Source organism: Noviherbaspirillum aerium (assembly GCF_008929045.1).
GTDB lineage: Bacteria > Pseudomonadota > Gammaproteobacteria > Burkholderiales > Burkholderiaceae_D > Noviherbaspirillum > Noviherbaspirillum aerium.
Window position 1 is genome coordinate 1 of sequence record NZ_VFAH01000020.1, and the last position, 57,671, is coordinate 57,671.

General features: G+C 55.2%; 41 protein-coding genes, 1 tRNA gene and 8 pseudogenes (1 of these 50 running past the window's edge). 24 read left to right on the forward strand and 26 right to left on the reverse strand.

Annotated features, from left to right (window positions below; genetic code table 11):
* Positions 1–212: 212 nt before the first annotated feature.
* Positions 213–1,354 (forward strand): IS3 family transposase gene (locus FH061_RS22330; RefSeq protein ID WP_151638055.1). Its coding sequence is split into 2 segments (ribosomal slippage): positions 213–474 and positions 474–1,354, totalling 1,143 coding nucleotides; the frame shifts between segments, so codons are not numbered across the junction.
* A gap of 284 nt (positions 1,355–1,638) precedes the next feature.
* Here FH061_RS22330 and FH061_RS22335 read toward each other — a convergent pair.
* The 5 genes and pseudogenes from FH061_RS22335 to FH061_RS31165 all read right to left on the reverse strand — a co-directional run.
* Positions 1,639–3,837 carry a hybrid sensor histidine kinase/response regulator gene (locus tag FH061_RS22335; RefSeq protein WP_151638056.1) on the reverse strand — a complete coding sequence of 733 codons (2,199 nt, stop codon included), beginning with the start codon at positions 3,835–3,837 and terminating at the stop codon, positions 1,639–1,641.
* Positions 3,838–4,351: 514 nt separating this feature from the next.
* The gene (locus tag FH061_RS30655; RefSeq protein ID WP_192805203.1) at positions 4,352–4,519 is read right to left on the reverse strand and encodes a hypothetical protein; all 168 of its coding nucleotides are present in this window, start codon (positions 4,517–4,519) and stop codon (positions 4,352–4,354) included.
* A pseudogene (locus tag FH061_RS31845) lies at positions 4,474–5,883 on the reverse strand (DDE-type integrase/transposase/recombinase). Before FH061_RS31845 ends, FH061_RS30655 begins: the two are co-directional and overlap by 46 nt.
* A gap of 123 nt (positions 5,884–6,006) precedes the next feature.
* Positions 6,007–6,819 carry an alpha/beta hydrolase gene (locus tag FH061_RS22350; protein ID WP_151638059.1) on the reverse strand — a complete coding sequence of 271 codons (813 nt, stop codon included), beginning with the start codon at positions 6,817–6,819 and terminating at the stop codon, positions 6,007–6,009.
* A gap of 194 nt (positions 6,820–7,013) precedes the next feature.
* Positions 7,014–7,217: pseudogene (locus FH061_RS31165) on the reverse strand (IS630 family transposase); the annotation flags it as partial.
* A gap of 46 nt (positions 7,218–7,263) precedes the next feature.
* Between FH061_RS31165 and FH061_RS22360 the strand changes: the two are divergent.
* A pseudogene (locus tag FH061_RS22360) lies at positions 7,264–7,524 on the forward strand (transposase); the annotation flags it as partial.
* Between the two features lie 255 nt (positions 7,525–7,779).
* Here the strand turns inward: FH061_RS22360 and FH061_RS31850 are convergent.
* The 3 genes and pseudogenes from FH061_RS31850 to FH061_RS22375 all read right to left on the reverse strand — a co-directional run.
* A pseudogene (locus FH061_RS31850) lies at positions 7,780–8,175 on the reverse strand (transposase); the annotation flags it as partial.
* A 198-nt stretch (positions 8,176–8,373) separates the two neighbouring features.
* The gene (locus FH061_RS22370) at positions 8,374–10,110 is read right to left on the reverse strand and encodes a diguanylate cyclase (protein ID WP_151638060.1); all 1,737 of its coding nucleotides are present in this window, start codon (positions 10,108–10,110) and stop codon (positions 8,374–8,376) included.
* A gap of 279 nt (positions 10,111–10,389) precedes the next feature.
* Positions 10,390–11,490: pseudogene (locus tag FH061_RS22375) on the reverse strand (IS3 family transposase).
* 206 nt (positions 11,491–11,696) lie between these two features.
* Here FH061_RS22375 and FH061_RS22380 point away from each other — a divergent pair.
* Together FH061_RS22380 and FH061_RS22385 are read left to right on the forward strand one after the other, a co-directional pair.
* Positions 11,697–12,826 (forward strand): IS3 family transposase gene (locus FH061_RS22380; protein ID WP_151638061.1). Its coding sequence is split into 2 segments (ribosomal slippage): positions 11,697–11,955 and positions 11,955–12,826, totalling 1,131 coding nucleotides; the frame shifts between segments, so codons are not numbered across the junction.
* 89 nt (positions 12,827–12,915) lie between these two features.
* Entirely contained in the window at positions 12,916–13,122 is a 207-nt protein-coding gene (locus tag FH061_RS22385; protein ID WP_151638062.1) for a hypothetical protein, read from the forward strand.
* Positions 13,123–13,460: 338 nt separating this feature from the next.
* On the opposite strand, the pseudogene FH061_RS31170 reads toward FH061_RS22385, so the two are convergent.
* Together FH061_RS31170 and FH061_RS22400 are read right to left on the reverse strand one after the other, a co-directional pair.
* A pseudogene (locus tag FH061_RS31170) lies at positions 13,461–14,660 on the reverse strand (cellulose biosynthesis cyclic di-GMP-binding regulatory protein BcsB).
* A gap of 39 nt (positions 14,661–14,699) precedes the next feature.
* Entirely contained in the window at positions 14,700–14,999 is a 300-nt protein-coding gene (locus FH061_RS22400; RefSeq protein WP_151638131.1) for a hypothetical protein, read from the reverse strand.
* 383 nt (positions 15,000–15,382) lie between these two features.
* Between FH061_RS22400 and FH061_RS22405 the strand changes: the two genes are divergently transcribed.
* The 7 genes from FH061_RS22405 (at position 15,383) to FH061_RS22430 (ending at position 22,546) form a co-directional block, all read left to right on the forward strand.
* Positions 15,383–16,762: an ISNCY family transposase gene (locus FH061_RS22405; protein WP_404822496.1), complete on the forward strand. Its 1,380-nt coding sequence runs from the start codon at positions 15,383–15,385 to the stop codon at positions 16,760–16,762.
* A 556-nt stretch (positions 16,763–17,318) separates the two neighbouring features.
* Positions 17,319–17,924 carry a hypothetical protein gene (locus FH061_RS22410; RefSeq protein ID WP_151638065.1) on the forward strand — a complete coding sequence of 202 codons (606 nt, stop codon included), beginning with the start codon at positions 17,319–17,321 and terminating at the stop codon, positions 17,922–17,924.
* Positions 17,925–18,087: 163 nt separating this feature from the next.
* A complete protein-coding gene (locus tag FH061_RS22415) occupies positions 18,088–18,408 on the forward strand; it encodes a hypothetical protein (protein WP_151638066.1) in 321 nt (106 codons plus the stop codon).
* A gap of 637 nt (positions 18,409–19,045) precedes the next feature.
* Positions 19,046–19,744 carry a DUF262 domain-containing protein gene (locus FH061_RS22420; RefSeq protein ID WP_151638067.1) on the forward strand — a complete coding sequence of 233 codons (699 nt, stop codon included), beginning with the start codon at positions 19,046–19,048 and terminating at the stop codon, positions 19,742–19,744.
* A 93-nt stretch (positions 19,745–19,837) separates the two neighbouring features.
* On the forward strand, positions 19,838–20,527 hold the full coding sequence (locus tag FH061_RS22425) for a hypothetical protein (protein WP_151638068.1): 690 nt from the start codon (positions 19,838–19,840) through the stop codon (positions 20,525–20,527).
* A 760-nt stretch (positions 20,528–21,287) separates the two neighbouring features.
* Positions 21,288–22,148, forward strand: a complete 861-nt coding sequence (locus FH061_RS31175; protein ID WP_225984813.1) for a hypothetical protein — start codon at positions 21,288–21,290, stop codon at positions 22,146–22,148.
* Entirely contained in the window at positions 22,145–22,546 is a 402-nt protein-coding gene (locus tag FH061_RS22430; protein WP_264158748.1) for a GIY-YIG nuclease family protein, read from the forward strand. The genes FH061_RS31175 and FH061_RS22430 overlap by 4 nt, the downstream gene beginning before the upstream one ends.
* A gap of 430 nt (positions 22,547–22,976) precedes the next feature.
* Here FH061_RS22430 and FH061_RS22435 read toward each other — a convergent pair whose 3' ends face one another.
* Together FH061_RS22435 and FH061_RS22440 are read right to left on the reverse strand one after the other, a co-directional pair.
* On the reverse strand, positions 22,977–26,450 hold the full coding sequence (locus tag FH061_RS22435; protein WP_151638070.1) for an ATP-binding protein: 3,474 nt from the start codon (positions 26,448–26,450) through the stop codon (positions 22,977–22,979).
* Positions 26,447–27,712 (reverse strand): metallophosphoesterase family protein, encoded by a 1,266-nt coding sequence (locus FH061_RS22440; RefSeq protein WP_151638071.1) that lies wholly within the window; start codon positions 27,710–27,712, stop codon positions 26,447–26,449. The genes FH061_RS22435 and FH061_RS22440 overlap by 4 nt, the downstream gene beginning before the upstream one ends.
* Before the next feature lie 825 nt (positions 27,713–28,537).
* Here FH061_RS22440 and FH061_RS22445 point away from each other — a divergent pair.
* The 3 genes from FH061_RS22445 (at position 28,538) to FH061_RS22455 (ending at position 30,351) form a co-directional block, all read left to right on the forward strand.
* Positions 28,538–28,909 (forward strand): type II toxin-antitoxin system RelE/ParE family toxin, encoded by a 372-nt coding sequence (locus tag FH061_RS22445; protein WP_151638133.1) that lies wholly within the window; start codon positions 28,538–28,540, stop codon positions 28,907–28,909.
* Complete coding sequence (locus tag FH061_RS22450) at positions 28,902–29,219, forward strand: XRE family transcriptional regulator (protein ID WP_151638072.1); 318 nt, start codon at positions 28,902–28,904, stop codon at positions 29,217–29,219. Before FH061_RS22445 ends, FH061_RS22450 begins: the two co-directional genes overlap by 8 nt.
* A gap of 844 nt (positions 29,220–30,063) precedes the next feature.
* A complete protein-coding gene (locus FH061_RS22455; protein ID WP_151638073.1) occupies positions 30,064–30,351 on the forward strand; it encodes an HU family DNA-binding protein in 288 nt (95 codons plus the stop codon).
* A gap of 214 nt (positions 30,352–30,565) precedes the next feature.
* On the opposite strand, the gene FH061_RS22460 is transcribed toward FH061_RS22455, so the two are convergent.
* Together FH061_RS22460 and FH061_RS22465 are read right to left on the reverse strand one after the other, a co-directional pair.
* Complete coding sequence (locus FH061_RS22460; protein WP_151638074.1) at positions 30,566–31,204, reverse strand: hypothetical protein; 639 nt, start codon at positions 31,202–31,204, stop codon at positions 30,566–30,568.
* Positions 31,205–31,606: 402 nt separating this feature from the next.
* Positions 31,607–33,013: a hypothetical protein gene (locus FH061_RS22465; RefSeq protein ID WP_151638075.1), complete on the reverse strand. Its 1,407-nt coding sequence runs from the start codon at positions 33,011–33,013 to the stop codon at positions 31,607–31,609.
* Positions 33,014–33,895: 882 nt separating this feature from the next.
* Between FH061_RS22465 and FH061_RS22470 the strand changes: the two genes are divergently transcribed.
* Positions 33,896–35,110 (forward strand): AAA family ATPase, encoded by a 1,215-nt coding sequence (locus FH061_RS22470; RefSeq protein WP_151638076.1) that lies wholly within the window; start codon positions 33,896–33,898, stop codon positions 35,108–35,110.
* Positions 35,111–35,149: 39 nt separating this feature from the next.
* On the opposite strand, the gene FH061_RS22475 is transcribed toward FH061_RS22470, so the two are convergent.
* Positions 35,150–35,226: transfer RNA gene (locus FH061_RS22475), tRNA-Pro, on the reverse strand.
* A 321-nt stretch (positions 35,227–35,547) separates the two neighbouring features.
* On the opposite strand from FH061_RS22475, the gene FH061_RS22480 reads away from it, so the two are divergent.
* A complete protein-coding gene (locus tag FH061_RS22480; protein WP_151638077.1) occupies positions 35,548–36,117 on the forward strand; it encodes a hypothetical protein in 570 nt (189 codons plus the stop codon).
* 622 nt (positions 36,118–36,739) lie between these two features.
* Here the strand turns inward: FH061_RS22480 and FH061_RS31180 are convergent.
* The 5 genes and pseudogenes from FH061_RS31180 to FH061_RS22505 all read right to left on the reverse strand — a co-directional run.
* Positions 36,740–37,156, reverse strand: a pseudogene (locus tag FH061_RS31180) (PACE efflux transporter); the annotation flags it as partial.
* 297 nt (positions 37,157–37,453) lie between these two features.
* On the reverse strand, positions 37,454–37,750 hold the full coding sequence (locus FH061_RS22490) for a hypothetical protein (RefSeq protein ID WP_151638079.1): 297 nt from the start codon (positions 37,748–37,750) through the stop codon (positions 37,454–37,456).
* A 291-nt stretch (positions 37,751–38,041) separates the two neighbouring features.
* A complete protein-coding gene (locus FH061_RS22495; RefSeq protein ID WP_151638080.1) occupies positions 38,042–38,329 on the reverse strand; it encodes an ATP-binding protein in 288 nt (95 codons plus the stop codon).
* 478 nt (positions 38,330–38,807) lie between these two features.
* Complete coding sequence (locus tag FH061_RS22500) at positions 38,808–41,471, reverse strand: AAA family ATPase (protein WP_151638081.1); 2,664 nt, start codon at positions 41,469–41,471, stop codon at positions 38,808–38,810.
* Positions 41,472–41,684: 213 nt separating this feature from the next.
* Entirely contained in the window at positions 41,685–42,707 is a 1,023-nt protein-coding gene (locus tag FH061_RS22505) for a site-specific integrase (protein ID WP_151638082.1), read from the reverse strand.
* A gap of 177 nt (positions 42,708–42,884) precedes the next feature.
* Here FH061_RS22505 and FH061_RS22510 point away from each other — a divergent pair, with 177 nt between their 5' ends.
* The 3 genes and pseudogenes from FH061_RS22510 to FH061_RS31855 all read left to right on the forward strand — a co-directional run.
* Complete coding sequence (locus tag FH061_RS22510; RefSeq protein ID WP_151638083.1) at positions 42,885–43,943, forward strand: DNA-binding protein; 1,059 nt, start codon at positions 42,885–42,887, stop codon at positions 43,941–43,943.
* Between the two features lie 84 nt (positions 43,944–44,027).
* Complete coding sequence (locus FH061_RS22515; protein WP_151638084.1) at positions 44,028–44,408, forward strand: SpoIIAA family protein; 381 nt, start codon at positions 44,028–44,030, stop codon at positions 44,406–44,408.
* Between the two features lie 135 nt (positions 44,409–44,543).
* Positions 44,544–44,751: pseudogene (locus FH061_RS31855) on the forward strand (transposase); the annotation flags it as partial.
* Positions 44,752–44,805: 54 nt separating this feature from the next.
* Here the strand turns inward: FH061_RS31855 and FH061_RS22525 are convergent.
* The 5 genes from FH061_RS22525 to FH061_RS22545 form a co-directional block, all read right to left on the reverse strand.
* Positions 44,806–45,330: a transposase gene (locus FH061_RS22525; RefSeq protein ID WP_225984815.1), complete on the reverse strand. Its 525-nt coding sequence runs from the start codon at positions 45,328–45,330 to the stop codon at positions 44,806–44,808.
* 326 nt (positions 45,331–45,656) lie between these two features.
* On the reverse strand, positions 45,657–46,793 hold the full coding sequence (locus tag FH061_RS22530) for an acyl-CoA dehydrogenase family protein (protein WP_225984816.1): 1,137 nt from the start codon (positions 46,791–46,793) through the stop codon (positions 45,657–45,659).
* Positions 46,794–46,837: 44 nt separating this feature from the next.
* Complete coding sequence (locus tag FH061_RS22535; RefSeq protein WP_151638086.1) at positions 46,838–48,415, reverse strand: AMP-binding protein; 1,578 nt, start codon at positions 48,413–48,415, stop codon at positions 46,838–46,840.
* A 27-nt stretch (positions 48,416–48,442) separates the two neighbouring features.
* On the reverse strand, positions 48,443–49,609 hold the full coding sequence (locus FH061_RS22540) for an acyl-CoA dehydrogenase family protein (RefSeq protein ID WP_151638087.1): 1,167 nt from the start codon (positions 49,607–49,609) through the stop codon (positions 48,443–48,445).
* 46 nt (positions 49,610–49,655) lie between these two features.
* On the reverse strand, positions 49,656–50,474 hold the full coding sequence (locus tag FH061_RS22545) for an IclR family transcriptional regulator (RefSeq protein WP_225984817.1): 819 nt from the start codon (positions 50,472–50,474) through the stop codon (positions 49,656–49,658).
* A gap of 99 nt (positions 50,475–50,573) precedes the next feature.
* Between FH061_RS22545 and FH061_RS22550 the strand changes: the two genes are divergently transcribed.
* The 5 genes from FH061_RS22550 to FH061_RS22570 all read left to right on the forward strand — a co-directional run bounded on the left by FH061_RS22550 (position 50,574) and on the right by FH061_RS22570 (position 56,993).
* On the forward strand, positions 50,574–51,785 hold the full coding sequence (locus FH061_RS22550; RefSeq protein ID WP_151638089.1) for an acetyl-CoA C-acetyltransferase: 1,212 nt from the start codon (positions 50,574–50,576) through the stop codon (positions 51,783–51,785).
* A gap of 31 nt (positions 51,786–51,816) precedes the next feature.
* Positions 51,817–53,961 (forward strand): 3-hydroxyacyl-CoA dehydrogenase NAD-binding domain-containing protein, encoded by a 2,145-nt coding sequence (locus tag FH061_RS22555; protein WP_151638090.1) that lies wholly within the window; start codon positions 51,817–51,819, stop codon positions 53,959–53,961.
* A 41-nt stretch (positions 53,962–54,002) separates the two neighbouring features.
* Positions 54,003–54,986 carry a tripartite tricarboxylate transporter substrate binding protein gene (locus FH061_RS22560; RefSeq protein ID WP_151638091.1) on the forward strand — a complete coding sequence of 328 codons (984 nt, stop codon included), beginning with the start codon at positions 54,003–54,005 and terminating at the stop codon, positions 54,984–54,986.
* 40 nt (positions 54,987–55,026) lie between these two features.
* A complete protein-coding gene (locus tag FH061_RS22565; protein ID WP_225984818.1) occupies positions 55,027–55,620 on the forward strand; it encodes a DUF2889 domain-containing protein in 594 nt (197 codons plus the stop codon).
* A gap of 230 nt (positions 55,621–55,850) precedes the next feature.
* Positions 55,851–56,993, forward strand: a complete 1,143-nt coding sequence (locus FH061_RS22570; protein WP_151638092.1) for a CaiB/BaiF CoA transferase family protein — start codon at positions 55,851–55,853, stop codon at positions 56,991–56,993.
* 180 nt (positions 56,994–57,173) lie between these two features.
* Here FH061_RS22570 and FH061_RS22575 read toward each other — a convergent pair whose 3' ends face one another.
* Positions 57,174–57,671: the final stretch of an LPD7 domain-containing protein gene (locus tag FH061_RS22575; protein WP_151638093.1), read on the reverse strand. 2,064 nt of this gene lie beyond the right edge of the window; only the last 498 of its 2,562 coding nucleotides appear in the window; the start codon falls outside the window, past its right edge; its stop codon occupies positions 57,174–57,176.

Genomic DNA, 57,671 nt, shown 5'->3' on the forward strand with positions numbered 1-57,671 from the left:
GCGCGCATCCTGTCCGTGGAGATGGAAAGAGTGTTTCCCAAGATCAATGCCGATCAGCGTTACGTTTTGCATGTTGATCTCCTCGCTCGTTAAAGAAAGACACCCCACTAGGGTAACCGCTCGTAGGGTGGTGACCGTATCCCAATAAACAGTACCGTTTAGACGTAGAATTTTCGGTGTGATTTTGTACTCTGGGAAGTAGGAGTCATGCCATGAAGAAGAGCAAGTTTACTGAGCAGCAAATCGCTTTTGCCCTCAAGCAAGCTGAATTGGGCACGCCGGTTGAAGAGGTTTGTCGCAAGGTCGGCATCAGCGATGCGACGTTTTATAACTGGAAGAAGAAGTACGGTGGCCTGGGACCCTCTGAACTGCGCCGGCTGCGTCAGCTCGAGGAAGAGAACAGCAAGCTCAAGAAGCTGGTCGCCGATCTGTCGCTGGACAAAGCCATGCTGCAGGATGTGCTGTCAAAGAAGCTTTGAAGCCTTCACGCAAGCGGTCCTTGATCGATGAATTGCGTGACCGGTTTCGTGCCAGCCTGACGCAGACTTGCGCCCTGTTCAGGATGTCGCGCTCGCTGTATGCGTACAAGTCGGTCCGGCGTGATGCCACGCTGCTCATCATGCGCATCAAGGAGATCGCTGCCACACGCGTGCACTATGGTTATAAGCGAGTGCATGTGATGCTCGGGCGTGAAGGCTGGCCAGACAATCATAAGCGGGTCTACCGGCTGTACCAGCAGGAAGGGCTGTCTCTACGCCTGAAGCGGCCCAAACGAAACAAGTCAGCCAGGTTGCGCCAGCCGAAACATCTGGTCACCGCCATGAACCAGATCTGGAGCATGGATTTTGTCGCCGATGCCTTATTCGATGGTCGGCGCATTCGCGCCTTGACCGTCGTCGACAACTACACACGCGAGAGTCTGGCCATCGATATCGGACAAAGTCTAAAGGGAGAGGATGTGGTGAACACACTCAACCGCATTGCAAGGGAACGCGGACTGCCTGCGACCATCAAGGTCGATAATGGGAGCGAATTCATTTCCAAGGTGATGGACAAGTGGGCGTACGAGCGTGGCATCGAGCTCGACTTCAGCCGACCAGGTACGCCAACCGACAACGCCAAAGTGGAAAGCTTCAACGGACGCTTCCGGCAGGAGTGCTTGAACCAGCATTGGTTCCTGTCACTGGAAGACGCACAGCACAAGATTGAGGAGTGGCGGCGGTACTATAATGAGGCTCGTCCCCACTCTGCATTGCAGTGGGCAACACCGGTCGAATTCGCCCGTCTGGCAAGGGGAAGCGCCTTGCCGGCAACCACAAAGGAGCCGAAATTTTCTGCATTAGCCCGGTACTAATTCCGGGGTAGGGTCAGCAGGTCACGGATTCCATCGCAATGTCGGACTAAATTGGGTAGCAGGTCAGGTCAATACAAACGTGTCTCTAATGAGGAGATGGCAAAGTTAATCATTACTCCCCATGACGTCTGCCCGGCATGGAGTTACACAATCCATCCTCGTCCTTGCACGATCGACGAATACGACCAAGTTGTTTACTGCTGAGCCCTAGGCGATGACCAACGAACCACTACCAGTGGTCGGTCAGGGATTAGAAGCCGGAGAAGTGTAGTGGCGTTTGAAAGTCATACTGCCTCAGTCAATAGGTTGATTGCCTCATTAATTTTGTAAGGCTTGGCAAGTAACCGAACACCAGCCATGTCGACCCGAGTTTCAGTGTAGCCCGTTGCAAGAACAATTTGGATGTGTGGAAAGCGGCTCTTGACGATTCTTGCCAAGTCAATCCCGCTTACATTGCCGGGCATGACGATATCTGAAAAGACAAGGTCAATAGACTGATTCGACTCCAGATATGCTACGGCTTCTTCACCACTGCTGGCAATTAGGACTTGAAAACCCGCTGCCCTCAATGCTGGCTCAACGGAAACCCTAACTAGGGAATCATCCTCAACAAACAAAAGTGTGCCTCTACCAGAAGACTTCTGAGGAACGCCCTCTTCGACATGGACAGTTGAGACTTCCAAGGTGGTCCGAGGAACGTACATGGTGACTGTTGTGCCTTTTCCTTCAACACTATCGAGGATCAAGGTGCCATTTGCCTGAGTTGCAAATCCGTACGCTTGTGGAAGACCTAGTCCCGATCCTTTATCGAGGCCTTTGGTTGTGAAGAATGGGTCGAGTGCCTTTGATAACACCTCGGCACTCATTCCGCTGCCATTGTCCGAAATGGAGATAGAAACGTAATCACCTTGTGCAAGGCTGCCTATTGGCTCCAAGATGGTCTTGTTGTAGACAGCGATCTTCACATAACCACCATCTACCATAGCATCTCGCGCGTTTATTACTATGTTGAGAAGCGCAAGTTCAAATTGCAACGGGTCTATTGTGACAGGCCACAATGCTTCATCCGGCTGGACAACTAAATCAATACTGCTTGGCAACGCACTTTTGAGTAAGGGCATTGCGGTACAGATTGTCTCCGTAAGACGTACCGTTTGAAGACGAGTATCTTGAACTTTGCCGAAGGAACGCATTTGTCCAGTAAGTATAGTTGCTCGATCAATGGCCTTTTCACAGGTGGCAAGAAGGGACTCTATCCTTGATTTGTCGTTTGTATACGGTATGAGTTGGAGAGAGGTCGATAACGTTTGAAGGATATTATTGAAGTCGTGCGCGATGCCACCAGTAAGCCGTCCCAGGGCTTCCAGCTTTTGTGCCTGCAAGAGTGACCGTTGCGCTCGTTCATTTTCAGCGACTGCTTGAGCTACACGCTGCTCCAGTTCTAGCTTGCTTTGCCGAATCTGCTTGCTGGCATCGGTAATCCGGTCGCCCACCGAATCAATTTCTACTAGCCCCTGATGCTGATACCAAACCTCTTCGCCGCGGCCAAGGGTTTCTGCGGACAATCCTAGTTGATCCATCCGAACGATAACTCGTGCTGCAACGCTCCGTGCAATGATGAACGAAGCTCCTAGCAGGATCGCCATGAACAAGGCCAAGAAGGCGGCGACTCGGATGGGAGTGCGCCGCAGTTCCGCTTCAGGAATACTTAGAACAATCGTCCAATCCGAAAATGTCACGCGGTTGAAGAAAGTTTTTACCGGTACCCCATCCAGTGTCACAGTGCGAACAATACCTTCAGATTGCGAGGAGAACAGCTTCTGGACACTATCTTCCGATGCCTTTCCGATGAACCGGTCAGGTTCACGCGAGCGCGCAACAATCACCCCTTTTCGGTCTACGATAACGCCCAGCCATCGGGCAGGCAAGTTCTGTTGCACAAGAAGGGGCTGTATCTCTGCCACATTAACCCCCATAACGAGAAAGTATCGAATCTCGGCTCCTTGCATGACCGGAACCTGGATTATGAAGTCATACCGTTTTCCTACCGGGGCAAAGAAGACATCCGAAACGAGGGGTCTCGTCTCACCGTACCGTTCCATGACTTCGTTAATGTTGGAAGGACGCCGCTTCGGAAGTTCAGAGCCGAACGGTAAGCGAGTATTGATTAGCTGGTGATCACGCTTGTCCAGGAGAATAATTGTCGTCTCCGGATTTGGCGCCATGGTCTTTGCATAATAGTAAAACTCACGTAGATCATTGCGGACGAGCGCCGGAGAATTTGCCAGGATTTGTAGAATCTTTGCTTTGGAATAGAGTTCGTTTTCCACCAACAGCGAGAAGGCTCGCGCTGCCTCAGTCATCCCCTTTTCTTGTGCAGCCTGCTCCTCCTTGTAAACGTACCAAACTGCCAATATTGACGCCAGAAAAGCTGGGATTAGAACAGAAAAGACCAGAATAAGTAGTTGATTTCTAAGACGCATGGTCGCCTATCAGCAGCAAACAAATTTGGCAAGTTTGCGTTGACGAGCTTACTTTGCCACGAAAAAGTAACGGCGAATATACGGTAATACTTACACAACTGGTTTCATTCAAAAACCGTTAAGCGTGCATCCGCTGGCCGTACACCACTTAGCTTGCGTGTTCAGGAAAATTTACAGTCGAGCATGAACACAAATGGATCTAAAGGGAGAGTAATAAGTTTCATGATAGCCAGACGGCTGGAGTTGGGACAAATCCAAACAATTCAAATCTCAAACATTTAGTCAGGGCAAAGCGCAGGTTATGCAAACAAGATAGAGTTTGGATTTTACCTGCGATAAGAACAATCTAGGCAGGTATTGTCTAGGACAGTATTGCCAATCGGCTCAATGACGCAACCGTCCAAGACGATTTCCTTCCTTTGGGCTACTTCTCAAGTCTCCTCGTTCGGATCATCCCAGATCAAAGGCACTCCGTTGGATTTGCGTCAGGAGGGACATGTTTCTTTGCGGTTCTTCATGTTTCTGAACAGGTGTCAAAACTCGGCAAAAGTTTAGCAACAAAAATCTGAAAGCCCACCTCGAAGTAGAGGCAGGCAAACTTCCCCCCGGTGCGCGTCAAGGTAGTTGTAGCATAAATCAAGCTGCCGCCTTCGACGTTGCCGCGGGCGGCGGATTGAGCCATACGTGATCCGGAGCCCGCCAGGGGCGCGTCTGCCGCTTCCATCGCAGCGGATGCCGTTGACGTGCTGCCTCGTAGACCGCACGGCGATGCACGAGTAAAGGTCCAGCCGTACCTTTGTGACGTTGCTCTGGCGTGACGTAGGCAATCCCGCTATGCCGGTGGCTGCCGTTGTACCAAATAGCTAACCGCAGCACCTACTCACGCGCAGCGGCGAGCGTTTCAAAGCCGCCCTGCGGATAGCCAGGCGCATACTTGCAGGTCAGGAACCACGCCTCGATATGGACGTTGTCATCCGAGACACCGAGACGGCTGTGTGACGGTGTGATGCCCAGTGCCTGCAGCTTTGTCCTGAGCGTCTACGACGTCTGCGCTTCACCGTTATCGGCATGCAGGATCAACGGTCAGTCCGACGCTGCTCACGCCAACAGGCACGTTCGATCAATGCAGCCGCTTCTCCACCGTTTTCTCGCTCATGCACTTCCTAGGCGACGAGCTTGCGGCTGTACAGATCCAGCATGGTATACAGGTAGAAGAGCTGGCCACGCACCCGGCTTGGCAGATACGTCACGTCCCACGACCAAACTTGTAAGCGCTTTCATAGGCCAGTTGCGGCACGATCTGTGCCGGTGGCAGGTCAGCAAAGGGGGATTCATGGCACAACGTCAGGATTTGCTGTCGTTCTTCAGGCGTCAGCTTGCGGCCAGGTTCTGGTCGTTTGGCATGCGGGCGGGCATCGGCTTGCACTTGTCCTGTCTGTTGCCAGCGCTCGAACGTGCGTAACGAAATGCCCAGCTCTTCGCAGGCGCTCTCCAGGCATGCACCTGCCTGTTGGGCTTGCAAGATGTCGGCAACGAGTTGCTGGCGCTGCGGCGACGCAATCATGCGTCGTCGCCGTCGGTCCGCAGCGCCTCGTACTTTCGGGATAGCACCAGCAAGGCAGCCGCCTCAGCCAGCGCCTTCTCCTTGCGCCGTAGATCCTTTTCCAGCTCACGAATGCGCTTCTTGTCCTGGGCGCGCTCGGTCTTGCCATTGGACACCTGGCCCAAGGCTGTTTGCGCTTCGGTGCGCCAGCGGAGTACCTGTTCCACAAACAAGCCATTTTGCCGGCAATACTCGGCCAGCTCCACCTCGCCCAACGGCGCTGTTTTCAGCACCACGGCGAACTTGTCGGCCGCGCTCCAGTCTTCCGGGTTGTGCCCGTCTTCAGGGACGGCGCGTCCAGCGCTACGGGCCTGTTTGCGCCACAAGTACAGCGTCGCTTCCGGGCTGCCGGTTAGCTGCGAAACCTCAGATACCGGCTTGTTCTGCGGCGCGCTCATCAACGTCAGCGCGTGTTCTTTCTTCTCTTTCGTGTATTGCGTCATTGCGTTCTTCGTCACCCTAAAAGTTTATAGAACGCAAGTCATTGGAGGCGACAACTATTGTGACGCGGGGGGTAACATGACAGAGTAGTGCTAATGGATATGCGGCCGCTCCCAATAGGAGAGTCAAGACGCTGCGGCGCTGGCCCGAAGTCCGGCGATGAAGGTTTCCACGTGATGCAGCGTGCTTTCCTTGCGCACGCAGCTACATCGCGCATGCGGTTCGTCGAGCGCGACCGGTGCAAGGCGGCGCACGGTGGTCGGTACGCCCGCGGCGATCAGCTTGGCGCCGTATTGCTCGGCCTCGTCACGTAACGGATCGTCATCCGTCGACAGGATCAGCGCCGGCGGCAGGTGCTTCATGCGGCTCGACTGCAACGGCGATGCATATGGATGCACGCGGTCAATCGCATGCGGTAAGTAGCTGCGATAGGCCGCCGCGTAGGTGCCGGCGGCTTCCAAGCCGCCGTTGCGGGCCGACGCGGTGCGCATCGAACAGGTGGTCATGCCGGGGTCGAGCATGGGCATCATCAGAATTTGTGCCGTCAGCGCGGGTCCTCCGCGGTCACGCGCCATCAGTGCCGACACAGCCGCCAAGTTGCCGCCGGCTTCTAGCCCAGCCACGATCAGGTTGGGGGACCTCCAGCGCTTGCGCTTGCAGTAGCGGTTAGCCCAGGACAGCACCGCATGCGCATCCTCTATGGCCGCCGGAAAGGGTAGCTCATTGGCTAGGGTATAACTTGACGCCAATACGTTCAAGCCAACACGCACTGCCAGCATGCGGCAGAACAGTTCGCAAGCTTCCAGCTCATCGGTGATGAAACCGCCGCCCGGGAAGTAGACAATCAGGCCCTCAGTGGCCGCCGGCGGTTGAAAAAGCATGGTGGCGAGCTCCCGATGCGTGCCCTTGACCGCCTGCCTACGCATCGTCACTTGCATTGTAAGGGCTGCTAGGTCAGGCGGACGATCGGCTGGTTGCACAACCTCGTTGTCAAGGCATGCCGTTCTTTTAGTCGTCATGGGTCGTACTATAACGTTGTTCTGCAATTTGGGTACATGGCCTGAGGCGAATTGACTATTCATTTTGCTGAACAACAAAGTCCGCCATCTATTGATCCGGCCCTCAAATACGTTTAAGCCGCGTATGTAACATGCGGATCCTGGAAGTAGCACTTAACACGTTCGGGCTCTTCGCAAATCGTCTTCATATGCGCCTCAGCGGTTGATCTGAGTTTGGCCTTGGTCCGGGCTGGCGCCGCAGTGCGCACGACGTGCTTCAGATCCACATTGAGTCGCTCCTCCGGATTGAGTTCCGGGCTATAATGAGGTCGGTTGAAAGAGGTGGATGCCAACGTTTTGTACAATTGAGGAACGGGGGCAAGAATGAATCGAATACCAAGGGCAAGATATACAAAGGAAGTACGCGAGGAAGCGGTCAGTCTGGCGAAGACGGTTGGCACATCGGAAGCGTCGCGCCGGCTGTCAATTCCGCTCAAGACGTTGGCCAACTGGTAACGTGCTTCGGGTAATGGAAAGCTGGCCGAGATTGGGCAGCAGCAGAAGCCACTGACATAGGCAGAAGCAGAACTTCACCGGCTCAAGCGGGAGCTGGCAGAAGTCAAGATGGAGCGGGATCTACTAAAAATGTATGGTCCGTCCCTATTTGCAAGGCGCATTTTCTTTGACGTGAACAGTTTGCCTTAATGTATCAGGCCTCTCGCGAGTGAACTGCTGTTGCAGTCAGGCGTGATGAAATACGCGCATACGGTTTCTAAACAGTTTGTCGGGCTTCGCGCCCCCTTTTTTTTAGAAAGATTTTCCGTATGCCGGTCGGCTGTTTCGTCATCAAGTTTGTGTCTCGCAAACTTGGAAGTAAAGGTTTATCAACAAGAACTAAGACTACGCTAACGCTATGTCGCGATCACCTCTGTATAGGTTTCCTGGACGCGTTAAGACAACCCATGCAACCCTGGCCAACTTGTTGGCCAGGGCAACTGCGACTTTGTTGGTATGCATGCGGGTCGATAATTGAGCAATCCAGGGTCCTAGTCGATCCCGTTGGCGGTTCAGGTGCAACACGCAAGAGCGAGCGCCATGGAGTAATAGTCTTCTGACATAGGAATTGCCTCGTTTGCTCATACCAAGCAGCGTGGTCTTACCTCCTGTGGAGTGCTGACGCGGGACAAGGCCAAGCCACGCCGCCATGTCTCTGGCTTTGTGAAACTGCTTGCCGTCGCCGACAGCTGCAGTAAGGGCTGTGGCGCCCAAGGGGCCTATACCTGGAATACTGGCCAGACGATGTGCGATTTCAGAGCGTGCTGCCAGGGCCTCAATCTCTTTGTTCAGCTCTGCTAAGCAGGGTAGAACCGCCCCGATATGTGGATCGGCATTTTCTCACACTCAAGGCTAAGTTCATCGAAATTTTGCTGTCTCATCAATGTGAGATTGTTGTCAACGGCTATTTCAGGGTTGTGGCACCCAGAAAACTTCCGATTACTGCAATATCACTGCCCGCGACTCCGAAGCACTTGCAGTAACAATGCGATTCTTTCCCGTTCGTTTTGCTACATACAAAGCTTCATCTGCAGCATGAATGAGTGTGCGCCAACCTTGCTCGTCGGTGGCAGGCGATATCGTAGCTTGCCCGATGCTAATCGAGAACAGCCGGTTTGGATCACTATCGACTCTTATCTGACTGGCTTGCAGTAGCATATTTTTAGCAATCTGCTCCGCCTGCCACTGTTCAGTGTTCGGCAACACGACGATAAATTCTTCTCCGCCATATCTGGCGCACAGGTCCGCCGGCCGACGACAGTGATTTCTTAGTACCGCTGCCAGTCTAACCAAACAGATATCGCCAACTTGATGGCCATAGTGATCATTGATCGTCTTGAAATTATCTATGTCAATTAGCAGCAGCGATAGCGGTGTACGCTCGCGCCTTGCCCGCCTCCACTCGTTGTCGATCGTGTCATCCAAGATACGGCGGTTAGCCAACCCGGTCAAACTGTCTACGGTAGCTAACTTTGCCAAATCTGCATTCGCGCGTTGCAGTTGCATCTCCACTTGTTTTCGGAGCGAGATATCGCGTAGATGGATCACATAGCGAATTTCGTCAATTGCATTTTTATCGGGTACTGCTCTAATGCTGCTTTCTACCCAAACAGCCCGCCCCGCCTTGTGCAACGCCTGAAAGGCTTGTGGCGTATGCACACCTTCATCAATATTGAGTGCACCTTCTGCGTCATTTAACCGCAATTCATACCATGGTTGCCGCAGCAATTCGTCCGGTTGATAGCCCAGCATCGCATAGATAGAGGGAGAAACGTAACGAACATACGAAGCCGCATCGAGCCCTACGATGACGTCACCGGAATAATCGGCTAACAGACGATAAAGTGCCTCGCTCTTGCGTGCTCTTTGTTCCGCAGCTTCGGACTCCTTCTGGCGTATTTTAAGTAGACTAATATCGGTATGGAGCCAGTATTCAGTACCATCCTGCGCCCGCTGTGCTGCAATTCGTATCCACCGCTCACCAGGCAACGCAACCTCAAATGGTGCGCCGGCAAAGCGAATAGATTCTTCCAGCGCCCGGCTGCGTTCAAGCTTGAGACTTTCCGTCTTAGGCGTTTGGTGTCCAGTCCAAAGTTCTTCGTATAGTTTGGAAAAACTTCGTCCGATAACTAGCTGACTGTCGGAAAATCCATATAACTGCAAGAAATGTCCATTGGTCGAGAGAATCCGGCCGTCCTTTCCGACAAGGGCTATTCCATCCGCAAGATCATTAATCAAGGCCGCTTCAGCACTGGCCATCGAAGGTTGTGACTGGTCCGGTGCACCGGAGGCGACGTCTGTTTCACGCTGGGGAGGTGGCGCCACTTGCACCCAAACACGCATTCTTCCAATGGCCGGAATGGGAAGCGAGGTTACCTTAATCCAGTTTCCCCGATGCGAAAAGGTGTACGGCGCAAACTGGGAACGGTGCCTCGCGATGCCTTCATCGATATACCGATCAATATTGGGCATCTGATCGACCTCCAGTCGACCAACATAAAACCGTCTAAGATTTTCACTATAGGGCTCGCCTTCGTAGATATGCCCTGCATGTTCCGGGAAAAACTTGAAAAACGCCCGATTCCATAGCACCGCTTGATCGTTGTTGTCATAAAAGCAAGTTGCAATGTTTATCGAATCAAGTAGTCGCGCAAAAAAGCGAAAAGAACTCAGCACAACGCCACCTCTTTTTATTCTTGTTTATTTTGCAATTGTTCGTCCTTGAGATTTCCTTATCAAGGGCATATTGCAATAATATCAATTTAATACGCAGGTTTTTGGCGGCTAAGTTCTGAGATGCGGGTATTTGGCAACCCAAGAGTGCTAAGGGTAATGAAATCCAAACGAAGTTGCAATACGCGTGATGTTGTTACCTTGCATGAAAATTTGTAGCCACGGCTTACGTTAGTCTTTTAGTTCACTGATCGGCCCGGGATTTTGTAGCCATGGCCAGAGTTAGTCGCCAGCTCTATTTTCAGCTACCAATTTGCCTTTCAGCCTGTGCTGACGGCCGAATTCCGCTGGTGCGACATCTCCAAGCGCCCTATGAGGACGACTCTCGTTGTATTCCTGTTGCCATGCCATGATTGGCATTCTGGCATCTTTGAGGGATTCAAGCCAGTGAGCGTTCAAACATTCAGCCCGAAATGTCTCATTGAAGGACTCGATGAATGCATTGTCAGTTAGTTTGCCCGGACGTCTAAACTCTATGCTAACTTTGTTGTGGTATGCCCATAGGTCGAGAATCTGACTTGTGAATTCATTGCCGTTATCACAAAAATGTGTTCCCGAAACACGACTAGCCTGACGCAGCCGATTAAGTACCGATACCACGTCCATGGAGCAGCCAGACACTCGCGGGTACCAACATCGACAGTAGTCAGGCAGCGAAAGCGGTTGCTGGTTGGACGCTGGTCTGCCACAAAGTCCAGACTCCATGTCTGATCCGGTGGCGATGCTGGCTTCCGCTGCGGTCTTGTGACTTGGGCTTTCGATCGACGTCCGGGCCGATATCGCAGTGCCAGGCCCTCTTCTCAATAGATCCGGTACATCACGCCTACGCTGTGCGGAAATCCTTTTCGCTTGAGCAGTACGCCTATCTTGCGGTAGCCGTATCTCATCCTTGTCGTTGCCAGCTCCTTCATCCGCAATCGCAGAGCGGCTTGTGGGTTGAGGCAGCTCTTGTAGCTGTAGACACGACGTGCCATTCCGATCAAACGACAAGGATGTCGCTCTGAAGTCGTCTAACGGTTCTTCAGGTAGTCAACGATGACGCGTCTGGTAGCTGTCTTCACCACTTTCTTTGATGACGTCAGTCACCATTGCCGTGGCCAGGCTCAGTTTAGCGACGATCTTCTTCAAGCGCTCATTCTCTTCCTGCAACTGCTTGAGTTGACGCGCCTGATCGCTGTCTAGTCCTGCATACTGCTTCTTTCAGTGATCAAAGGTCTGTTCCGTGATGCCGATGCGGCGGATTAAGTCTGCGACCGGCATTCCGGGTTCCGCTTCCTTGGGTCCCGCCACGATCTGTTCTACAGCGAATTGTTTCTCTTTCATGCAAAACCCCTTTTCACAAAGATAAGTTTCGCTGAAAACTAACTTTGGCGCTGGCTACATTTTTCTAGAGCCGATCACCGGCGACTGTTGGCTCTACTGTTACCACCAATAGACGAGCGCTAGCGACTTCGAATTCATATGATGTGCCCTCAATAAACAGTGCCATGTGGATCTAGTAAAGTTCGTTTTCAAGAAGGAGAACGAACGTGAAGAAGCGGTTTACTGACGAGCAGATCATCAGTTTTTTGAAGCAGGCGGAGGCTGGGGTACCGGTTATGGAGCTTTGCCGGCAACACGGGTTTAGCGATGCCTCCTTTTATAACTGGCGGGCGAAGTTCGGTGGGATGACGGTCCCAGACGCCAAGCGGCTGCGGGATCTGGAAGCTGAGAACGCACAGCTCAAGAGGCTGTTGGCCGAGTCAATCCTGGATGCGCAAGCGTTGAAGGCAGCTCTGGGCCGAAAGTACTGACGCCACAGGCCAAGCGTGAGGCAGTCGCGGTCATGCAGGAGATGACAGAGATCTCTGAGCGCCGCGCCTGCCTGCTTGTGGGACTGTCACGCACGGTGCTGCATTATCATTCCAAAGCACAACCGGAGAATGAGCAACTGCAAGGCCGCCTTGTAGAGCTTGCGGGCGAGCGACGCCGTTTCGGCTATCGCCGGCTCCATGCTCTCTTGAGACGCGAAGGTGTCGATGCCAATCACAAACGCATCTTCCGGCTGTATCAGCGTGCCGGATTGGCTGTCAAACGCCGGCGGAAACGCCATGGCGTCGCTGTGGAGAGAGAACAGTTGGCTCTGCCGAGCCGACCAAATCAGGTATGGTCGATGGATTTCGTCAGCGATGCCTTGGCTAACGGTAGACGTATCAAGGTATTGACCATTGTGGATGACTTCACTAAGGAAGCTGTCGACCTGGTCGCTGACCATGGAATATCAGGGCAGTATGTTGTGAGAGTCCTACAGCGCGCAGCGCAGTTTCGCGGTATGCCGGGCGCCATTCGCACCGATCAGGGTCCAGAGTTTACCGGCAAGGCGCTGGACCAATGGGCGTATCAGAATGGTGTGCAGCTCAAACTGATCGAGCCAGGCAAACCAACGCAGAACGCCTACATTGAAAGCTTCAACGGCCGGTTCAGGGATGAATGCCTCAACGATCACTGGTTCACCAGCTTGGCCGAGGCACGCATTCGGATAGCCGCATGGCGGCGAGATTACAATGAGCACAGGCCGCACAGTGCATTGAACTACCAGACCCCCGCCGAGTTTGCGGCTTGTTATCGACGGGGCGATATAGGCAAGGGAACGGAAGAATTATCAACTGAACTTTACTAACACGCCCTTGGCACTGCTAATGGGGGCACTTCACATAGGAGAAACCGATACACTGGTGCTTCTCAATACTTACGAACGCACCTACATTCATGGATACAGCCAAAGAAGCATTTTCTGTTGCCAAGACTGCATTATCAGCGCTGGAATTCTATGCAAGCCACCTTGAAGATCCAATTACCCTGACAGCCAAAAGCCGAGAGCTGGCAATTATGCTTCGGCAGAAGTCCGTTGATTTTCAAGGCGATCGAGGTGAAAGACTTCTCCTTGCGCTGGCAAATGCCTTTGAAGACTTGTGACCAGAAATCCCCTCAAACGAAAGAGTCTGGTCGATTGCGGGCGAAATCCAGCTGTCATATACGGCAGGCGTAGGAGACGCTGCGAACTTGTGCCGATTACAGCGTCCGGCGGTCGTGGGCTTGACGGCTGATGTCCTGATTGCTTTTTTTGTAGAAGGCTACATGCCCGCTAAGGGAGTAGCGTACTTCTCAAGCAAAATAATGAGCTTCGGGCGAGAATACTTATGAAAATCAGTAGCGTATGCCGGGGTCAGTTGTAAGATTTTTCAGGTTTCGTGAACCGTTGAAACAAAAGAGAAATTTTGATGTAACCGTACTATTCTGCGTACAACGCACGCTTACCCCGTCTCGCGCAAACGGCGTGCGGCCACGGCCCTCAGCGTACGCCACAGCGCGAAGGCAAACACGAGAACCGCGATCACCGACATGATCGCCAGCAGCACAGGCTGGTCCGACAGCGGGAACCAGATCGCCGTCCATATCGGCGGGTCGCCGACTGCATAGGTCCTGCCCGCGAAAATGCTTTCCACTACACCGCCGTGCATCAGCACCACGCTGCCGTGCCTGGTCTTGGCGATGTCGTCATTCTCCAGAGTGTCGAGCACTTGACCGATATCGCCCGGCTCCGCCGACGCCACGGCGACGACGCTGCGGCCGGAGGTAAAGGGCGATTCGAATCCCAGCATCGCGGCCAGCGGGCCATTGCCCCGGAGATGCTTCTGCTTGGCCGCGTCGCTCCGGTCAGCGACCGCGTTGTCGAGCAGCGAGGCGAACCAGCTCAGCGAATTCTCGGGACGAAGCACCTTCTGCTGCGGCCCGCTCACGACGGCAGGCACAAGCTTGCGCCACTTGCCGAGAAATGCCTGCTACCGCTCGGCGCCGATCACCAGCAGGTCGCGGTTGGCGAATTGCGCTTCCTCCTTCGGACCGGTCACCTGCACGTAGGTCGCGGGATGGCCGGTGAATGCGCCCATGCGCCCCAGCAGGGAAAGCATGACTTCGATGTCGGCGGCGGACACGGCCTCCGGCAGCACGATCACCGTTTCCGAAAGATCCGCATACTTGGTGAATGGATAACCCGCCGTCGAGAAATAGCCGATGTGCGGCATTTCGGCGTAATGCGGATAGCCGGAAAAGTCGATCCGGGAGTCGGAATCGATCATCGCGCGGATGTTCTCGATCTGCGTGTCGCGACAGTTGCCCGCGGTGTGGTAACTGAAACTGAATGCGTACTGCAGCTGGTTGCGGCTGCCCAGCTTGAAAGCCGGGATCAGCATCTCCCGGCTGTCGCCGAGCAAGCCGCCGTCGAGCAGCGGCAGGATGACGCGCGCCGATTCGCCGCCCTGGCCGGAGGAGCGCAGGTTCACCGATTGCACCAGTTCGCCGTTGATGCTCATGCCGAGCATGGAATCGATGGTGCGCACCGGAGGCGTGTAGCGGAACTTCAGGTCCACCGGCACGCCGCGGCTGCGCCAGGTGAACAGGTCTGGCGGGAAGCGCAGGCTGACGCGCACCGGCTCGGGCACGTGCCCGTACACCTGCAGCTGCTATGGCGCTCACCGCTACAGGTGAGCGCGTTACGTCGAGCGGCTATTAATCCAGTTACGGTCGCCTGCATCCATCGCATCGGCAATGACTTCTGGTGGCAAGCTATAGACCGTAGCCCAGGCGGCACGTCCATCGGCGGTGTTGGATGGGAAGCTCGCAGTTTCTATTGGCCAGTGATACTTGCGCTTCAAAGTTTTCACGATGGCGGCGAGTGTTACTCGTCCACGGAGAGGCTCGGCACCAGTCTGGTCTGCGTTGGAAAGCAGGACGGCGAGGACGGCGCCACGAGCGGTACGCGGGCCGGGAAAAATGGGAGATTTGGCAGGCATCACGATATTTTAGCCTTGCCGCCAATTCACAGCGCTTTCCGGCTTTGCGTGTCTTATTGCTGATAATCGAAGCGGCACGGCATAACGAACTTTGTTGCCCTCCGACTGGAGTATCGCAAAACCTTCGAGCAATTCAATATTGCACGATTATTTTCACATTGCAATAACAGCTGTTCTTTCCTGGCCATCTGGATTGGGCAGAACTACCCGCATAGCGAACGAACTTATGGCGCAATTTTACATAAATAAAATTATAAATTTAATAATTGTAGTGGCTAGATTAGAATGTCTCGATCTAGCCAAATCAGAATGTCTCGGTTTAGGCAAACTGGAGAATGCTAAGCGGTCCATGCTGAGTGCTTACCTGTTTCTGGAGGCACATCATGGCCCGTACAGCATTGTTGACCATGAGCATGCGCGAGTTGGATCGACTCAAGACCATTGAAGCAGTCGCCGACGGCAAGCTTCGGGCATCGACCGCCGCTCAACGACTGGAATTATCCAAGCGCCAAGTCAACCGGCTGGTTAAGCGTTACCGAACTGAAGGCAATACTGCTGTTATATCGCATCAGCGCGGCCAACGCGGGCACCGCCAATTGGCGCCGGGCCTCGCTAGCATGGCGTTATCGATTATCCGGGACCGCTATCCAGATTTCGGGCCGACGCTGGCTTGTGAGAAGCTGCGCGAATGTCATGGCATCGTGCTCGCCAAGGAGACCGTGCGCAAGTTAATGTCGGAAGCGGGTCTATGGATACCGCGTAAATTAAGATCGCCAGCCATTTATCAGCCGCGCAACCGCCGGCATTGTGTTGGCGAATTGATACAGATTGACGGTAGCGACCATGCTTGGTTCGAGGACCGAGCACCGGCTTGCACGCTGCTAGTCTATATCGACGATGCGACCAGCCGGCTGATGTATCTCCATTTTACCTATAGCGAGTCAACCTTCAGCTATTTCGAAGCGACACGGGCTTATCTGGAACGGCATGGCAAGCCACAAGCGTTTTACAGCGATAAGGCATCGGTATTCCGCGTCAATTGCAAGCAGAGCGACAAGGTTCCAGGCATCACCCAGTTTGGCCGTGTCCTGTACGAGCTCAATATCGAAATCCTGTGTGCCAATAGCAGTCAGGCAAAGGGACGTGTTGAGCGAGCCAACCTGACGCTACAAGATCGGCTGGTCAAGGAATTGCGACTACAGGGAATCTCCACGATGGCGGCTGCCAATGCGTACGCACCCTGCTTCATTGCCGACTACAACCGACGGTTTGCCAAGCCACCGCGCAATGATTTCGATGCTCATCGCCAGGTACGCGAGGACGAGGATCTGGATCTGATCTTTACGGTACGCGAACCACGCAAGGTGTCGCATGTATTAACACTCCAATATGACAAGGCGATCTACCTGCTAGCCGATACTGCACATACGCGCGGATTGATAGGACGCTACATCGAAGTCTATGACTATCCTGATGGGCGGCTTGAAATCCGCGCTGACGGCAATGTGCTGCCGTATGTCCGATATGACCGGCTACCGGAAGTCGATCAAGGTGCCATTGTGGAGAATAAACGTTTGGGCCATGTACTGCAGATTGCGCAGTTAATCCAGCAGCAAAGGGATAACCGACGCAGTCACCCTGCACCCGCACGAACAAATTCGGGCGCACCGCCACGCAAAGCAAAGGCAGCTCCCGGGACCAAGAGCCAGCGCAACATAAATCAGCGGGATGTTGAGCAAGCCATTGCCAAAACCGTTCACTGAAGAAATCGACAGACTCAAATTCTGGTCTTGCAGGCAACATTGATGGGGAAAGGCTGCCCTGCTCTTACTTCTTATTCCGCGGCGCGGCTGCGTGAACAGACAACCCCGAGCAATAAACCGGGACATCTGAAAATAGCCAGCACTGGGACGTTTGAAAATAGCTTGAACAATAATGTTTTTAGGCAATAAACAAGTCCTGCACTGAACCAGACATTCTCGTTGTAGCGCCCGCAACCTTCGGCTACCTTTCCTCAGAGGGTCCCATGGCATTGGCGATCTAGATTGCGTCTAACACATTTATTATCATTTGTCAGCAGCTATTGCCATATTGGCGACATTCTGATTTTGCCTTATCGGGCACTGGTTCAGTAGGCATTTAATGCTGCATGCTTTTGGATTTCGGTAATAATAATTCTGTCAGTCGCGTTGGCGCACGTAGAGACCGGCTAGCGCATCATCAATAGTAGACAGAGAAACGGAATGAACCGTGACTACCCAATCATCGCCGCTTGATCGTTTGCTCGACTTCGCTACGCAGACATGTAGCACGCATCTCATGGCGATCGTCTGGGCCTGCGCGGCGCATGGCAATGATGGCTGGCGCGTGTTCGCTCCCCGCCTTTTCGAACGGCTGGCCAGCGATCATGCGCTTGCCGAACAGTTTATCGCTGGATTGTGCAAGCCCGCCGCCTTGCTTTATGCCGGACCAATCCTGGAAGCGTTTCTGGCACAAATGAACGCCCAGCAAAAAGAGGACCTATTCAACGCATCTTTACTCAAGAAGAACGGCTTTGTCCACTATTGCTTCGCCGGCGCTGCACGTACACTTGAGGATGGGCCCAAGCTTTTCGAAATGCTGGAAGGATTGGTTCGACACGGGCTTTGCGTGCAGCCGCTGGCTAAGTGTCACCACAACGACATGGAGCTCGCGGTTCGGGTGTGCAATGCCAAGTTTTTACGTCTGGTTCTTCCCCAGTTGAACCATCTTGAAGAGCGACTTATTAAGTGTGCTGCACTCAAGAGAGATCATCCACTTACCGTCATTGATATCTTCCTTGATGCGGGAATCCCGGTTTCCCGGTTTAATCAATCACGCTTGCTCGAGCAAGCAGAGGTCGAGGTCCAACACTACGTTCGTGCACGCGTTGCACGCATGCGGTAGCTCGTACGCATCACGCGCAATTCCCCACCAATACTCTGCGAGCCATCCACGAAACGCTTTTAAGGGGAAGAAAGATCTCATGAAATTCAAGATCGTGCCGGAATACGCCGTAGCAATTGAGGAAGCGATCGCGCCACAACAGTAGCGGGCGCGAGTCAATCTGGTGGACGTGCAGGACGTATTGTCGGCCATGCGACGGGCCGAGACGAAGCTGGACGCCTTCGGCATTCTTAAACGCGAGCGCAGCGGCGCGTCGTTTTACCAAGTACCGACAGGCCCGTCGTCTAACAGCTATAGCAACGCCCAAGGAGCGACAGCGTTTCGCATCGCCCGGGCCACAACCGACTGGTATCTGATCGATGTGCAGCGTATTGAGGTCTATCCGAAGCAACGAAAAAGGGAAGACCTGACCCTCACGCCGGAGCAGGACGATAATGCGATGGACGTACTGCGAAGGGAATATCTTGTCGCAAGCGCGGCTTAGCAGGCTGCAACTTTGTATGAGAATCAGACAGCTGTATTAATACCGCTGTCTGATTCTGGCGCGCGCAGCATGCACGGTGCAGCTCTGGCCGGGAGCACCGTGTCGTTAATTTTCTTGCGAACCGTCGTACACGATGAAATCGTAGAATAGAAGTTCGCATTGCGTCAAACGCCTCATCGGCGCCACGATGGCAAGCGCGATAGCGACCAGCTCAGATCGTTCCTGTGCATTGCGGCTGGTGGCTTTCTGCCGGCGACATGCCTTTCCTGATTAACATAGCTTCGCGGCGGCACTTCAGTTAAGACACTCGTCGCTCTCCTCCACTGAGCTTGGCCTTCTTCTTCAATCTGTCGTATGTGCATGAACATCATGCGGTTTGCGGCTATGACAGCAGGTATCGTCACCGTTTGCATGCGCATCACAGGCCCAATTCTGTTGACGTGACATGCCTAGCACAAATTTCCTCTCCTGCGGCTTGCTTATCTTAAAAAACAACACAAAGAAAACGGCACTTTCCATTCACTGTTGTCTGCTGTGCGCTCGCACTTTGAAAAGCATGTAGGCCTTACGATGAAATGACTGTTGCGGCAAAGGGTCACAGCAGTCATAACCATCATGCTTTGAGGAGAAAAGATTTATGAACCGCGTAATAAGTCAGGTCGTAATCGACCGTCTGGCCGATCTGCTGCAGCGACTGCAGTCCGGCTCGCTGGTGCTTGCGAATTTTGCACGCCCGTTTGTCTGGTCACCGGAACAAGTGTGCGAGCTGCTGCGCTCGATGTATCTCGGCGGTCCTGTCGGCTACATGATCGTCCAAACGATGGCCCCCTGCAGCAGCACCACCGTGCGCGTGGACGCACTCGAGACGTTGATCGATGGCAAGCAGCGGTTACTGTCCCTGATGTCCGTGCTGTACAGGGCGCCGGTGTTGACACATCGCTTCGAGAAAGTGCGATTTTGCATCGCCTTCAACCCGCAGTTGAAGCCGTCGGTGGCTCTGGAGGTAGCCAGCTCGGCAACCGATGCGGACCCGGCCTGGGTGAGCGATGTCGCGACTCTTTTTGACGCGCATGTCGATCTCGCCGCCGTGGCCGCAGACTATTGCGCTGCGAATCCGACCTGCTCGCCAGAAGCAATCGTGAACACGTTTCACCGCTTGCGCAGCATGCTCAACAACACGATCGCCGTCTATAACTTGCAGCCTGGACTGCCCCGGAGCGAGGTGCTGGACATCTTTTACGATGCAAACCGGCACTCACGCTCTGCGAATCAGGTCCGCAAGCAAGCGAAGGCGTTAAAAGAGGCCCTGGCGCAGCTGTGTGCAGCCGCTGATTAACACGCGCTTGCCCTCGGTCGTGCCGCCTAATGAGTGTAATCGGCCCTGTCGCAGACAAACGGCAGGGCTGGTCGGCTCGCATCTTCAGCGCGGATGACCTATGTCAAACCCACTTTATTGAACAGGCCACCAATGTTCCATGTCAATGATTCGACCGAACAGCCAATGCGGCTGCTCACTACCGCTCCACTTGCGTATTTGCTCGATAGCATGCGCGCTGGCACGTTGCTGCATGCAGCCTTTGCCCGCCGATACTTCTATCCTGCCACGAATGTGTGTGACCTGCTCGCGGGGCTGTACCATGGCCTTGCGCCGTTCTGCATCACCATGCAGCGTACGCAAGGCAACAGCAACGTGCATCCAGCCAAAGGCGGCGAGCCGTTACTACTCATCGATGGCAAGCGGCGTCTTGCGGCATTATTGGCGGCCTTATACCGTGCCCCCCTGCCTGATGCAGACCGGGATGGAGATGCTGCACTGCAAATTGCATTTCATCCACAAACCGAGGTATTTCGACGGGTACGCCCTGGCGCGCGTCTGGCGAGCGGCTGGTTACCCGATGTTGCAGCCTTGTTCAAACCCGGCGCAAACCTGGCCGAGATGGCGCACGCATACTGCGTAACCAATTCAAACGCAGATCCGAACGATGTGCATCAAAAGTTAAAGCGCGTGCAAGACATTCCGCGTCGTGAGATACAGGTGACGTTGATGAGCAGTCAGTTCACTGAGAAGCAAATGGCTATAATGTTTAAGCGCATGAACTCCAGATTCGGGAAGCGTTAGCACCTACGTGTCACACCGGTACTGGCTTAGAGATCATTTATCCGGGCCGACAAGCAGCAACGCTGTCGGTCTTCAGTGGCGCCAGTTAGAATCTTCACGCGTTGTCCAACCCGCTGCCTGCTCTCCTGGGTAACCTGACCCTATCGAGAAATTATCGTAACGCCTCCTGAGCTTTTGGCGGATCGTTTTTTCGACAGCGGGTGTCGCCCGCGTCGGTATTTATGTAACCGTCCCTTTATCGAGATCGTCCAATCGGACTATTCGACTTCGCCGCCGACGCAATAATTAACGGTGATTGGCCAGCGTGAATGCACGGTTTTGGTGAATGCAGTTCGCTTTCCGTCTATCTGTTACCCCAGCTCGCGAAAACACCTGTGCTATCTGGGAGGCTCCTCTCGTGCCATCAACTAACCCAACTGATCCAGTTGCGGCGCCTACCAGGCGGCGCAATGATGGTTTCCATCAGATTTATGAGGAATAGCGCACCAATACATAGGCCGAGTAGCCTCTGAAGTTTCCACGCCCAATGTTGGGGCGCTCAATTTTCCAAGTGACACAGCCTTCCCTAACCCGCTCACCTTTCCTGTTTGCAATGTCACAACGGCCGCGTTATATTAACCAACCGTAGCAGACCCTTTGCTACCACCCGGCGTCGATCTGCCTTCATCACCTGGCCCCAGCGTCAAACTTAAATTTTGGTGATCAGACATCGGATAAGGCAACAAGATCAATTGGTGCTCGTGAAGAGAGAAAGGCACGTATGTTAGAAGTATTGCTGGTATTAGCCCTAATGGCCGCAACCGTGTTTTGGTTCCAGAAAAGATCGGCGAAAAAAGCGCTTGAATCATTAGAACAATCTAAGCGCGATCAGAAACAAGCGGCCGACACCGAATTGGCCGCCGTACGTGACGGATACGAAACTCGTATCAAGAGTTTGAACGACAAGATTGACCATCTCAGGCAAGAAAACCAAAGCCTTGCACCTTATACGAGCGTACGAGACACAGCGGCGGAATGTGAAAGGCTCCGGCAGGAGTCCCGAGATCTTCAGAGAAACGCCACATTTTCGGCAGCACAGATAGTCGCCTCTGCAAACGAAGAAGCGACGAAGATACGAGCGGCGGCAAAAACAGAGACGGAGGATCTCAAAAAACTCATGACTTTGGATGCGAAGAATAAACGAGACCGCGCGGAACAAGAACTGGCTGAAGCAAACAGGCGCGCCACTCAAGTGATCAATGATGCAAAAAAACGTGCCGAGGAAATCGCGGGGGACGCACTTCGTGCATTGCAGGATGCAGAAGCGCTACAGGCTACCGCCGCTGCGATGAAAAATGTGATTGAAGGATACGGCGACCGCTATCTGAAACCGTCAAAGCCGCCAAAGAGGAACAGGCGCTGCAAAAAGCGCTTGAAAGGGTCCAGGCTCAGGTTGCTAAAGCGAACGATGAACAACGGTCAGCTTTCGAAGCTCAACTCCAGCAACTTCAATCGCAATTGGCCGAGGCCGAGGCAAGAAACCAGCGTGCATTGTCCATGGCTCAGCAGACGAAAGCTGGCCACGTCTACGTCATCTCAAACATTGGATCTTTCGGCGAGGAGGTTATTAAAGTTGGCATGACACGGCGTCTGGACCCGTTGGATCGCGTCAAAGAACTTGGTGACGCAAGCGTTCCATTCGCGTTCGACGTTCACGCAATGATTTGGGCGGATGATGCGCCAAAACTCGAGAAAGAGTTGCATAGGTTCTTTGTTCTAAACCAGATGAATAAGGCTAACCCTCGCAAGGAATTCTTCAGGCTGTCATTGGCTCAACTCAAAGACCACGTCACTTCCCTTGGTATCGACGCAAGCTGGACTATTAATGCGGCAGCAGCGGAATACAGGGAGACGCTGGCTATTGAAGAGAAAATTGCGAAAGATAATTCCGCTAAGGAAGAATGGCTGCGCCACCAGTATATTGAGGCGGCTGTACAAGAGCGTCATGACCGTGACCTGGAACTCAGTGCAGCTGCTTAATGACCGTTGCTGAGTACAACTGAATCAAGCGTATGCCGCGCTTTGCGCAGTGCACGGTCGAACCACTCATGACGTGACCGTGAACGCTGATTGTAGAGGGATTTTGCCGCCGTCGCCGCCGAGCCTGTCGACTCCTACGGCCTAAATGCGAAGTCGAGATGGCTTCGCAACTCTAGCAACACGACCGTGGCTACCAAGTTGGGTTGTCACCTTCGACTGAAAAATCGCAGCTGGAACTCATACGAACTGCGAAGTTTAAGGAGCTCATCACGGAAAGGTTTGGCAATGCAGTCCGAGTGACATGCCATTCAAATACAGCGGGGATGCCTTCACGTTCCCGTTTTGTCCTGCCGTTTCAGTATTCCACGTTAAATGCGCCGTCCGATGCTGCAGAGGTGGCTACCGCGTGCGGCAGACGGACCGAGCAAGGTCACAAGGCAACTACGCCGAGCTGGCGTTGCGGCAGGCAGCCTTCCGCGACGCTCAGCAGGTGCGCATGATGAGTGAATAGAATCACTTGGTGGCCCTTGGCAAATTCCGACAACGCACACAGGACGTGGCGGGCACGGGCATCGTCAGAGGTAATCAGTACATCGTCCAGCACTACCGGCAGGGCAAATCCGGCCTTGCGGCGCAAATCCAGTGCCGCCATGCGAAGCGCTAGATAGAGCTGGTCGAGGGTGCCTTCGCTCATGCCTTCCACGCCGACCAGCGCGCCGCTGCCACGCTGCGCAAGCAAGGTGGGACAGCCATCAACGGTGTCCTCGCTGACCAGACGCACGAACTGGCCATCTGTCATGGACTGGAAATAGCGACTCGCCGCTACCAGCATCGGGCCCTGCGCTTTTTCCCGGAATCGGCGCAGCGCCTCGTCGAGCAGGCTGTGGGCCAGACGTGCGCGCACCCATGATGGCAGCGCCGACGCGATCGCAGCCGAGGCCTGCTCCATTTTCTGACGCTCTGCAATAACGACTTCGGACGCATCTACTGCTTCCAGTTCGCGTCGCGCTGTTTCTTCGGCACTGCGGGCCGCACGGACCTGCACTTCCAATTGCGCGAGTTCGTGCTGATAGGATTGTTCGTCGACGTCCAGGCAATCGACATCACAGTCTGTCAGCATGTCCCGAAGAGCCTGCTCGGTGCGTGATGACGCCAACGCAAGGTTGGCCCGCGCCCGGTCGATCATGTCCTGCGCATCGCGCTTGCGCCGGGATAATTCCTCGGCCTGCGGCAGTGCGTCGGCATGCTCGACTCCAGCGGCCGCGCAGAAGGCGAGCAGCTTACGCTGGTGGGCCGCCATCGATTCCTCATGTTCACGCTGCGCGGCCATGTTTTGTTCAATCGCCTGTGCAACCACCTTGCGCGCGGTCTCGACGGCGCGGGCAGCGTCGAGCCGCGTGCGCAGCTGTTCGGCGTACAACCGCAAGTCGGCAGGCGCCGGGTCGCCAATGGCGTGCGCAAGCGCATTGGCCTGCTGTTGAAGTGCAACGATAGCGTGGTCGGCACGGTCGAGCTTGAGCTGCGCCGCATCCCGTCTGGTGACCGCGGCGCTCAATGCATCGAAGTCGTCCAGACGGGCAAATGCTTCTGGTACGCTGGCATCGGCTGGCAGAAGCAGCTGCGCGCAGGCAGCAGCGACTTCCGTTCGGGTGCGCTCCAGCGCCTCAATCAATTGCCTTTCGCTCAGCGCAAACTGTTCGCGCTGTTGTTGCCGCTCAGCGCGCTTGCCCGCGGCCGTAGCAGCGGCTTTGTCGAGTCGGGCGAATTCCCTTTCCATCGCGTCGGCGAGATTAACCAGTTCATCTAGACCGCCGTCGGCGTCGACGTTGCCATCCACGTCGCTTAACGCGCTGCGCAGGCCATCGGCGAGCGCCTTTTCGGTTTCAGTCATTTGCTGTTGCTCGTCGTCGAGCGCATCGAGCGTTTCGTTCTCGGCGCGTGCATGCTCGAGCAGGTTTTGCCATTCGCGCAACGCCGCCGGCGCCAACCGGGGCAACTGGCGTTGCGTCAGCAGGCTCTCCCATGCTTGATGCTCCTGCTGCTGGCGCGACTCGATCGTTTGACGCTCCGCAACCAGCGTATTACGGTCCTGCTCCCGTTCTGCAATCTTGCGCAGGCAGCCTTGCAGCTGAGTGGCCCGTTTCATGTCGCGTGCCAGCGCGTCGACCAACGTGTCGGCGTGGCGGATCTCGTCAGCCAGCGTTTGCCAGGCGGCGTCATCAAGCAAGTCGCTGTCTATCGCACCACGATTGTTTCCGGCACCAGGGATTTGCAACTGCCGAAGGGTCTGGTCGCGCTGCGCGCGGGCGGCCGCGACTTCATCAGCCGTCGGGACGGAACCGTCTGCCAGCAGCTGCTGGCGCAAGTCGCGATCGTCACGCAGCGCCTCTTCGATCTGCGCAATGCGCTTGTCCAAATCCGCCTTGCGGGCCACCGCGTGGTCGATGGCTGTCTTGGCAGCATCGATTTCGCCGTCGAACAGGGGGCGAATAGCAACCAAATCGTCGGCCTGGGCGATGCCAAGCTGTTTCAATGACGCTTCCATGGTGCGTCGGGCGGACTTGATCTTGCCTGGCAATTCAGCCAAGCGTTTGAGAACGCTTGCCTGACGGACAACGGCTTCCCGGGCCAATTGCAACGCGCTCCGAACGCGGGCGTCGGGCTGGGCGCTATGCTCCTGCGGCCGATCGTCGTCTTGGTGGTTGGCGGAGGAGATCCGGTGCTGTTCTAGACGTTGCTGGGCCAGCTCCATCGAACGCAGCACCTTGGTGATCTCGGTGCGGGCGCCGACTTTCGGCGCCCGCTGCTGCAACCGTTCAACGGTTTCCGCTGGCGCAATCACCTTGACCAGCGCGGCCAGCGTGGCCTTTTCGTGCTGCAGGTCGATATTGGCGTCGTCTCGTTCCTTGCGATGTTGCTCCAGGCTCTCCGCCGAAGCGGACAGGCGGTCGATGCCGGCAGCCACCGCTAGCACCGGCAGCTCCGGCTGCAAGGTGGCCAGTTTCAGACGCGCCTGTTCCATCGCGGCTGCAGCTGTACCGGCGCTATGTTCGGCAGCAGCCAGTCCCGCCTGTGCGCCAGCGCGTTCTGCCGCCGCATTCTCGTCAAGCAGCGGATGAGCGCGCAATTCGTCCAAGGTCGTCTGCGCGGTGTCAATCGTGCGCAGCAGTGGTGCCACGGCACGCAATTCGGTGACACGGCGCAGGTTCGCGTGCAATTGTTGCTGCTGTGATTCCAGCGCAGCGACTTTTTCCTGTGCATGCTGCTGGCGCATGAACAGCTCGCCCCATGCGGCGGGCTTCACCTGTGCGCTGACGTAGGCACTGCGGTGCTGGCCGTAATCGCGAATGGCTTCGTTAAGCTTGGCGACGCGCCCCTTAGGGATGTAGAACTGGCGCGCGGTCTGATCCAGGCGCTCCAGCACCGCGGCGATGCTGCGCACACCTGCGCTCGCTTCGAAGAGCGCGGCGCCGATATCGCCCTCGCCGGCCAGCAACGCCTCACCGCCGGCACGCAGGCGCTGGTGGTCGAGGCCGAACATGCCCTCATATTCTTCCTTGGACAGCCCGCAGGTGATGCGCGCCTCGACGTCCGGCGGGACCGGATCGCCGTTGGCGAAGGTCAGGGTAGCCTTGTTGCCCTTACGGCGCACGACGGTATGGGCAACATCGGCATGATCGAACAGTACGGCCCCGATCCGCATGTCGCGGTGCTGGTGGACGAAGTTGTCCTTGCTCTGCGGGTGGATACCGTAGCGCAAATCCGTGATGGCGCGCAGCGTAGTCGATTTGCCGGCCTCGTTGCGTCCGTGGATGAATACGAGCTCCTGCTCGCTCTTGCCGAAGTCGAGAACGCGTTCGGTAAACGGGCCAAAAGCGGTCAGGTGCAGTTCTCCGATTCTCATGCTGGTTCTCCATTGATCTCGACGGCGCCCAGATGGGCCAGAACGGTGGATTCAGCATCGGTTAGCATGGCCCGCAGGGCTGCTGCATCGACCGCTGTCGGATCAAGGTCCTGCAAGGTCGGTGGCAATGACAGGCCACTCAACTCGCGCGCAATCCAGTCGGCCAAGCGATCTTCGTCGTCCATCAATTCATTGACCAGCGACACGACTTCCCCAACCGCATCGGTACGCAATGCCGCCTGTTCCCGGTCGAGCGGGGTGCGCAACGCTGTCTTGACGCGTTCGAGCCAGATTTCAAGGCTTTCCATATCCTGCAGCGCCGCGATGATAGCGGCCCCGATCGTGCCGGGCTGCTCGGCCTCGATCCTGTTGAGCGGCGACTCCCCGTGGACGATCAGGCGGATGGCGTGCATCCGGTCAGTGGCGCCGTCGGTCAATTGCTTGACGGCGTGGTGAAACGCTCGCACCAGGCCGTCGAGCGTCTCGATACCGGTTACATCCAGTTCGAGGCGGTGCCAGCGCACGACATCCAGCGGCACAAAGTCGGCACCGACAATCCGGCCGTCGACCACCGTGACCAGCTCGCAGCCCTTGGGCCCGGTTTCATTGGACTTGCGACCCTGCAGATTGCCCGGGAACACGATACGCGGATTGGCGTCGCGCACCACCTCGCGGGCATGGACGTGTCCAAGGGCGAAATAGTCGTAGCCACGGGTCATAATCATCTCAACCGACGTTGGCGCATAGTCGTCGTGGCCATCGCGCCCGGTCAGACTCGTATGGAGAACACCGATATTGAACATGCCCGGGACGGCACGCGGAAAATCCGGCACCACGTCATGGGTTACGGCCCGCTGCGGAAAACTGTAACCGTGCAACGCGACGCCTAGATCTTCGCGAACCACCGTCTCCGGCATCTCGGTGGAGAATATGTGCACTCCTTCCACCGCCGGCAGCTGCTTCGTGATCTGGCTCTCAGCGTCATGGTTGCCGCGGGCAATGACGACGGCGATGCCTTGTTGGCGCAAACGCACGAGTTGCTCGCGAAAAAACAGGCCGGTATGAAAATCGGGCCAGTTACCGTCAAAAATGTCACCGGCGAGAATCACGAAATCGACGTTTTGTGCAATCGCCAAGTCAATCAGAGCGACGAACGCCCGGCGGGTCGCACTGCGCAACCGGTCCACCGGTGCACCATCGTGGGCGTCAAGTCCGCGCAGCGGACTGTCGATATGCAGATCAGCGGCATGAATGAATTTCAAGGTCGTCTCCCGGTTTCAATATTCGGTTGCGAGTCCATGGCACGCAGCCATTGCGCAAGCGTCACGTCGTTAATTTGGTATTGGCCCACGCCGGCCGTGCCGCCAGTGTTGCAGTTTGCATGTGTACTAAGCGTAGTTTGCTTGGGACCATTCGCGCGCCAGGCGCTCTCTGCTCGCCGTCCGCAGTTCAAGCAGGCGAATCGCTTTTGCCATAGCTTGTAGTCCAGAGTCTGCGCTGGTGTCGAAGACCATGACCGGGGGGAGCGGCAAGCGATATCAGTTCCGCAAACGACGTTCCAACCACGGCTCGCATGTTTCCCGAAGCGGGGCCCCTGAATGGTGTGCGCTGACTCGGCAACATCGTTTTCAATGTCTGGAAACCAAGGATATGAGGTTTCGTCCTGTTTTTGTTTGCGTTGCCGGGCTATCAAGATAATGTCTTTCGACGTGTCAGGTCGTGGTTTCTCGCGTGGAGCGCCATGATACCAACGTCCTGATGGTCCTGAAACGTATCATTAAAGCAATTATCGTTACTCGAATGTACTTTACCATGTTTGTCATAGGGAAATAGACCGCGATGGTTATGATCGGGCATTGGTACCGGTATTCGCTCGACTCACGTTGACTTATTAGTGGCGGAATTGAGTTAGCACTACGCATGCCCAGCGCAATCAAAATACGCCGTACCCACCGTCGTTGCCACTGCACGTTCGAAGCTGAGCTTATTTCTGTTTGCCAAGACGCACTTCTTGATTCCGCGCAAAAAAAATCTGTTGCATGGGATTCCTTTGACAGCATATGCTTTCTATGGAATACTTGCGCTCCATGACTTGCGAAGTGGAATACATAAATGAGTTCGAAGCGTGGTGGGACAGCCTGAAGGAAGATGAACAGGTTTCCATTGCTGCCTCGGTACAACTGTTGGAAGCGGAGGGGCCGCACTTGGGTTACCCGCATACCACAGGCATCACCACGTCCAAGCATGGACACATGCGTGAGCTACGCGTTCAGCATGAGGGGCGACCATACCGCATCTTGTACGCCTTTGATCCGCGCCGCGCCGCCATCCTGCTTTTGGGAGGCGACAAGACCGGAAACGACCGTTGGTACGATGAAAACGTCCCAGTTGCCGATGTTCTGTACGACGAGCACTTGGAAGCGCTGAAGAAGGAACAACAGAGGAAACGCCATGGCTAAAAAATTCGCAGAATTGCGCGCGAAGCTGTCTCCGCAAGCCCAGCAGCGCGTTCAAGACAAATTCGAGCAGCTGAGGGAGGAGATGCCGCTCCATGAGCTGCGCCGCGCGCGCGGCCTGTCGCAGAAGGCCTTGGCTGAGGTACTGCATGTCGAGCAGCCGGCCATCGCCAAGATGGAAAAACGCGCCGACATGTACATTTCGACCTTGCGCAGTCACATTGAGGCGATGGGTGGTGAGCTGGAGATCGTAGCGAAGTTTCCAGACGGAGCGGTCCGCATCAAAAATTTTGTCACTCTCGATCAGGCATAAAACGGTGCCCCGCCGTTCTACGGCAGGACAGGAGCGCAGGGGCACCCCGGGGCATGCGGCCGTCAAGCGCCTCTGAAACACGCCTCCTATATCTCCGTCAAAAGCCCTCCGTTGGTCATGCTAGGCTAGTCCATGACAACGCAGACCTGGCCCACATAAGTGCGCGATTGTTCGAACTCTGAAGCGGCCGCATTGTTCTAGTCGCGGATCCTGACACCGCCCTTCCGCTGTCAGAAACAGGAAACTCGTACGCTCAGTCACTGATCGCCGAGGTGGCGCAAAGCGCGGCTGCTATTGCTAATGCGTCGGGTGGAATCTCCCGTGGCAACAGCAACCTGTCGTCGCGTACGGAGCATCAGGCCGAGTCACTCGAAGAGACGACCGCATCCATGGAGGAACCGACCTCGACCACGCGGGCCAGCACGGAGAACGCGCAGCGGGCTAATTGGAGCGCATCGCCAGCGACCAAAGGTACGGTCCTTGGCGGCAAAGTCGCCTACATACTCTGAGCTCCATCATTGAATCGTCGAGGAAAATTACCGACATCATCAGCGTCATTGACGGTATCGCCTTTCGGACCAATATTGCCTGCTCCTCGATACGCACCGGGGGTGAAGTGAACTTGTGAAGGCGGAGCGGATGTGGCAAGGATGAACGTATTATTTTGCACACTTTGGCTGCACCCAGTATGTCTCCTAGTCCGGCGGCGATGAGGCTCAGCCGACCGATCAAACTTATTGCAATAACGAAATACCGGACCTACAATGACTTGGTTGATTTGCATGTCATCACAAAACGATCAATGGTGACAGTACCCATCTTCATATACCGTCTGGAGAATAAATTGAATAAATCTGAAATCATCGACAAAGTCGCTGGCGACCACGAGTTGACCAAAGTGAAGGCGAAAGAAATCGTGGAGCAGGTATTTGGCTTCGTCGGGACTGACTTGAAAAAAGAAGGCCGTTTCTCTTTCCCTGAATTGGGGACTTTTACCGTGTCGCAGCGCGCCGCGCGGACTGGCAGGAACCCTGCAACTGGCGAAACAATCAAGATCAAGGCGTCCAAAAACGTCCGTTTCAAAGCAGCACCGTCGCTCAAGGAGCTGGTAGCCAAGGTCAAAGTGAAGTAAGCCAAAATCAGGGCGACACCCGTCGCCCTTCTCTTCAAGCTGTTCCTTATGCGCGCTCCCATTTTGATACGCTGGGACGCCACTCATCGAACCGGCCCACTCGCCTTCTTACTTCGATTAGCTCCGCCGGCAGCTCAATAAGACGCCACTGTTTTCCTTACGTTGGATAGGCCAGTCGTGCAGCAAGCTCGTTTTCGTCTAAGCCTGGATCCGTTCACGATGGCCATTTCCGAGTCGCGTCAATTCCACTCAGATAGCAGGCGATCTTCCATTCGGGCAGCTGTTCGACCGTGATGAAGTAGGACTCGCCTAAAATGCCGGTGATTTGTCGGGCGGATTTGACAGGATTGCAGCAGGTCGATATCAACTCATAGCTGACTTCATCCAGCAAGGCGATCGCCTGGGGAACATGCAGAATGAACAGTATGCGGGCCCAGGCTCGCACTTCGCCGTTAGCAAACACTTCCAGGTCGCCATCGAAACCATCGAACACAAGCTGCAATTTCGTCTTGCTGCCGCCCTTCAGGATGTTTGGCATCTCAACTTCGACTAGCAGCTGCAACTGGCTGATGATGAGCGCAGACGCTTCGGCCGCCGCATAGGGGTTAGGCTGCCGACAGATCGGCAAGAGAAGAGTCTGCGAGTCTCGGGGAGGCACCTCGCCGGCGCATGGCAAGTCATCCGGATCACCGATGAGCAGTACGCGGCTGCCGGTCAGTTCCTCGAGCAGGTCGCGTGCCTCGCGCATGTCGTGCAAAGTTTTTTGATCCAGCATGACGACTTGCTTCCGTTCGCGTCTCTGTCCGTTGGAAGGAGGCAACGCTGCCCCGCTGTGCTGCTGCTTGCTTTTCATGTAAATTTCTTCCTTAATCAATGCGCTCAGCAAACGCGTACACTGCAAACAAAGGCTGCACGACGCAGCGTGGCATTCCATCCTGTGTCGTTCATGCCTGCGGTCGGCTCAGATGCATCGGCTGCTGCCTTCTGAACCGTTTTCACTTGTGACTGATGCAGATACACGTGCCCCAGCCGCGCGAACGGTTTGGCCGTATCGACTTTCTATTCACATCCTTGGAATACAGCGTAAGGACTATCTGCTGGTCCGTGGCTCGGTTTCGCGAGCAAAATCCGAGAATATTTTGGATATCTTCGGATTTCTGCGCGGAAGACCCTGGCGTGCTATCCCTAGTCGTGCGCAGCCGCGGCTAGCCGACTCCGTACCCCGGTCTGTCCGGTCCGACGCAATGGATGGCTGCTACCAGCCGGGGTCAAGTGCGTCAGCGACATCACGTGACTCGTCAGGCACGGCATCATCCTGAGCGGCATGGGGCTTGGAACCGGAGCCAATCGCATAGATCTTGTGTACGTGTCCATTCGTACTCGTGCCGACAGTGGTGTTATTGACCCAGACCCGCCTTCCAGTCCCTAGCATCCTCCAATGCCCGCGACGCAGGTGCATGCGCGGCGACAGCCGGCTGGCGGCACCAGATGAATTGTCGTCAAGCGGTGCCTGCTTTCCATTTGCTCGCATCGGAATAACGTACAGTTCCCGGTAGATGTCGAATGGTGTCTTTCCCTGATTTCGTCGCTTGCGGTTTAGCTTGGAAGAGCATGTCCTTGCCGTGGCTACCGCCACTTCAACGTTCGTGCATGACAGAGCAAGCAAGAACTGCAGCGTCGCCCGTACATCATCTGCAACATCTCTCACAAACCCTTTCAATGCAGTTTGCCCAAATGCGCATAGCTGCATCTCGCCGGCAAACGGAAGTAACAGCCCCGTCGCAACGTGCAGGTCACCGACTATCAGCGCCGGCCCAGGGAACTGGTCGCGAAACACCTGGCACCGCGGGATCATTGCGAACGACGTTCCGACAATCCATTCAAGGCTATCGACCCGCTTGCCCAGTACACTTCGCAAATGATCAAGCTGATGATCGGACGACCATACCGGCACCACAATCAATCCGCCCTGCTCGTAAAATCCAGGTACTGCAGCCACCCAGGATTCGAGAACCGAAGCGTTACCGGCACCAGGCGGTATGTCAAGAACGAGCGTCACGCGGCGCCCGGAGCGCGCGGACCCCGCATGCCGCAAGCGTTGTTTGTCGTACGCGTACGTGTATTCCAGGACGGTGGCCGGATACGGCAATCGCAATAGGCCGAGGTCATCGGCTGCAAACCGCAGTTCTGTGGCGCCCAAGCCCAGCAAGTCACCCGCGTCAGGCAAGCGAAATTTCACACCCCCGAGCAGTTGTTTGATCACGTACTCTACGTTCTGCGTTTCGTGCAGCAGGCCGTTTGCGGCAAGGCCTTCAGCGCTGCGTTTCAGGCAGTCGACTGCGTGCGCGGTGTAATGGGTGACCGCGGTACCAGAAAACGGCGTTGCCTGTTCTAACGACGGGGCGCCCCGTGACCTGTCGGTAGCACCGCCGTGTTTCTTCTTTCGCTTCATACTTTCCTCGTTAATGAACGTGTTGCTGATGCGCTGGCAAAGCGGATCGACAGAAGCACACCTATCCATCAGATCAACACAACACTGTCGTCGAATTGCGCTGAGAAAGACGTCCCATGCGTGGCATGACAGATAAGCTTGCCGGTACGGCACACGTTCCATCGGCATCACAAGAAACGATTCGCGCGGCGAATACTCACCGTTACGCATCCGGCCTTGCCGCGATGCGAGCAATAAGGTACCCTTAGGCGCGAGTGTCCTCCCAAGCCTTGTTTAGCAAGGCGAGCATTGACGAATCCATTATCGAGACGTAAACTCCGGCGTGTGCCTCCCCCTGAGTCCTCGTCATCCATGACGGACCCGACATCACAACAGCATCAGTCATCCGAAAATCTGACATGCCTGTCGACGGCAATCTGATCTTCAGTTGTTGAGGGCTACTGGTTTCGCATAGGCGATCCTCCATCTAGTTTCATGGCCCGGACTGAACGCAGTCCACGGCGGCACTGCCGTACCGATGCCGCCGTGCACCGCTATGCATCAGTACTTCGGGAATATTCTTGCACAGTCGAGTCGCAAGCCAACACTATTTCAGGTCAGTACGTCAGGCGTCTATGCGCCGCCCTTATTATCTGACCTACTCCAAAAGCATTGTGGCATACCGCACTTCTCTGACTGCAGCAAATCGGCGCCGTAGTATCTATCGCGGTAAAGCGTTCTCAAGGCAAGGCCAACGCATGCCTTCGCAACGGCTGTGCCGTCCTCTGATAGCCGACCACTATTTCCTCCCTTGCCATCGGCGCCAGCAGTTCAAGCGACTCCTCGCGGCCGCGTGCCGTAGCAGCGTGGCCATGGGTCGCACTGCGACTTCCCCATGCCGCACGGCGTCGGGTGTCCTGCCAGCTTAATCACGTGGTTCATACGAATGCCTCCAGGAGTGCCGCTACGCATCGACAGGTAGGGTCGTGTGTTTTTGACTTGACGTATTGAGGTTCATGAATAAACTGCAGAGCGTCTAGTGACGTCAATTCTGCCTTCCGGCAGGCCCGACTCAACACGCCCTGCATCTTATTAATTAACTGTGAGGATCGTATGCACCGTCCGCAGTCGCGCCCTCTTCCCCGTTCCCTGGACCTGCCCTTTAATGCCGACGATGTCGACGACGACATTCCGTTTGATTGGGAGCCCGAGGTGGAAACGGACAGCAGCGATACGAGCGGCCAAGAACCCATTGAATCGGCCGCTTCTCATTTCCCCCCCTCGAACGAAAAAGACAAAATGCATCACACGCCCTTGCAACAGGGAGAAGGCTCGTCGCTGTGGGAACCGTTACGCGATGATGCGCCGCAGGTCGAGCTGTATTGTCTGGACGACCTGCAAGCGTTGCGCACAGCCCGCGAAACAATGAAAGAACGTGACGACCAGGATCGCATGGATTGTCTGATCACGCATTTGACGTCGCGTGGCCCATGGCGTGACCTTGTGACCCTGCCGAAGGACTGGGAGAGCCGACTCGATGACTTGGAGCGGACGATGCCCAACTTCGGTGAAGTCATTGACGTGCTACGCAGCGGATTGATCATGCAGGCATTCGGCAATCACAGTATCCACTTCGATCCGCTGCTAATCGTCGGAAAACCCGGGCTTGGGAAGACTCTATTTTGCGATACGCTCACCCAACTGCTCGGCCTGCCGTTGAACGTCGTTCGTCTCGCGGATGCTCAGTCCAACGCAACGCTCTCGGGATCCGAACAACACTGGTCAAACAGTAAGCCCGGAATTTTGTTTGATGCTTTAGTCTACGGCAAGCATGGCAATCCACTGTTTTTTATTGATGAAATAGACAAGGCTGGTAGCGCATCATCGCCTTATTACGACCCAACCACGGGCCTGATTACCATGCTCGAGCCCGGCACGGCCAAATCCTTCACCGACCTCTGCGTCAGACAGTTGCGCCTTGACGCCAGCCTGGTCTGCTACATAGCAGCGGCGAATGATCTTACCCGCATTTCGGAGCCGATCCAAAGCTGCTTCCGGATCGTGGAAGTGCCGCTACCGACGCCAGAGCAGTCGTTGCAGATTGCGGCGATGCTGGTGAAGACGCTGGTGCGCGAGTGTTTGAAAGGACAATTGACGATGCACTTTACCGAAGCTGCGCTGGCGCGGTTGTCCGTGGAGCCGCCGCGGCGCATGCGCATCCTCGGCAAAGAAGCGCTTGGCCGGGCGCTGCGTGCCAGGCGCAACACCGTATATCCAGAAGACATTCGTACTGAATCCACCACGGTCCGCTCGATGGGCTTCGTCTGAATCGTCAGCCTTAAAAGGCCATCATTCTCTGGGTAAAACTGGTCGGGGCGACACGATTCGAACGTGCGACCACCTGATCCCAAATCAGGTGCGCTACCAGGCTGCGCTACGCCCCGAGGACCGGCAATGTAACGCAAGGAAGCATCAGACGTCAACTGGCAAACATGCTGAACGCGATCGGCTTAAGACCGGCCTTTTGAAACCCCCTTTAAAAAGACAAAACTCTTCTTCAGCCAGTTTTCTACAACCAGTAATTCAATGGCGCGCCCGGTAAGCTGCAATCTCCTGTTCACAAGATTTTTTGTGAATCTGTTACCGATACAATGTAATGGTTAAATGGCTTTCGCCTAAGCCACTCGTATGCAACGCAAAATCAAGTTGGTATGAGGGACGAAGGCTGAGTTGTCTATCACCGGTACTCATCCAGTGGAGGCTCTATGCTTGAAAAAAGCCAGTCAGCGCAAGATCAATGCAATGAAACGTCGCAGCAGTTCCCGTCAGGTGGAGCCGCCAGTCGTACACAAGCTTACATACGTTTCATCAACGCACTTCATGATTCACGTAGCAAGTGGTCAGTGCCAGCTATCGAATTTTATGTCTCCCACTTAATGACAGGAATACAGCCGGACGATTGGCAGACTGTGCTCCGGTGGGACCTCGACGGCCAGCCTGGATTGTGGGTCTTCCCTATCCCCGATAGCCACGCACCAAGCACGCACAGGCGCAAGTCTGTGCTATTCACTGGATATGACACCGCTCTGGTGGATTTGATAGACCGGCATATTGATCGAGTGCGACGCTGCGAAACGGACGAAGCGTTTCAGGTTTTCTACACTGCCTGCAAGCGGATCATACAGGCAGTTGCGTCACGCAGCGTTCCTGCCGCATACAAGTTGCCAAGCCTCGACAACAAAACCATCGCGCTTTCAATGTTGCAACGGCAAGCAATCGCAAGCACCGCCTGCAATCTGCTGAAAGATTCGGAGTTATGCCCCCCTGCCGATTGAAAAATCTATATTTGGCAATAACGGCGGTCCTGCTCCTTCTGGTACGCAGGGCACAAGCTGTTGTGAACCTGACCGCTGTAAAAACGGGCCGAACTGCATGCGTAAACAGATGCAGCTATATACCCGATTGCTCAAGCAGGTTACGTGCGTCTGATATCAGGTCATCACGCACCGGGTCAGTCTTGTCACCTGTAACTAGTTTTAAATAACCGGTTAGGTCGCGGACCAGCTTTCCGAGCGCACACAGCTTCTCCTCGCTGACTCTTTCCCGCTCGTGCTCCGTCGTCTGAAGCCGCGCGATTGCGATCAGTTGAAGCACCCGCTCCGGGTCCACCAAGTGCGTGTACGCACTGCGCCAGTGCGGATCCTGCTCCATGCTTTCAATGGCATCAACGCATGCACCTGCCATCATGTCGATATCGTTCATCTTGAAGTCGTTCGCCATACGCGTGAATCCTTTTCTATCTCTACACAAAATCTGTGGATAACCGTGTGGGCAACATACTATTGCGACTTTAGGACTGAGCGCACATGCGGCTTGACTATAGATTGCATAAAAATTGTGCAGCACTAACGCACCCTGGAAAGCTATGCGTACGCCGGGCCATGTTTGTAGCCAAGCGCGAGCCGACATTGGCAGTCCAAAGACGTTGTCGAAGGCCCAGTTGAACACGACGGTATAGCAGAGGAAGAAAGCAGCAAGTCCTAGATTCATCATCAATGCCTGGAACAGGCTCACATGCAACCACCAGGCGCTCAAAGGTACCAAAATCATGAGCAGACCACCTTCAAAGCCTATCGCATGTCCGATGCGACGCTTGATGCTTCGACCGCGTTTGCTTTGGCGAGACTCCCATGCCTCAAATACTGTGGTGTAGAACCAGTTCCAAATCACCGCGATTGCAGAGGTGGCGATCGATAGGATGGCTACTGACTTCAGGCTGCTTTGGGACGCTGCGGCAAAGCTCACGCCGCAGATCGCAATGGCGATCGCTTCATAAATCCCGATATAGACGATTTTGCGCTTATAACCCTGCACTCTTTAATTCCGGTTTGCTGTATGAGTATTCAATTTTACTCTGGCAGCTGCGCTGCCGTCGGGCGTGTCACGAGGCACTTCGTCGTTCTACACGACGCCTTGCCGAACGTACCTGGGATACCGATACCTCAATGACCTCGCGATTATGTTCGACATAGATGGTAGATGGCTTGCCCTCCACCTTCTCTAGCCAAACACGATCTTTGTGTACTCGACGAGTTGGAACTGCCCATGCTCCAGTTCTTACCTCTCTTTGAGCCGAGACTTTTCCAGCAGAATGCGTTTCAACTCAAACACTCAAGTTGCCTCGCTGATTTCGATCAGACTGTCTTCCGCGGACACCCCTGTTGCGCACTCGGGAAGATGCAGGCCGCCGTCAATCCCATTGATCCTCAGCTCCATCCAATAACCGTTACGTATCCTCCATTCGCCAGATTCGTACGTAGGATGTCCGTCGAAGACATACCAGCAGCCACTGGCATCCATTGCCACGTAGCGCGCGGTAAAATCCTTGGGGAACATGATTTCACTGATGCCAAGCTCGGCGAAAGTCGCGACGGACGTCTTTGCAAGTTGGTTTTCTGTTGCAGACATACTACTTTCGTTACGTGGTAAAGCATAGAAGGCAAGGAGAAAAACGGCAACAAGTACATTCGCCGCATATTGCCAAATGAAGAACTACACTATCCCATGTTTGTGCCCACATTTCAATGTGGGCCTGTAGTTATTGGGCGAATTTTCTCTACTGCAGCGGAATGACTGTTGCTGATATGCGGTGCCAACGCATTTCCATGTCATCGACCAAGGCAATTTCGTTTATGCAGTTGTGATTAGCGAAAATCCCTGCACTTGATATTATTGAGCGCCCCAAGCAGCCCTGTGTGATCAACGAGCCTCTTGGCATTGAGGTGCATTGAGGCGCCATCGTGCTGCCACACTCAGCATGTTGAACAACTGGCCAGGTTTGCTGTTGCTCCAGAAATCGGCCGCACCCACGAGCGCGGCGCTGCTCTGCGCCGTTTCCGTGTGAATTGTGCGAGAGCCTGCGCCAATGAACTCGGCAAGGCACTCCGCAAAATAGCTCCTGCCACTGCCGGGCGGACCATTGAGCAGCAGCGGGTCAAAGCGAACGACGTGGTCGCGGTGTTCGGCCAACGCATACATGATTTCCATATACTTAATAACTTCACAGAAGTTCGGAAAGTCCGCTTCCAGCTGCTTCAGTCGGGAACGCCAGTCAATGAGAAAGGATGCAACACTACCCGCGGAAAGGACGCGGACGGACAATTCGTGGGAACGCCGCCGCTATCAGCGCGCGCGGCGTATCAGAGAAGCGCGGCGAATGCGCGCGGAGAACGGGAATGGGGATGGGTAATCATGTGGGGCTTATACCAATCCCAAGTCATTCCATGACATGAGATCGCGTCTTTTCCCGCCTGGCCGCGTTGCGCTCGTCATCCATAGCCCCGCTATGGATTCCTCCCACGCCTCGCCAGACGAAAAAATCCATCGATCTCATCTGTCATGTCATGAATTGGGATTGGTATTAGGTGAACACAGCAAACCCCTGCATACGCGCCAGTCATGTTTGAGCATTTTCAATGCTTGAGATGAATCTGGCGACACAAGGCACCTAGAGAAATACGGTTGCTCAACCAAATGCCGCGTCGGTCTGTGTTTTCTCCCATGCTTTTTTCGCCGCTTTGTAGCGCGCAACAATATCCTTATGTTGCGCAACCTCGGACATCAATCTATCTACGGTCAATGGGAGTTCGTGGAACGTTTCTGAATGTGAATGCGCATCAATGTAACGGGATAGCATGCCCATCCGCGCATCTACTTCTCCACCGATGGTATCGGGGATATACACCTTGCTGAGTTTGAACAAAATATTCTCTCGCCAGCGGCGAACAACGTCTGCAAACAGCTGCTTTTGAATAAAGTCTTCATAAGCTGTGCGTAGCGCGCCGCAGCCCTTCTCTAGGTAATCCCGCTGGGCAGCGCCGGTCAGGGCTTTCGCCTTATGCAAGTAGTCCTCCGCTCTTTTCAAGGCTTCGCCTTCATAGTGCGTGTGCGGGAAGACCAGATAGTCGATGCAGCCGACATCCCCATCGTGGTTCTTACTGACGGTGCGGCCAAAGAAGGTGAAGGTGTTACCCTGCATCTCGGCTTCGTTGGCCAGGTGATGGCTAAACAGAATGTCATGGGTAAAGATAATGACTTGCCGGTGCTTAGCCTCTTGCACCAGGCGCTTGGCGATGCTTTCCTTTCTGACGTGATCCATGGACGAGACCGGGTCATCGAAGACCACCCCGACGGAGCGTTCATTGAGTGCGACCTCCGTCAGAAAGTCGGCCAAGGCCACCGCCGTCTGTTCTCCCTCACTCAATACCTCGGACAAGTTGGCCTCCTCCCCGCCAACCGTGTCGAACTCGAGCTGGCGATTGGCTTCTCCATCGTTACCGCGGAACTTGAAATCGAGCGGGAGACTGACACCCAGTTCGGCGCAATTCCAATGAAACTTTTCACGGAAGCCAGTTCCCACCAGCTTCGTCATCAATTGCTTCTGGCGGTCGGTGACCGCGCGAGGTGAAACCTGAGGCGTCTTGTTCGCACGCTCCAGCCAGAAAAGATGGTCCATGGCGGACAGGACATGCGGCAGGTGGCCAGCAAGAACTTTACGTTCCTGCAAGAGCATCAACTCGGTTTGCAATTGTTTGATGATTTGGGCAACGTCCTTGGTTTTGAAGGTGTTGATTTCTTCAGTAAGTCTTTCCTGCAAGCTACGAATCTGCTTGAATGCCGACGTTTTGGCATCCGGTACGGTAAACGGCGCCTCTACTTTCACCGCCGCTTGGATCACATCCTTGCGTGACTGCAGGATGCCGAGCAAGCGGTCGACTTCAGGCGATAGATCCGGCGCCAGCTCGTCCGCTGTACGTCGCAGGGTCGAGTCCGCGGAGAACAGCGCTAGGTCGACGTTGGTTATTTTTTTTGCCGCTGCCGTTAGCGCAGTCATGCTAACCGTGATTTTGCGCTCGAGGTCGCTGGTCATGAACTGCTGGAAGCGTTGTAACCTGGCCTTAGCGTCTGGTTGAAGCTGTTGTTGGCACAGTACGCAACGCGCCGCGTCGTGGTCGGTAGGAAACGCATGTCCCGGGTACGCCTCACTGTTGAAGGCCAGTGCCGCTGTCAGCAAGTTCTTCCATCCGGAGGTGCCCATTGGCTGCAACGGTTCTTGCGCAAAAGCAGCCGTCGACAGCAGCTTGGCTTGCTGTCGCAGCCCCTGCAACTCGGCGATTGTGTTCGCCACTGGTGCGGTGGCATCCACCGATAAGCTCTTGACGGCGGCGTCAAGCTTCGTGTCTAGCGTGGTGAGGTCAGCCAGCGCGCTGCTTTTCTTTTTGATGAGCTCGGCCGGGTCTGACTTCTTTAGTTGTTCAATGTCGTGTTCAATCTGCGCTACCCGATGCGCATCTTGTTCAATGAATGTCCCCAGCTCAATCAACCGGGCCCGGTTGGATTTCGCCGAGAGGTTATTCAGGAGCGCCGCCACTTCTGACTTGCCGTCGGGAAGACGAAACACATCTAGATTCACCATCCGGCTGCGCTTTAGCTCCTTGAGACGATTGTTCACCTCCGTAATAACCTCTACCATCCGCGGGAACACATCAAACAGGTACGGCGTGACGACAAAGGCTTTCTTGTCATCGGTATGCACCCGGATACAGCTGCTATCAAATACCGCGAAGTTGTCGCGCAAGACCTTGTTCGGCGTACCTGGCGTGAGATGCTGTACCGACCCGTCGCTCATGTTGAACACCGCAGAAACCGGCAGGCGCTCGGCAGCGGTTAAGTTGATATTGCCGAGAATGGACAGCTGTTTGGACCGCGTGAAGCACGAAGCTTTCAGGATACGGGCGTAGCCCGATTTCCCGGAGCCGTTGGGGCCATAGATGACCGTTAGCTGGGGACTGATTTGAAGTTGCTGTCCCGGCGTAAGGGCGTTCACGCCGACCACGTTATCCACGGAGGTTAGACGAAGAGGTGCTGTGTCCTGTGGTTGAGCTTGTGGCGCCTGCATTTCATAGGCGCACCGCTGTTCCGGCGCTGGAGCTAACCCACGGTCCCACAGGAACTCGTCGAAAATTGTCGTGAGGTCAGCGTCAGACAGTGTTTGCTGGCAAATCAGTTTCGACAGTGCACATTGCTGCCAAGTCTCCAAGCCGGCAGCCCATGCATCGAGTTCCGTAAAGATATTGAACCGTGTGGGCTGTTCTGGCTGGGCCGATGCAATCGAATCTTGGTTGCTCACTTACTCACCTGTTGTATTTAAGTTATCGTCTGCATAATTTTACCTTTAGGAAACTGATTTTAGGAACCATATGTTACAAAGAAACGTCGTGATTTTTTATTACCGTTTATTTGCGTTTTGGTTACGTTGTGTTAATTGGATTGCATGCCCGCGAAGCGAAAGAACAACCAAGCAATTGGCTTCTGCCTTACGTTTTCAGGCGTGACAAGCTAGCTATTTTTTTCGGTTTCGGCGCAGTAGTGCTACGGCCGCATTTTCCACGAACTGCCCGGCCTCTTCAATATAGCCCTGCACCGTCCCGTCGTGGCGCCAGCCGCCTTGCCGCTTGATGTCTCGGGGACTTGCGCCGGCACGATATGCGCTAGTGGCCATCCCGCGCCGAAGGCTATGAGCTGAGAGCATCGGCACGTAGTCCAGTCCGGCAAGCCTGGCGCTGCGTTCAAGAATGTCATTGACGCTTGCTGGATGCAGTGCAAGAGCACTAACGATGCCTGCCTTGTTGATCGGGCGGAACAGTGGTCCGGATTCGATGCCGGCCTCCTGCAGCCATCTCTTGAGCGCATTTACTGGACAGAACGAATCATCCCCATGAGGAATCGCCTTGACGATCCCCTGCCCGTCCTGATCGGTCTTCGACCGTGGCAAGGTAATGATTAAGCCTTCGCGTTCCCAGACCAGGTTTTCCACCGTGAGTTGCACCAGTTCACTGCGGCGGTAGGCGCCAAAAAAGCCGATCTGCAGCAGAGCGCTATCCCTTGTTGCACTTAGCGTCGGCTGACCCGCCAGCGCTGAAACAATTAATTCCAGGTCTTCAATTGGCAAAGCCTTGGCTTTGGCCTTGGGTTTGCCGTAAGTACGCAGGATGCCGGAAAGGGTTTTGCGCACGGTCGGCGTCGCAGCCGGGTTTGGAAAGCCTTGATGGAGATGCCATTGCGAAAGCGCCGTCAGTCGCAATGCCAACGTGCGCGGGTTGAGTGACTCGGCATATGCCAGTAAATACCGAATGATCATCGATTCATCAGAGGGCAGTCTGCCACCCCACGCCAGGAAATGGCTGATGCTCGAACGGTACGCACGGCGGGTATTGTCGGACGTTGCTGCCGCGAGCAACTGCTGGTGCTGACGTATCAGTTCCGCGTTCAATGATGTACCGGCGGTACGCAACGTGAGCGAGCTGCCACGGTCTTCGTTCGGGTGCTCAGGCGGTTGGGGGGCGGGGTGAAGCGCTGTTTTCATGCTTTTTCGGGGACTTGTACCGGTCAATACAGGAGCATACCACCTTCAAATCAGCTATCAGTCGCGATAAACCCATTTATCACACCCTAATTTGAACGGAATCGACGAATCGGCGCGGCGTAATTTCATGTATTATTACGTTGAACGTAATACACTACACTATTTAGGGTGTTTGTCATGGCACGAACCGGCATTCAATATTCCGATGTCGCCCGCGCGGCGGCCCACCTCATTGCCGCCGGCAAAAGCCCGACCGTCGACAGCGTCCGCGAAGCCCTGGGCGGCACCGGCAGCAAGAGCACCCTTGCGCCATTTCTGAAACGCTGGCGAGCCGAGCAGGAAGACACGGCTGTCGCCGAGGTCACTTTGCCTGCGCCCTTGCTCAGTGCCGTACGGGGCTTGCATGAGCATATGCAGGCAGAGTTCTCGCAGCAGCGTGAATCCCTCGAGCAGAAGCACAGTGAGGCCATACAGGCATTGCAAGTTCAAACCAAGCAGCTGCAGGCTGACAAAGACAAGGCGCTGGCAGAGAACCTCGTCGTGCAAGAAGAGCTGGTGAGTACCAGACAGGCACTGGCGGAATTGCAGGAGCGATTTCACGCGCAGAACGTCGCCATGGCCGCCTTGCAGGCGGCGCAAGCCGGTTTGCAGCAACGACTAACGGACCGGGCGACTGAGATTGCGACGCTCAATAATCAGTTGTCTGAAACACGCGAACAGTTCGCGCACTACCAGGAGGCGACGGCCGCGCAGCGTGAGGCCGAAAGAAGGAATTACGAGCAGCGCATTGCGCGGCACGAACATGATCTAATAGTAGCCAACAGAGAGGTTGCTGGATTGCAGGCTACGTTGGCGCAACGAGACTCTGCTCTCTCCTCTCTGACCATTGAACATGACAGCTTGCGCAACGAGTTGGGCATCCTTCGTGAACAGACTCAAACGATGCGGTTCGCCCGCGATCGCCTGGCGGAGCAGCTGCAGGAGACAACACGCGCGCGAGACGATGCCAATTCCCAGATAAAGCAATTGGAGCAGTCGGTCCTGGAATATCGTTTGGTTGAATCGTCACATGAACGCGAAAGCAAAATCAGGGCAGATCAGCTTCACATCGCGCTCTTGCAGATTGACGTGCTCGCCCAGGAAAAGCTTGCCTGGACTCAGGAGCGGACAATACTGGAACAGCAGCTAGAGACCACAAAGCAAGCTTTGTCGCACCCCGCAGCCACGGGACAGTAAATGGACAGTTCCACAGCATCCCTGGTGACACCGGTACATCTGTTACACTTATGATCACAGTGACAAGATACAGTAGATCTTCATATGAATCATCAGCAGCTTTGGGTAGAGCCGGTAGGCGGTATCATTACGGCGCGCATCCGTGGAAAGTGTACCGAGGAGATACTGAGGGAGTGTCAGGACCGTGTCGTCGAACTGGTCAAGGATACGCAGCAAGTCAAGGTATTGTACGACGCACTTGAGATGGAAGATCCCGGAGTTCAGCTCGCCATCTTGCAACAAAACATGGACTCAGATGCATGGAAGAAGTATGGCCCGATACCTTTGCGACGCGCGATTTTGGTCCCCAATACTCGAATTGCATTTCTGGCGCGGCTCGCCTTTGGTCAGTTTGGAGAGGGTACTTACCGCGTCTTCTATAACGATCTCACACAAGCAGTCGTGTGGCTTGAGGAACGAAATTAGTGGCTCACCTCCCCTTCTGAACACGGGCCTTTCCGGACTTACTAAGCCGGACGAAAGTAACCGAACTCAAGGCTGCTTGTTCGGTCATTTGCACGGTGTGTGCAATGATCGCCACGTAGAGCGCGCCGAGCAGTGATGACAAGACGTTATGGATTACGGGACGACCAGTGGGAGCGGATCAAGGATTGGCTGCCCGGACGGGACGGGCATGTTGGCAGGACGGCCAAAGACAACCGCCTGTTTGTTGAAGCGGTGCTGTACCGGTAACGGGCGGGCATACCCTGGCGTGACTTTGCCGGAGCGGTTTGGGGATTTCCGTGTAATACATACCCGGCATACAAGAGAATACCAAACGAAGCGGTGTGGGATAGTTTATGGCCTTATTGCGCGCGAAATGCTAAGCAGGTGTACAAATCACTGTGCGCCTGAGCCAGAATTTGCGTGATCGCACGCCTGATGTTTGCAGTGCTTCTTGGTTCGATAGCCCATTAAGGTGGTCGATGAACGCTGCGACCTGTTCGTCGATTGAGGCGAAGAACTGCTTATTCGCGCAAATTGCATCCTTGCCTTGTCCCCATAACGTATCCATCGGGTTGAGCTCCGGTGAACGCTTGGGCAACCACAGGAGCCGGATGCCCAGGCGTGCTGCCAGAAGCTGTGACGCATGCGCGGCGTGACTCTCGTGGCTATCAAGTACCATCGTGACTCGATAGCCACGATAATGGTGTCGCACCAGGCGCAAGAACGCCTGGAAGTCTTGCGCGCGTTGCTGGCGTCGGACCAGGAACAGGCGATGCCCGGTTGCCAGATTCATGCAGCCAAACACCACGCGCTTGGCATGGTTCCGTTGCAATAAGGATGTTATACCAATCCCACGGTTAAGCGAACCGGGTATGGTGGTTGGGGTCTGAAGAAGAATCACTGGCGTCGTCCCGGAATTACTTCCAGATCATGGCCAGCGCTCGTTATTGCGTGTAACGCCAGGAAGCGCCCGTCTATCCGGGAGCCACCTTTGAACGCAGGTTGCGGCACCTTGGAGAAGCCTCCTCAGCAATGGATGGCGTTGCTTGCTATGGTGTGAGCTTATTGACCAGTTCGGTTACATCGTTGCAGATCACGCCGGCACTGCGCTTGACCGATTCCGCCACTTTCAACGTTGTTAAAGGCCGCACCACAGTAGATGGGGGAAGCTAAAATGCCGTTCGTGTTTAGGACTATGACATGTATCCGAAGGTTTTTCGGGCAACCTCAAAGCCCGCGCGAGATGATTTCCTTCATAATTTCCGATGTGCCGCCGTAGATGCGCTGAACCCGGCTATCCACAAAGGCGCGGGCGATCGGGTATTCGCGCATGAAGCCATAGCCACCATGCAACTGCAGCAATTGATCTACAGCTTCTCCTTGGGCCTCGGTGGCGTAGAGTTTGGCCATCGCCGCCATATCGGTCGATAGCTTGTTTTCGAAGTGCAGTGCAATACAGTGATCCACGAAAACCCGGCATGCCATAGTCTTAGCCTTGATTTCCGCTAGTTTGAAGCGCGTATTCTGTAGGTCGAACACCTGCTGCCCGAAGGCCTTGCGGCTCTTCGTATAGGTGATGGTTTCTTCCAGCATTGTCTCCATCACAACCGGACTGCGCACGGCAATCATGAGCCGTTCCTGTGCGAGCTGGTGCATTAGATAGCCAAAACCCTTTCCCTCCTCACCCAGCAAGTTGGAAGCGGGGACGCGCACGTCGTCGAAGAAAAGCTCGCTGGTATCCTGCGCTTTGAGGCCAATCTTTTCCAGCAGAGGTCCTTTTGTGAACCCTGGCGTACCGGCCTCCACCACGACAAGGCTAATGCCCCGCGTGCCGGCAGAAAGGTCAGTCTTGCAGATTACAATCACAAGATCAGAGTTGACGCCGTTAGTGATAAAGGTTTTCTGACCGCTGAGGATGTAGTGATCTCCAACACGCTGTGCCGTGGTACGAACCGATTTGAGGTCGCTTCCGATCCCTGGCTCGGTCATTGCGATGGCGCCGATTAGCTCGCCCCGTGCCATTCTAGGCAGCCAACGTTGCTTTTGCTCGGCGCTGCCGTACGTCAGGATATATGGCGCAACAATGTCCGAATGCAAAGGGAAGCCGGGGCCGGTAGCGAGCACGCGCATCAGTTCCTCGATAACGACGATCGAGTGTCCGAAGTCGCCGCCGCCGCCGCCGTATTCCTCGGGCACCGCGCACAACAGCAAACCCTCCTTCCCGGCCTTTAGCCAAGCTTCGCGCGGCACCAGGCCTGCCTTTTCCCACTCATGGTGATGCGGTTCAATCTCGCGCTGGACAAACCGACGCACCTGGTCACGGAACTGCTCGTGGTCTTCTCGAAATACTGCGCGCATCGTCATGAATCCTTATAAATAGCAAATGTTTGGACAGGGAGGGCCAGATACTACGGCTGGCTACCTTCCTGATACCGACTCATCAGGAGCCGCTTGTAGAGCTTGCCATTTTCCAGTCGCGGCAAAGCAGACACAAAATCCACACTGCGCGGACACTTCAGGTGCGCAAGGTGTGCACGACAGAAAGCGATGATGTCCGAGCCGACGGCAGGTGAGGCACGGCTTGGATCTTGAAGCTGGACCACAGCTTTGACCTCTTCACCGAATTCGGGGTGCGGGACGCCGATTACCGCGGCGTCGACCACGCCAGGGTAGGTAACGATGAGGTTTTCGACCTCACTGGGATAGATATTGACCCCGCCGGAGAGAATCAAATCAGTGCGCCGTCCTGAAAGGTACAAATACCCTTCCTCATCAACATGACCAATGTCGCCAAATGTGGCGCAGCCTTGCCTGTCATATGCCGCCTCGGTCTTCGCCAGATCATTGTGGTACTGAAAGCGGGGCGTTCCGGAGAAATAGATGCGCCCTTGTTGTCCGTGAGACAGCTCATTTCCGCTCTCGTCCTTGATGTGGATCTTGCCAAGTAAAGCCAAGCCTACGGAGCCAGGTTTCTGCAACCATTGACTGCTGTTAATCGCTGTCAGTCCAATACCTTCGGAGCCGCCATAGTATTCGAACCACACCGGCCCCCACCATTCGATCATGCGCCGCTTGACTTCGGGCGGGCACGGTGCTGCAGCATGAATGGCTACCCGCATGCTGGACAAATCGGATGCAGCTCGCACACTTTCCGGCAAAGCCAGCATACGAATCATCATTGTCGGCACCCATTGGCTATGAGTAACGCGGTATTGCTCAATCAAGCGCAAGCCCAGCTCCGCATCGAAACGGCTGGATATGATATTGCTACCTCCCCAATCGATATTGCGCATCGTGCTGCGCAAAGGTGCAGCATGGTACAGCGGCGCCATCGTCAAATAAATGGTCTCGGCACCGAAACCAAAAAATTCGCGCCACACCACTGCGTCATAGGAGTCGCGGAAACGATCGGCATATGCGGTAAGGGGACGCTTGATGCCTTTCGGTTTGCCCGTGGTCCCTGAGGAATACAGGAAGTCGCGGCCCACCATGCGCTCCGGCAGCGAAGCATCGGGAGCATACGCCTTGATTTCCTGTTCAAACGAGCGGAACCCTTCAGCCTGTCCGTCCAGCAGGTATTTCACGACATGCACGCCCGCCACTGCGGAATCGTTTGCGCTGCCTGCGAGTGCGGCGGTTTGTGTCGTAGCCACTAGCAAGCGAGCTCCACAGTCCGCAAGTATGTAGTTCACTTCATGCGGGCTAAGGTGCACGCTGACCGGAGTGTAGTACAGTCCGGCTCGCCGCGCCCCCCATGCCAGGGCAAACAGGTCCGGGTGGTTTTCCATCAGCAGAGCGATACCGTCCCCCGCCTCCAACCCCAAGCCGAGGAGCCATTGCGCTACTACGTTGGCGCGTTGGTCCAGTGTGCGATAGGTCAATGTGCTGACTGCCTGGCCGATGTCGTCAACCAAGCACAATGCCATCTTATCAGGGCAGACTTGAGCCCAGTAGGCAAGTCTATCCACGGTGGTGGGTGTGTCCATCTTTACTCTCCTTCGCAAGAGCTTGGCTTAATATGATTTCGGAAGTCCGAGCACTTTCTCGGCGATAAAACACATGATCAATTGCGGACTGATAGGGGCGATTCGCGGAATCAGGCTCTCACGCAGGTAACGCTCAACATGGTATTCCTTGGCGTAGCCATAACCGCCATGCGTCATCACTGCCGTGAGGCAAGCTTGATAACCAGCCTCGGCGCCAAGATACTTGGCAGCATTTGCCTCAGCTCCACAGGATAGTTCGCGGTCGAATCGGTCCGCTGCCTTATACATCATGAGGTTGGCCGCTTCGAGCTCCATCCAGCGTTCAGCTAACGGGTGCTGAATACTCTGGTTTTTCCCAATAGGCCGGTCGAATACGATACGCTCGTTCGCGTACTGAGCGGCGCGTTTTAGGGCCGCTTTGCCTAGACCGATAGCTTCGGAGGCGATCAGGATACGCTCGGGATTCATGCCATGCAGAATATAGTGGAAGCCTTTGCCCTCCTCGCCGATGCGATCTTCCACCGGCACCTTGAGACCGTCGATGAAGAGCTGGTTGGTGTCCACTGCCTTGCGGCCATGCTTGTCAATCACTCGCGCCTCGACGAAGCGGCGATCGAGATTGGTATAAAACAAGCTCAAACCGTCAGTGGGTTTCTTTACCTGATCCAGGGGCGTAGTGCGCGCAAGGATAAGCATTTTCTCGGCTACTTGTGCGGTGGAGATGAAGACTTTGGAACCGGAGACTATATAGTAGTCCCCCTCGCGTAACGCCTGAGTCTTGAGCCGAGTTGTGTTTAATCCCGCATCGGGCTCGGTGACAGCAAAGCACGCCTTCTCCTTACCGGCGACCAGCGGCGGCAGCATGCGGCGCTTCTGCTCGTCATTGGCGAAAATGACTACTGGGGATAGGCCGAAGATGTTCATATGCACCGCAGAGGCGCCAGACATCCCGGCGCCAGATTCGCTGATGGTCTGCATCATCAGTGCCGCCTCGGTAATACCCAAACCCGAGCCGCCGTATTCCTCGGGAATGCAAATGCCTAGCCAGCCAGCCTCTGCCAAGGCTTGATGCAGTTCATGCGGGAACCCCCCCTCGGTGTCTTTTTTTAACCAGTATTCATCGTCAAAGCGACTGCAGATACGCGCGACGGCGTCACGCAAGGCTTCTTGTTCAGGCGATAGGTCAAAATTCATGAATGACTCATATGAAAAGTGGGAAAGGAAATGGGGAGCTTTGGCATTAATGGGACCCAGTATCCGGATTTCGCCCCAGCGAAGCCTCTACACTATGGGCCAGCGTTACGAGCCTTGGGCCTACGTCGTCAAGTAGTTGTCCAGACGTTAGTTCGAAGGCTGAGACGGTGCAGGCAAACACATAAATTTCATCGGATGTCGTCGACCGTACCGGAACAGCCACCGACTCCACTTGACGTTGCAGATCCCCATGTCCGACGCAAAAGCCGCGATTGGCCAAATCGCGGCGCGCCTCATCCAATCGCTCAGTGAGCCTTTCGGCATGCTCTGGATTTCTGATTCTTAATTCGTCCATGTAGGCGTCTGCCTGCTCAGTTGGCATACTGCACAGGTATGCACGCCCCGATGCCGTGCGCGACAGCGAGATGTGAGCGCCCATCGCGGGCCGGAAAGTTGCGCAATCCCTAGACTGAGCCAGATCAATAAATACTAGGTCCAAGCCCGCCCCCAGTGCCAAAGACACTTGGCCGTGCACCCTGTCCGCAAGGGCCTGCATTTGCCCAAAAGCGATCTGGCGTACATTCATACGGGCAAGTAACGGAGTCGCGAGAGTCAATAGGCCAGGCGCAGGAGCAAAGCGTCCTGTCAGCTCGGTATAGCGCAGCAGGCCTGTCGAACATAGGGTATAGGTCAGCCGGAAAAAAGTTGCTTTGGATAATCCCGTGGCGGCGATTAGCTCGCGAGCACTGAGTTCGGGCGCTGTACTGCTGAAGCACTGCAGTATCTGTATACCTCGCGCTAAGGCACTGACGACCTTGTCATCGCTCGGTTTTATTTCCTCTTCAATATGAGACAGATGTTCCACTATTTTACTCCTTTTCCTTAATTATGCTAAGTTAACTTGACGTAATCAAGTTATTTCGAGACACTTGTTCCATTAGATGTGTTAACGTTGGAGATTCCGATGTCCGAAGCCTTAATTTTCGATGCCATTCGTATACCTAGGGGTAGAGGCAAACCTGGTGCTGGCACCTTGTATGAAACCAAGCCTATCGATCTGGTCGTAACACTACTAGACGCTTTGCGTCGGCGTCACGACTTGGACCCCACGCGCGTGGATGACCTCATTATGGGCATTAGTTCTGCCGTGGGTGATCAGGGGTCATGTTTGCCGCGGATTGCGGCCTTGTGTGCACCGGGTGGCTGGGACCGCGTGTCCGGCATGGCTTTGCAGCGCTTTTGCGGCGCGGGTCTGGAAGCAGTCAACTTAGCAGCGGAAAAAGTACGATCGGGCTGGCACGATCTGATCGCTGCCGGCGGCGTCGAATCGATGTCCCGCGTGGGTCTAGGTGCCACCGGTGGCGCCTGGATTTACGATCCGGCCACTAGTTTAAAGATCGGGTATGTGCCACAGGGTTTCAGTGCGGACATGCTCGCCGCGCTACACGGCTTCAACCGGGAGACGCTGGATGCCTTTGCGCTGCGCTCGCAGCAATTGGCGGCACAGGCTCGCTGCGAAGGCCGCTTTGGTCGTTCGCTCGTGCCAGTACGCGACGCCAATGGCATTACCGTGCTCGACCACGATGAATACATTCGCGAAGACACTTCCGCAGCTTCGCTAGCAGCGCTCAAGCCGGCATTCGGTGGGGTATCGGCGATGGCCAATGGTGTAGTAGCGCGCCAGCGCTACCCCCAACTTGATCGCATCGATGCGGTGCATACTGCCGGCAACGCGTCGGGGATCGTCGATGGAGCGGCATTGGTGCTAGTTGGCAGCGAGAAGATAAGCGCAGAGTTAGGCCTGCGCCCGCGTGCGCGGATTCTGGGCACCGGGTTGGCAACGGTAGATGCCACATTGATGCTTACAGGCCCGGTGCCGGCTACCCAGAAAGCAATCGCCAAAGCAGGCCTGCGCATAGACCAAATCGAGCTGTTCGAAGTAAATGAAGCCTTCGCAGCTGTCCCTCTTTATTTTGCAAAAACCTTGGACGTACCGCTGGACAAGATCAACGTCAATGGCGGCGCCATCGCAATGGGGCATCCCATAGGAGCGTCCGGCGCGATCCTCCTCGGCACCTTGCTCGATGAAATGGAACGCCGGGAATTGCGCTACGGCGTGGCTACCCTCTGCACAGCAGGCGGCATGGGTGTAGCCACCGTCATTGAACGCCTCTAACGCCTGGACCCTGTTCACGGAGACTAACCTGATGCAAGCCCCGATTCAATACCACAAGACCGACGACGGCATCGTGACGATCACTTTCGATGCGCCTGAGCAAAGCGTCAACACCATGACCGATGCGATGCGCGAATGTCTGGCTGACATGGTCACTCGGCTCGAAAAAGAGAAAGACAGCATTTCCGGCATTATCCTGACGTCAGCCAAAGACACATTTTTCGCCGGTGGCGACCTCAAGCGCCTGTACAACATGCAGCCCGCCGATGCGCAAACACTATTCGAGGCCACTGAACGCGGCAAGAAAACCCTGCGCCGGCTCGAAACCTTAGGCAAACCGGTCGTAGCGGCCCTTAATGGCACAGCGCTTGGAGGAGGATTTGAAATCGCATTATCCTGCCATTACCGCATCTCACTGGACCGGCCAAAGGTCCAGTTCGGTTTGCCCGAAGCCACGCTGGGCCTGATGCCGGGTGCAGGAGGCATCGTGCGCATGAACCGGCTGCTGGGGTTGGCCGCAAGCCAACCCTATCTGCAGGACGGCAAACTTCTCTCGCCTGTCGAAGCGCTCAAGGCAGGCTTGATACACGAACTCGTCAACACGCAGGAGATTCTGCTGGCCCGTGCTCGCGCGTGGATTTCCGCTACCGCGACCGCGACCCAGCCTTGGGACGCGCCCAGTTATAGGCCGCCCGGCGGCTGGAACGACAGTCCAGAGGCCAAACGCTGGATATCAGCTGCTGCTGCCCAAGTGCGAGCCAAGACGCGTGGTTGTTATCCAGCGCCGGAAGCAATCCTCAGCGCTTCGGTGGAGGGAATGCAGGTCGATTTCGATACCGCTAGCCGAATCGAGACGCGCTACTTCGTGCAAATCGTTACCGGTAAGGTCGCCAAGAACATCATTGGCACTTTCTGGTTTCGTGCCAACGAAATCAAATCTGGCGCACAACGTCCCGCGGGGATTGCAAAGAAACAGGTCAAAAACCTGGCGGTACTTGGTGCCGGCATGATGGGCAAAGGAATTGCCTATGTGGCAGCAGCGCGCGGCATCGACGTCTGGGTCAAGGATGCCACGCTTGCCCAAGCCGACGCAGCGCGTATCCATGCCGAAAAATTGCTGGCCAAGCGCGAGGAGAAAGGCGAAGTCGATCCAACAAAACGCCAGGAAATCGTCGCGCGCATTCATTCGACTGATCGCTACGAGAATCTAGCCCATGTCGATTTGTTGATTGAGGCTGTGCCCGAAAACCCTGAGCTCAAAGGTGAAATCACCCGCGCCGTCGAGCCGTTGCTCGGCGATGGCGCAGTTTGGGCGTCCAATACATCCACTCTGCCCATCAGCGGACTTGCCAAAAATTCAGGCCGACCAGAGCGTTTTATCGGCTTGCACTTCTTCTCGCCTGTGGATCGCATGCAGCTGGTGGAAGTCATCAAGGGCAACCGGACTTCGCAGGAAACCTTGGCCCAGGCCCTCGATTTCGTCATGCAGATCGGCAAAACCCCTATCGTCGTCAACGATAGCCGAGGTTTCTTCACCAGCCGCGTATTCAGCACCTTTACGCGCGAGGGCGTAGCCATGCTGGGCGAGGGTCAGGATCCAGCCTCGATCGAAGCTGCAGCAATGTTCGCAGGCTTTCCGGTCGGCCCCTTGGCGGTACTTGACGAGGTGAGCCTTAGCCTGTCTTACAACAACCGACTGGAAACTCTAAAGGCCTTTGCCGCTGAAGGACGCCCGTTGCCACCGCATCCGGCCGACGCAGTAATGGAGCGCATGCTTGAAGAATTCGGCCGCAAGGGCCGTGCTGCCGGCGGCGGCTTTTACGACTACCCCGCAGACGGCGGAAAGCAATTCTGGAGCGGTCTTGCGACTCATTTCCTACGGCCGGACGCGCAGATTTCTCAGCAGGACAAGCAAGACCGCTTGCTGTTCTGCATGGCGCTGGAATCCGTGCGGATTTTACAGGAAGGGGTATTGGACAACGCGGGCGACGGAAACATCGGTTCAGTCCTCGGCATCGGGTTTCCGCGCTGGACCGGAGGGGTATTTCAGTTCCTGAACTCCTACGGGTTGGAGAAGGCCGTGGATCGTGCCCATTGCATGGCTGAACGCTATGGCGAACGTTTTGCTCCGCCCCAACTGCTCCAAGACAAAGCACGCAAGTTGGAACTGTTTTGATTTTTGTTGGAATTCATGACAACACTCACAAGGAGACATCAATGAAACTCTTAAAAAAATACCTAACAACCATGGCTTTGACGTTGCTAACCTGCGCTGCCGGTGCGGCGACAGCGGCGGACGCTACTTTTCAAGATCGGCCTATCCAGATAGTCGTGCCTTATGCAGCAGGCGGCACGATCGATACGATTGCACGCCACCTGCAGCCAAAACTGCAAACCATCCTAGGCCGGCCCGTTATTGTTGACAATCGCCCCGGTGCAGGCACAATGATCGGGGCCAGTACGGTCGCTCGCGCAGAACCAAACGGACATACGCTGTTTTTGGGCTCCAACGCAGCGTTCACGATCAGCCCACAGCTGATGGAAAATGTAACCTACGATCCACTGCGTAGCTTTGCCGCCATTGGTACGGTAGCGTCGTTTCCCAACCTAATCATAGTGTCGCCAAAATCTCCCTACAAGACGCTGGCAGATGTGATCGAGGCTGCTCGCAAGTCGCCTGGCAAACTCAGCTATGCATCGTTTGGGCCGGCCAGCACGGCACAACTCACAGGCGAAGCCATCAAGGTTGCCGCTGGTGTTGATATTACCGAAATTCCATACAAGAGCGGCGCACAATGCGTACAAGCAGTCCTTTCGGGTGAAGTGACGTTCGGCTTCGATCCGAGCGTTGGCTCGCTACAGCGCGTAAAAGTGGGGCAGGTGAACGCCTTGTCCACAACCTCGGCCAACCGCATGGCTGAATTGCCTCAGGTTCCATCGATTGTTGAGGCAGGCTACCCGGACGCCGAGCTCACTGCTTGGGTTGCGCTGTTTGCCCCCGCATCGACTCCTGAACAGACACAAAAGGCGTTGAGTGAGGCGCTGCAAAGCGTGCTGGCTGACCCCCAGCTAAAGAGTAAATTTGCCGGCATGGGTATGGAGCTCACTTCACTTGACAGCAAGGCAACGATGGGCATGATACGCAACGAATATGTACGGATTGCAAAATTGATCGAGAAAGCCAAGCTCAAGAAAAATTAATCTCGTGGGACGACGCCGAAAATCACCTACTTGGATACGCATGATGACTTCAGTGAACACTCCAGTAAACAGGACCTTGCTGCATACCCGCAGCCTGTCATTCCATGGTTACAAACGGGATGACGGGTTGTGGGACATTGAAGCCTCCATGCGGGACGAGCGCGCATACCAATCATATGGTGGAGACGCAGGCACCACCCCTCCCGGGTCGCCTATCCATGATCTCCATATCCGGCTCACTGTGGACGACACGTTGACTGTCCGTGAAATTTCGTCGGCGATGCACACCACGCCTGTGGCGGAGTGCAGCTTATCTCAGGAACCCTTGCTGACCATGATCGGCACATCTATGGCAACAGGATGGCGCCAATCGATCGAGAGTCGCATGGGCGGCACTAAAGGATGTACTCATCTGAGGGAACTGCTGTTCAACATGGCCACGGTAGCTTATCAAACCATACCAGTGTACCAAGCCCAGTTGACGCGCCAAGCAGGAACGTCCGCATCCTCCTGCGGACAGCCTCCCTTTCACCTAGGAAAGTGCCTGGCACTGGCTTTCAATAGTCCGGCAGTGAAACGGCTTTATCCGAAACACTATCGAAGCGACCAGGTCCCGAGCGACGACGCCCAATGATCCTATTGAACGGCGTCATCCGACTGGCAGCTCGGCTTGTGCGTTTTGACATGGGCCTTTGCTTGATCCAGCGATTTCAGTATTGAAATCATTTCGCCTGTGTCGCACCAGCAAAGGTATCCAGCTAGTCCGTCCTGTCGACGACATCGGGCTCAATGACGCCTATTGGAACGGAAAGCGTTATGTTGGCGCGCTATGCGTGAGCGTCTTGTACACTTTAAGGAGTTGAAATGGGACCTTTGTTCGGCATGAAGATACTAGAGTTGGCCGGTATTGGGCCAAGTCCTCTAGCAGCAATGCTGCTTGCGGATTTGGGTGCTACCGTCGTCAGGATCGATCGACCGGCAGAGTCCGGGCTCGGGATAGAGAGGCCGCCGAAATATAATTTTTCGCTCCGGAACAGAAAGTCGATCGCGCTTGACCTCAAGTCGGAAGCAGGTCGAGATCTAGTTCTACGGTTAGTCGAAGAGGCAGATGGACTGATCGAGGGATTCCGTCCGGGTGTAATGGAAAAACTGAGTCTCGGCCCGGACATCTGCCTGGCAAGAAATCCCCGGCTTGTTTATGGCCGCATGACGGGATGGGGGCAGGAAGGGCCGCTGGCTAAGTCTGCCGGCCATGACTTGAATTACATTGCAGTGACAGGCGTACTCGATATGATTGGCCGCGACGGCCAACCGCCGACCCCTCCATTAAATCTAGTGGGTGACTTCGGCGGAGGAGCGCTTTACCTTGCGTTCGGGATGCTCGCTGCTTTTATCGAATCGAAGCAGTCTGGCAACGGACAAGTCGTTGATGCAGCCATCGTCGATGGCGTCTTGTCGCTCGCGTTGCCATTGCTAGGCCTGCATGCCGCAGGCCAATGGAATGATTCACGCGGGAATAATATTCTCGATTCCGGAGCATACTTCTATGAAGTGTACAAGTGCGCCGATGAAAAGTGGATTTCGGTAGCCGCCATAGAGAAAAAATTTCACGATCTACTGCTACAAATGCTTGGTCTAGACGCTTCTCAATATGGCGATCGATTCGACCGGCAGAATTGGAACGAGAGAAAAAGGCTGCTTGCAGATCGCTTCATGACGAAGACGCGCGACGAATGGTGCACGCTGTTTGGTGACGCAGACGTGTGTGTCGCTCCTGTTTTGGGCATCGCCGAAGTGGCGCATCACCCACATATGAAATCAAGGGAGGCTTTTGTCGAGATTGACGGCATACCTCAGCCTGCCCCTGCGCCAAGATTTTCGAGATCGCGCCCGGACAGACCTGTCGCGCCCTCCATCGATAAAGAAAGCCTGGAAACTGCCCTGTCCGAGTGGCTAGCCGAGGATGAGATCAAACTTTGGAAACAGAATCTAACAATGCCCGTTTAACGGTTGCCGGACGCTCATAGAAGAACTGCTCAGCAATATTCGCGCGACCACTGCCTTCTATTCAAACACCCATGTCGGGGCTTTTATTTTTCACTACAACGAAAAACACGCGATGTTGCATGCAACAGCACCGGGCGGCGGTGTTTCCGCATCAGGCGGCGCGATCACCACCCCGCCCGGCTATTTTGGCTTGGGTGCCTTGCCCTTCCCGCCAGCTTGGTCTTGCAGGACCTTGTAATCGGGCACCCGCTTGGTCGGTTGCGGGTGCAACTGTTTTTTCAGTTTCTCGATACGCTCATTGATCGCATCATCAGCGAATCTCACCGCCATGTTTCGCTCGGCGGCGACCCGGATCACCTGCTCCACGAATGCTGCACCGCCCTCCACGCCAAAACCACCATTGCCAAAGCGTTTTTGCGCCAGCAAGATCGCCAGCTCCACGCTGTCATCGGACTCATCATAAATCCAGATAGCGTCGCTGGTATCCCGCAAGAGCTCTTTGCCGAACGCATCCAGATAGCTCACGTCCCCATTTTTGTGTACCCGGTACGACAGGTTATCAGTGCGGTCCAGCAGCGGCGCGTTGACGGAAATCCCGATCATCACGATGGCGCTGACCCGTCGCTTGGCCCGGCGCTCTTGTTCTATGCGCTGGCGCCGCAATTCCAGCAGCGCTTC

Excerpts from the sequence above, each read along its gene's own strand:
- FH061_RS30655 (WP_192805203.1), bottom strand. The coding sequence starts at position 4,519 with ATGGCTCAATCCGCCGCCCGCGGCAACGTCGAAGGCGGCAGCTTGATT.
- FH061_RS22470 (WP_151638076.1), top strand. The coding sequence starts at position 33,896 with ATGCACCGTCCGCAGTCGCGCCCTCTTCCCCGTTCCCTGGACCTGCCC.
- FH061_RS22560 (WP_151638091.1), top strand. The coding sequence starts at position 54,003 with ATGAAACTCTTAAAAAAATACCTAACAACCATGGCTTTGACGTTGCTA.
- FH061_RS22445 (WP_151638133.1), top strand. The coding sequence starts at position 28,538 with ATGACTTGCGAAGTGGAATACATAAATGAGTTCGAAGCGTGGTGGGAC.
- FH061_RS22495 (WP_151638080.1), bottom strand. The coding sequence starts at position 38,329 with ATGGAAATCATGTATGCGTTGGCCGAACACCGCGACCACGTCGTTCGC.
- FH061_RS22425 (WP_151638068.1), top strand. The coding sequence starts at position 19,838 with ATGACCTATGTCAAACCCACTTTATTGAACAGGCCACCAATGTTCCAT.
- FH061_RS22515 (WP_151638084.1), top strand. The coding sequence starts at position 44,028 with ATGAATCATCAGCAGCTTTGGGTAGAGCCGGTAGGCGGTATCATTACG.
- FH061_RS22460 (WP_151638074.1), bottom strand. The coding sequence starts at position 31,204 with ATGAAAAGCAAGCAGCAGCACAGCGGGGCAGCGTTGCCTCCTTCCAAC.
- FH061_RS22405 (WP_404822496.1), top strand. The coding sequence starts at position 15,383 with ATGGCCCGTACAGCATTGTTGACCATGAGCATGCGCGAGTTGGATCGA.
- FH061_RS22420 (WP_151638067.1), top strand. The coding sequence starts at position 19,046 with ATGAACCGCGTAATAAGTCAGGTCGTAATCGACCGTCTGGCCGATCTG.
- FH061_RS22565 (WP_225984818.1), top strand. The coding sequence starts at position 55,027 with ATGATGACTTCAGTGAACACTCCAGTAAACAGGACCTTGCTGCATACC.
- FH061_RS22505 (WP_151638082.1), bottom strand. The coding sequence starts at position 42,707 with ATGAAAACAGCGCTTCACCCCGCCCCCCAACCGCCTGAGCACCCGAAC.
- FH061_RS22480 (WP_151638077.1), top strand. The coding sequence starts at position 35,548 with ATGCTTGAAAAAAGCCAGTCAGCGCAAGATCAATGCAATGAAACGTCG.
- FH061_RS22535 (WP_151638086.1), bottom strand. The coding sequence starts at position 48,415 with ATGGACACACCCACCACCGTGGATAGACTTGCCTACTGGGCTCAAGTC.
- FH061_RS31175 (WP_225984813.1), top strand. The coding sequence starts at position 21,288 with ATGTTAGAAGTATTGCTGGTATTAGCCCTAATGGCCGCAACCGTGTTT.
- FH061_RS22510 (WP_151638083.1), top strand. The coding sequence starts at position 42,885 with ATGGCACGAACCGGCATTCAATATTCCGATGTCGCCCGCGCGGCGGCC.
- FH061_RS22400 (WP_151638131.1), bottom strand. The coding sequence starts at position 14,999 with ATGCCTGCCAAATCTCCCATTTTTCCCGGCCCGCGTACCGCTCGTGGC.
- FH061_RS22530 (WP_225984816.1), bottom strand. The coding sequence starts at position 46,793 with ATGACGATGCGCGCAGTATTTCGAGAAGACCACGAGCAGTTCCGTGAC.
- FH061_RS22465 (WP_151638075.1), bottom strand. The coding sequence starts at position 33,013 with ATGCGTAACGGTGAGTATTCGCCGCGCGAATCGTTTCTTGTGATGCCG.
- FH061_RS22570 (WP_151638092.1), top strand. The coding sequence starts at position 55,851 with ATGGGACCTTTGTTCGGCATGAAGATACTAGAGTTGGCCGGTATTGGG.
- FH061_RS22385 (WP_151638062.1), top strand. The coding sequence starts at position 12,916 with ATGGATACAGCCAAAGAAGCATTTTCTGTTGCCAAGACTGCATTATCA.
- FH061_RS22450 (WP_151638072.1), top strand. The coding sequence starts at position 28,902 with ATGGCTAAAAAATTCGCAGAATTGCGCGCGAAGCTGTCTCCGCAAGCC.
- FH061_RS22555 (WP_151638090.1), top strand. The coding sequence starts at position 51,817 with ATGCAAGCCCCGATTCAATACCACAAGACCGACGACGGCATCGTGACG.
- FH061_RS22550 (WP_151638089.1), top strand. The coding sequence starts at position 50,574 with ATGTCCGAAGCCTTAATTTTCGATGCCATTCGTATACCTAGGGGTAGA.
- FH061_RS22335 (WP_151638056.1), bottom strand. The coding sequence starts at position 3,837 with ATGCGTCTTAGAAATCAACTACTTATTCTGGTCTTTTCTGTTCTAATC.
- FH061_RS22540 (WP_151638087.1), bottom strand. The coding sequence starts at position 49,609 with ATGAATTTTGACCTATCGCCTGAACAAGAAGCCTTGCGTGACGCCGTC.
- FH061_RS22410 (WP_151638065.1), top strand. The coding sequence starts at position 17,319 with ATGGCGATCGTCTGGGCCTGCGCGGCGCATGGCAATGATGGCTGGCGC.
- FH061_RS22430 (WP_264158748.1), top strand. The coding sequence starts at position 22,145 with ATGACACGGCGTCTGGACCCGTTGGATCGCGTCAAAGAACTTGGTGAC.
- FH061_RS22490 (WP_151638079.1), bottom strand. The coding sequence starts at position 37,750 with ATGTCTGCAACAGAAAACCAACTTGCAAAGACGTCCGTCGCGACTTTC.
- FH061_RS22435 (WP_151638070.1), bottom strand. The coding sequence starts at position 26,450 with ATGAGAATCGGAGAACTGCACCTGACCGCTTTTGGCCCGTTTACCGAA.
- FH061_RS22350 (WP_151638059.1), bottom strand. The coding sequence starts at position 6,819 with ATGCAAGTGACGATGCGTAGGCAGGCGGTCAAGGGCACGCATCGGGAG.